Below are 49,352 nucleotides of genomic sequence, written 5' to 3' on the forward strand. Positions count from 1 at the left end.
CGGCCGCCGCCCCCGACCACGGCGGCCGGCCCCTCACCGGTACCGCCGTCGCCGTCCCGCCCCGGACCGCGACGGCGGTACCGGCCGCAGCTCCGCGCCCGGCGCCCCCTCCAGCGGGCGCCGGGCGCTCACCACGACCAGGAGGTTCCCGTGAAGCTTCGTTCGGCCCGTCGCATCGTCCCGGTGGTGGCAGCGCTCGCCGCCCTGACCGCCGTCCCGGTCGCCTCGGCGGCCCAGAGCGCCCCGGCGAAGCAGCCGGGCACCCACCGGCAGTTCGCCGTCGGCCCGCAGTACGACACCACCCACGTCTACGTCGAGCCCGGCACCGAACAGGCCTTCGCGACCAGTTGGACGTCGACGTTCGGCGGCACCACGATCGGTCCGGTCGCCACCCAGGTGACCCCGGCGCCCAGCCGGACGCTCTCCGAACTGGTGGTGTCGCCGGTCGGCACCCTGTCGGTGTTCGACTACACCACGCCCATCCCGTACCCCTTCGGCACCGAGCGCACCGGCTGGCTGGTGACCGACCTCGACCAGGCCGTCAAGGCGGCCCGCGCCGACGGCGCGACCGTCACCGTGGCGCCGTTCGCCGACCCGATCGGCCGGGACGCCGTCGTCCAGTTCCCCGGCGGGATCAGCGCCCAGCTCTACGTGCACACCGGCCCGACCTCGTACCCGGACCTGGTCAGCGTGCCCGAGAACCGGCTCTACCTGTCTCCGGACGCGGTCGGCGACTTCCTGCACAGCTACCTCGCCTTCGCCCAGGGCCGGATCGTCTCCGACGACCGGAAGGCCGACGGCGCCGCCCTCGGACTGCCCGGGACCACCTACCGGCTCCTCCGCCTCACCTCCGGCTTCGGCACCACCACCGTCGCGGTGACGGACGGCCACCTGCCCTACCCGTACGGCAAGGAACTCACCGGCTACGGTGTCTCCGACCTCAACGCCACCCTGGAACGCGCCACGGCGGCCGGCGCCACGGTGCTGTCCGGACCGGTGCGCACCGGCACCCGGGACAGCGCCATGGTCCGGTTCCCGGGCGGCTACGTCGCGGAGATCCACACCGACCGCTGACCGGTGCGGCACGGCCTCCGACCAACGGCCGGGCGGCCGGGCACCGCGTCGCCCGGCCGCCCTTCGGCGTGTTCGGCGCCCCGCCGCACCGGCCCGGCTCCGCGCCGGGCAACGCCTGCCCCGCTCACCCCCGCCTCACCCCGCTCACCCCGCTCACCCCCGGCCGGCCGCGGCGGCTCTCCCGGCCGACGGCCTCCGCGGCCGCGCCGAGACCGCCCTGACGGCCTCGTGGACGAGTTCCGCGACCACCGTCGGCCGGGAGACGGCCACGGCGTGGGAGGCATCGGGCAGGTCGAGGACGGTGGCGCCGGCCCGCTCCGCCGTGAAGCGCTGGCCCGCCGGGGAGAGCGCCTGGTCGGCACCGGCCACCAGGGCCCAGGAGGGCCTGGTGCGCCAGGCCGCCACCGTCGGCGTGTCGGTCAACACCCGCTCCGCGGCGGGCCGTTGGAGCGAGGCCAGGACCTGCGCCACCTCCTCGTCCAGGTCCGCCGCGACGAGCGGCCGGAAGCACTCCGCGGGCACGGTGAGCTCCGTCGCCCGGCCGGTGCCGCCGGTGGTGAACTCCGTGCGCCGCAGCCGCGGGATGAGCGGCGAGGGGGCGAAGCGGCCCGCGAGCACGTCGTGGCTCTCCCCGACCTCGGGCAGGTAGGCGGCCACGTAGACCAGCGCGAGGACGTCCGGTCCCACCCCGGCCTCCGTGATCACGGCACCCCCGTACGAGTGGCCGACCAGGACGACCGGGCCGCCGATGCCCCCGAGGACGTCGGCCAGGTAGGCGGCGTCGTGGGCCAGCCCCCGCAGCGGGTTCGCGACGGCGAGGACGGTCAGGCCGCGGCGGTGGAGCTCGGCGGTGACGCCGAACCAGGTGGTCGCGTCGGAGCAGCCGTCGTGGACGAGCACGACGGTGGGCCGGGGGGAGTGCATGGGTGGCCTTTCACGGGACGGACGGCGAACGGCGCCGGACGGCGAACGGCGCCGGACGCGCGGTCGACGGGCCGGCGCTGTCGCCAGGCGGCGGGACGACGGAGGAGGGGGGCTTCGCGGGGACCGAAGGCGCGCGAACGGGTCGTGGTGGCGCGGTCAGGAGGCCGAAGGGTGGCCCTCCGCCTGCGCCGCGTACGCCTGCCACTCGCGGGGCGACACCCCGTACGCGTCGCGGAACGCCCGGCTGAAGTGGGAGTGGCTGACGAAGCCCCACCGGTGCGCGACCGCGGAGACGCTGGTCTGGCGACGGGCCGGGCGCTCCAACTCCCGTCGGCAGGCGTCCAGTCGGCGCCGCCGAACCCACTGGCCCACCGTCGTGCCGTCCTGCTGGAAGAGCTTGTGCAGGTAGCGCACCGAAATGTGCTGGGACCGGGCGATCGACTCGGGCCCGAGGTCCGGATCGGCGAGGTTCTCCTCGATGTGGGCGCGGATCCGCGCCAGCAGCTCCGCCGAACCGGTCGGATGCTCCGGCCCCTCCCGCTCCAGCAGCTCGGTCACCAGGATCGCGACGATGTCGGAGACGCTGCGCGCGAGGTGGTTGCCCGGCCGGGCCCGGTGCGCCGCGGACTGGGTGGCGAGGGTCCGCAGGAACTGCGAGGCGAGCGAGCCGACGCCCTCGCTCCCCCGCGCCAGCAGCCCGCCGGTGCGCTGGACGTCGCGCTGGCGCACGCCCAGGTAGAAGCAGGGGACGCGGAAGTGGACCATCCGGCACTCGGAGTCCTGCAACAGGCCCGCCGGGTGGCGGGTGGTGCCGATCAGCAGGTCCCCGGGGACGAGCGCGGTGCTGGCACCGTGGCGCCGGACCGAGGCCGCGCCGTGGACGTGCAGGGCGACGTAGAGGCAGTCCTCGGGGTCGCTTCCGGGCGGCGGGGAGAGGACGTCGATGCAGCCGCCGGCGCTTTCGCGGGCGGTCCGACCGAACTGGTGGTACTCGGATGCGGGCATGGGTGAGGGACCCGACGGGATCACGGGAGGCTCCGACCGGTTCGAGGGTTCTGTGCGGGTGCTTGGGGCTTGGGGCTTGGTGCTCGGGGCTTGGGGCTTGGGGCTTGGGGCTCGGGGCTCGGGGCTCGCCGCGCCGCGCGGGCACGGCGGCGGAGGGATCAGGAGAGGAACTTCTCCACGACGGCGTTGAACGCGCCGGGGTTCTCCAGGAACGGGAAGTGCGAACTCGCCACGCTCGCCGGGAACACGTGGACCAGGGCGCCGGGGATCCGCTCGGCGACGAAGCGCTGGGAGGCCGGGTCCACATGGCTCCCCTCGCAGCCGAGCACCAGGGTGGGCACGTCGACGCAGTCGAGCACGTCGCGCCAGTCCTGGGCACAGTGGTCGAAGAGCAGCGGGACGCCCGCGTACGCCGGGGTGGCCCGGATCTGCTCGGTCACGAAGGCGAGCACCTCCGGGTCGGTGGGGCCGCTGAACATCGAGCGGACGAACTCCTCGCGGACCGCGGCTCCGTCCGGTCCGGCCAGCGCGGCGCCCAGCTCCAGGAGTCCCGCCACGTCGAAGATCGCGCCGGACTCGCGCTGCTCGGCGTCGGTCATCCAGGGCACCGCCGCCACCGCGGCCGGCTGGTCGACCAGGACGAGCCGGCGGATCCGGCCGGTGCCGTACTGGTCGACGAAGCTCCACCACACCGAGGCGCCCATCGACCAGCCCAGCGCGTCGAAGCGGTCCAGGCCCAGGTGGTCGACCAGGCCGAGGACGTCGCGGGCCAGCCGCGCGACGCGGTAGCCGTGGCGCGGCTTGCCGGACCGGCCGTGGCCGCGGAAGTCCACCGTCACGACGCGCCGGCCCGGCGCCAGCCCCTCGACCTGGTGGTGGAACATCTCCTGCGTCTGCCCCCAGTCGTGGAGCATCACCAGCGGGACGCCCTCGCCGCCGCTGTCGCGGTAGGCCAGGCGGACGCCGTCGTTCGTGATCAGTTCGTGCATGGTGCTCGTTCTTGTCCGTTCGTTTCGGCTCGTGGGTCCGGGCGGTCCGGAACCCGCAGGTGGCCGGGGGTATGAGCGGCAGCTCGTAGTGAGGATTCTCGCCGTGCGCCCGAGCCGTTGGCCACCGACCAACGTAGGGATTGCCCGACAAAGCTTCATCACTCTGTAGCAACCGCCCGGCCCCGGCCGGCCGTCCGCCGGGCGCCCGCCGGCCGGGCCCCGACGGCCCCGACGGGCCGTCGATTGCCCTCGGCAGGCCCTCGACTGCCACGCGGGGCACGCTCTACCGGGCGGCTGCTCCCCGGGGCGCCTGTAGCAGGTCCCACAGCCGCAGCCCCATGTGCAGCACCAGTCGGTGCGCGCCGTCGTCCAGGTCGAGGCCCGTGATCTCCTGGATCTGGCGCAGCCGGTAGTACAGCGAGGTGCGGTGGACCTCCAGGACCTCCGCGGTCCTGGGCGCCGACCCGGCGTTCTCCAGGAAGCAGCGCAGCGTCTCCTCCAGCCGGGCGTTGCCGCCGCCCTCCAGCAGACGCCGCAGCGGCTTCGGGAGCAGGGAGTCGTTGAGCGCGTCGTCCGGCAGCTGGAGGAACACGGTGTACTCCCCGAGCCGCTCCCAGTCGCCGATGCCCTCCAGCCGGGGCAGCCGACGGGCCGCGCGCACCGCCACCCGGGCCTGGTCGTGGGAGATCCACGCGTCGGCGAGCGCCGCCCGGCGGCCGCCGACGCCCACCACGGCGTCCGCCTCCGCGCCCAGGAAGGTCCGCAGCGAGCGGACCACGGCGCGGCACTGCTGCTCCAGTTCCTCCGCCGACGGCTCCCGGTCGAAGACCTGCACCAGGACGGCCCGGTCCTGCTCGACGGCCGGCAGTCCGCGGCCGGTACGGGTCTGCCGGAACGGCTCCAGCGCACCGCGCAGCGCCACCGCGACCTGGCCGGAGGGGCCCCGCTGACCGGCAACGGCCACACTGGTCACCACGACGTGCGGGCCGGCCGGCAGCAGGCCGTCGTCCAGCAGTCGCTGGTGCGCCGAGCAGCGCTGCGCCGAGTCCGAGCCGACCAGCTGGGCCACCAGCCGACGGGTGCGCTTCTCGTCGTCGTCCGAGGCCAGCTGCTCGGCGTACATCTCGATCGCGAGGGCCCGGGCGGTCCGGTCGATGGCCTCGGTCTCGGCCTCCGTGAGGGGCTCCCCCACCGCCACCACCATGAGGATGCCCAGCATGTGGCCCCGCTCGCGGATCGGCACGCAGTACCGCGGCCGCAGGCCCAGGTCGTCTCGCCCCGGCAGGACCGCCGGGCGGGCCCACTGGGCGACGCCCCGGGACAGCACGTAGCGGATGGCCTCGTCGTCCGCGATGCCCTGCAACAGCGTGCGCACGCGCACCCGGTCCTCGTCACCGAAGTGCCGGCTGGTGCAGATCATCCGCACCAGGGGGTCGTCGAGAACGACCGAGCGCCCCAGCTCCTCGGCCAGGCCGTCCACCAACGTCTGCAGCGCATCGCCTCCCGAACGCGCGCGCTGGATCCACCTCTGCATGATCAAAAGCCTCCCGCCGCCATTCATACAAGGAGCGAAAGCAGGTAGACAAACGTTCAACAATCAGAGGATCCGGGGCCCCCGCACCAGCCGGCCGAAGCCCGCCCCCGACCTCACCCACTACCGGACAGGACCTCCCACCGCGCCCTGCCCCGACCCCCAAACCCATTCCACCACAAGGGAGTTGACCCCACAGCGGGCACCGCGAGAACCGGCCGCCCGACCGCCGGCCGAACCGACCCCCGGTCACCGGACGACACGGAAGCGACCACGCGGGGCCCGCACCCTGCCCTCCGCGCCCGCCGAACGGTGCACGGAACGTCATCTCGCGGTGCACGGCCGGAACATCCGCGCCTCCACCGCCTTCCTAGCCTGGGCAGCGATCCGCCTCCCCCTGCTCCTCGGCAGCTCCCAGGGCCCGAGGCGAGGGCGCCGCCGCGCCTCCACCGGCACGGCGCCCCGACCGCCCGGCGCGCCCCCTCGCCGCCCCCACCGCCCAGGAGAAGACCCCATGCCCGCACACCACCCCGCCACCGACCCCCAGCCCCACCCGGAGGCCGCCGGCACCGACCTCGCCCTCGACGCCCGCCTCGTCCTCGGCGAGCACGAGTCCGTCGACATCCCGGTGCGCCTCGGCTACCGCAGCGACGACCCGTTCGCCGTCGCCCTCGAATTCCTCGGCCCCGCGGCGGAGGGCGGCACCTGGCGCTTCTCCCGCGACCTCCTGTGGGAGGGCCTCCAGAAGCCCGCCGGCCTCGGCGACGTCCGCATCTGGCCGCCCTGCACCTGCCACGGCCGCGCCTCACTGCGCATCATGCTCCGCAACCGCGACAACGTCGTCCTCGTCGACCTCCCCTCCCGACAGGTCCGCCGCTGGCTCCGCCGGGAAGCCTTCACCCTCGTCCCCCAGGGCTCCGAGTCCACCCTGATCGACTGGCCCACCGAACTCGACGACCTCGCCGCCTGACCCCCGACGACACCGAGAAGCCCCCACGCCCGGCACCTCCCAGCACCCGGCCCGAAGAGCATCCACGGTCAGCACATCGGCGGCACCGGTCTCACAACACCGCGTGATGGATCGCGGTGATCGTCGCCGTGACATCGAGGCCGAGTACCGGGTCAGGCCGGTCGGAGAGCAGGCTGGCGTACAGCGGGCGATAGTGGGCGACCTTCCGCCCGGTCCGGCCGTCGTTGCCGAAGGAAGCCAGCAACTCGCCTTCCCTGGCGGCGAACCCGGTCATGGCGGTGTGGTCGATCCAGATCTCGACACCGGAACCGCCGAACACCAGGCTGCTCTCCTTGCTGCTGGAGCCGGTGAGCCAGCTGCTGCGCAGCCGGGCCGAGCCGGCCCCGCCCCGGGACCGGAATCCCACCGTGCACCACGCGCTCGCGCCCCCGTCCATCTGCCGGGCGGAGGTGAGTCCGGTGAGCTCCACGAAGCGGGTGAGCATGCTGAGCTGGTTCACCCCGGAGTCCATCCAGCTCGACACATACGAGGCGATGGCCTCCGCCCTCCGCAGGACGTAAGGGTCGTAGAAGGCGGAGGTGATGGTCGTCACCGGCCCCCAGTCAGGGTGTGCGGCGATCAGCTCTGCCGCCCAGTCGACCTCCGGCGAGAACGCGAAGTGGTGAGCGGTGAACACCCGGCCGCGCACGTCGGCCCTGCCGTCCAGGTCGCGCAACGCCGCGAGGGCCTCGTGATCATGCACGAGCGGCTTCTCCACCAGTACCCGGCCCGTGGAGCGGAGCAGGGCCAGCTCCACCAGTTCGGCGTGCGTCTCGGTCGGGGTGGCGATCACCACCAGATCCAGCTGGTGCTCGCCGAGCGCGCGGGCGAGGTCGCCGTAGTGGGGCGGCCTGCGGCCGCGGAACTCCACGGACGCCGCGGGTCGGGGATCAACGGTGAACTCCAGCCGCACGTCCGGCCGTTCGGCAAGCACCGCGAGGTGGGTCTCGGCGATGGTGCCGACCCCGACCAAGCCGACGCGTACCGGCTCGATGCGTACCGGGTTGGTCATGAGCGCTCTTCCCCTCGTCCGATCCGGCCCTGCACCTCAGGACTCCGGTTGCCTCATCGTCGCGCGGCCACCCGCGCCCACCGGCCCAGCGACACGGCCGGGCCGTCGACCCACTCGACCCGCGGGTCGTGCTCCATCGCCGCCTGGACCCCCTCGATCCAACTGGTCACGATCGGGACCCAGTATGTGTTGCCGCCCGACCGGCGGGTTCGCGCGTCGAGCTCGGCCTGGGTGCGGCGGGCGCCGTCGTGGTCACCGTCGAGGACCCGGAACAGGACCTGAGCCACGTCGGCCAGGTTGTGACCCCCGCGGTACCCGATGCCGTCCGCCAGCCGCCGGGTGCCCTCTATCGCCTGCACGGCGGCCTCGTCCTCGCCGGCCACCGCGTGAGCGACCGCCTCGGCGGAACGGACCTTGACCAGCTCGACGGGGTTGGGCACCAGGTCGAGCAGGTTCCGTGCGCGGGCCGCCGCGTCCGACACCGCCACCGTGTCGCCGGACCAGCACACGGTCTGCGCCAGGTTGGCCAGCGCCTTCGCCTCCGCGGCAGCCAGGCCCTCACGCCGGGCCAGGCCGATCGCCTCGCCGTACGCGGAACTCGCCTCGTCGAAACGGGCGTTGACCCGCCAGATGTGTCCGATCAACCGGAGCCGCTCGCCCTCGTCCTCCGGCCCTCGGCTGCGCTGTTCCCGCAGTGAACCCAGGGCGGTACCGAACCGCCCGTTGAGGTAGTCGAAGTCGCAGAGCCAGTACCGGGCCGCCGCATCGAACTCGCCCCCCACCAGGGCACGGTAGATCTCGGCCGCCTCGGCGTAGTCGCCGTGGTTGCGCAGCGCATGGGCGAGGTGGATCCGCACCAGCTGGGCGGTCGGACTGCCCGACGGCAGGCCCTCCCCCGCGGCGCCGAGCACCTCGACCGCCTGCGTGGCACGGCCCGTACGACGCAGCTGCACACCCCGAATGGCGGCCAGTACGGCGTGGTACTCCGGTGTTCCGGCCCGTTCGACGGTGAGCCCGGCACCCAGCTCCGACCACTGCCCCGCCTCCACCAGGCGCTGCGTCGCACGGGCCATCCAGTCCTCGAAGACCCCGTGCGCCGCCGAGAGCTTGAGCCCGGCTTCCAGGGCGTGGGCAACGGCGACCCGTCCGGCGCCCGGCCCGAGGCGCTGCCCCAACCAGGAGAGCAATCGGGCCGCGACCTCACTGCGGTCGCGGTCGGACCAGCCGTCCGGGAGGGTCCGGTCCGCCTCCCCGATGGCGTGACGCAGCGCCGCGTGCAGGGCGTACGGCAGCGCATAGGCGTCGTCGTGGGTCAGGAACGGCCGACGCAGGAACCGGGCGACGCTGCCGTCGGAGACGCCGGGCTGTCCGGCCCTCAGCAGTTCGGCACCGACCCTGTCGGTGAGCGCCGCGGTCCGTACCAGATCGCGTTCCTCTCGGGGCAGGTCACGGATCGACCGGGTGGCCACCGCCGTGAACGAGCCGCCGAAGTCGGCCGGCGACGGCTGCCCGCCGCGGGCGAGGAGCGCCACGAAGTGCGACACCGACAGGTCCAGGTACAGCGGCAGCCCCTGGCCGCCGGAGATGATGCGCCGACGGACCTCGGCGGGCATGGCGGGCCGGCCGTCCCGGACCAGCGCCTCGCGGAGGTAACTGTCGGCGTCGGAGTCCGACAGGTAGCCGACGAGGTGCTGACGGGGTTCCACGGTGTCGTTGCTGAAGTGCAGGTTGGGCCAGCACTGCGGGCCGGTGAAGTCCAGCTCGCCGCCCATGCCCGTGTCGGCCCAGTCCACCCGGTTCCGGCCCGTGATCACGAACAGTACGTTGGGCATCAGATAGGCGCAGCGCTGGATCAAGCGCTCCACCGCGCGGTCGGCGCGCCCGTTGACCACCTCGAAGGTGTCCAGGAACACGCACACCGTGGGCCGACGGGTCGGTTGGCCCCGGTGCGGCAGCCGGTCGAGGTCCCAGGCGAGCAGGTACGGGAAGTAGGAGAGCGTCTCGTAGTCCGCGTCGGCCTCGACCAGTTCGGCGAACAGCTCACAGTCGGCCAGCAGCCGTCCCTCGCGCACCCTGTCGCGGACGGCGCGGTAGGTGGCCAGGGCGGCACGGTGGGCGAGCCCGGTCAACCCGCCGAGCCCGGCGGGGTCGACATCCCGCACCGTCTCCGCGATCTGGTCGCCGAGCCCGATGCTCCGGGAGGCCCGGCGCAGGGCCGGCGAGGAGTCGAGGAAGCCCTGCAGGGCCTCCCCAGGGTGCGCGCGGGCCCAGTACGAGGCGAGCGCCAGGTCGAACGCCTGCCAGCGGCTGCCCAACTGCCCCAACCCCGCCCGCAGGCGCAACAGCAGGCCCTCGATGTCGCATGCGCCGTCCTCGGAGAGGTCGACGCGCACGGTCACGACATCGTCCCGGCCCTCGGCCGCCGCACCGGCGAGCAGCCGGCGCTCCAGCTCGTGGGAGAGCGTCGTCTTGCCGATGCCGCCGACCCCGTACAGCGTCAGGACGTTGCGACGCCCCTGCGCCCGGTCCAGCACCGGCGAGACCTCGGCCTCGTCCAGCGTCCGGCGCAGGCACTCCACCGACCGCTCGAAGGCCGCCACCTCGTCGACCCGGTCGGTGAAGACCTGCTGCGCCGTGACGGTGGACGACAGGCCGCTCGTGAACGCGGCCCGCAGGTTCACCCGAGCCATCGTGCCTCCTTCTCCGTGCCGCCAGGGCGGGAGTCCGGTTCGCAACGCCAGAGGAGCGTCCGACCTGAGATCCTGTCAGTTCCCGGAGCGACACCACAAGGCGCGGCGCTGGCCGACGGGAGCACGTCGTCGCGTACACGGGAAGACCCATGAGTCGGAGTCGGAGCTCTGCTTACGTTCCGTCAGGCTCCAGGTCTCCGGTGCCCAGCCCTTCGCGGGCGATGTCGGCGAGGCGCTGCGCGGCTTGCGCCAGCCTGGTGGCCTCGCGCTCCATGTCGCGCAGCGCCCGGAACGCGACGCCGTATCGGCGCTGGACGGAGAGTTCGCGCTGGGGAATACGGGCACCCTTGACGTCCAGACGGTACGAACCGCTCTGGGAGGTCGAGCGGCGAACGTTGGGACTGGCGTGGAGGAATCCGTCGAGGTACTCGGGGTCGACCTGGCTGCCTACCGCCCGGGGTTCGCCGTCGCGCAGTTCGATGAGTCCGGCACGGGCAAGGTCGGAAACGGTGACGGTGGCGCCGTCCCACAGATCGGCGCCGTCGCCGCGCCGCAGCTCGGGCAACCGGTCATGCAGCCCGGCAAGGGCGTCGGCGAGTGCGGACCGCGCCTGCTCGTACTCGTGGGCGAGATCCCGACGGACGGTGGGCAGGTGGACGGCAGGGGTGAGGTCGACGACGTCGTCCAGGAGGTCCACCAACGGAACATCCACAACCTGTGTGTCGGTTGGCCGGAGCGGACCGTTGGGGGTGTTCCCGGTCAGGTCGATCAAGCGAACACTCTCGGGGCGCGGTTCACCGTCCACCGGTCGCCGAAGGTTCCACAGGTGAACAGGGAGGACATGGCCGGAAGCCACCCCGCCGGGAAGGGCCACGACCTGGCGGACGATGCCGCGGCGGACCAGCTCGGCGCGGATCCGACGCCCGGCTTTGCGGTAGGCGACGGAGGCAGGCATCACCATGAGGACCTGGCCGCCCGGGGCGGTGTGCGCGTAGGCGTGTTGGAGCCAGGCCAGCTCGCCCTCTGCGCGGGACGGGGTACCGAACTCCCACCGGTGGTCGAGCAGGAGTTCATCCCGCCCCCAGTCCCCGGCGGCAACGGGCGGGTCGCAGAGCACGAGGTTCGCGGCAAGTCCCGGATAGCGGTCACACCGCAGGGAGTCGCCGTGGGCGATCCGGACCTCGCCGTGACCGGCGAGGCCGGCACGAACAACGGAAATGTCCACGGCGTCAGCATCGCTGTCCTGACCGACCCGGATGAGATCGTGCTCGGACTCCACCGCGAAAAGCAGGGCGCCGATCCCGCACGCCGGGTCGAACACGGTCCAGCCGGACTGGGGTGTCGGCGCGAAGTGGCCGACAGCACGGACAATCAGCGGGGAGGTGACCTGGTCGGACCCCGACCGACGGACGGAGTCGGCCATCCGGTCGGTGAGTGCGCGCAGCGCGGTACTCGGGTCCGACTCCTCGACGAGTCGGTCCAACAGGCCCTGCACAGCGCCCGGGAGAGGTGAGGTCGTTCCCGCGGTGTCGTTTCCGGTTTCACCTTCGGAGGTGCCAGTCCGCGCAAGATACCTCGCCGCAGCCGCCACGGCGGCCACAGTCGCGTCGCCGTACGCAGTGCGCAGCGCCTGCCAGACCTGAACCTCCAGGGAGACCTCCTGGTGCCGGTCGCGTCGACGCAGCCATTCCTGGACGGCGGGCCAGTCGAAGAGCGGACTCGAACCGCTTCCGGCCGCGGCCGCCGGGAAGTCGTCGTAGCGGCGCCGCCAGTTGGAGACCGCAGCTCGGGTGACACCCGCCAGGCGGGCGATCTCAGCACTGGTGACGAGTGTGGGTGGCACATCGTCGCTGACCGGTCCGAACGCCGCAGGGTCTTCCATGGCCGCCACCGTACACGCCGCTACCCATATACACAGGACGCTATCACTGCGTTGACACCACTCACGCACCGAGCCCTCCCTCAGCACCCTGACGGCGCGACGAGCAGTTGGCAACCATCTCGACATTTGTTGACAGAGTCAACGCATACTTTATTGTGTGCACAGCTCGTCGAGTAGGCTGGCAGCCAGCAGGCTGCCCGTCTGCCGCGTACGACGAGAACAAGACACGTGAGGCAGGGGAGCGCCAGTGGGTCTGGGGACGGTCGCAAGCAGGTTCAGCGTCGTGGGGCCTATCGGTCGCGGCAACATGGGGGAAGTCCACGAAGCGATCGACCTCGACGCCCCGGACGGCTCTCCGGACCGGAGGGTCGCCCTGAAGACGATCCTGCGCAGCCGGACCGGCCTCGCGATCGACGCGTCCGAGGACAGCAAGGAGGTCGAACGCTTCCGCCGCGAGGTGGACATCATGCGCCGTCTCTCTCCCCGCCACCCCAATCTGACCCGGCTCGTCGCCGGCGGCGTGGACACCCTGGCCACCGGCGGCAACCTGCCGTACCTGGTGATGGAACTGCTCGACGGGAGCCCGCTCGGTGACCTGATCGAGGAGGAGCCCCAGCTCCCGGTCTCCTGGGCCGCCGCCATCGCGGCGCAGATCGCGGCCGGGCTGGCCTCGGCACACGCTGCCGGTGTCGTCCACCGCGACCTCAAACCGGCCAATGTGATGCTCACTCAGGACGGTACGGTCAAGATCCTCGACTTCGGCATGGGCCGGATCGTGGACGACCCCGACCAGGCCCGGCTCACCAGCACCGGGGTCAGCGTCGGCACGGCTCGCTACATGGCCCCGGAACAGTTCCGGGCCGAGCAGGTGACGGCCCCGGCCGACCTCTACGCGCTGGGCTGCATCCTCTACGAGCTGCTGATCGGCAGGCCTCCGTTCGCTGCGAAGACGCCCTTCGACCTCTCCGAGCAGCACAAGCACGACGCTCCGCCGGCGCTTACGGTCATCCGTCCGGACCTGCCGCCCGAACTGGTGCGCCTCGTCTCCCGCCTGCTGGAGAAGGACCAGGCGAACCGGCCGGAGAACGCGACGCTGGTCCGCGAGACGCTGGTGCCGCTCGCCCTGGCCCCGGACGAGACGGCCACCCTGCTCGCCCCGCACTGGACGGCGATGGATCCGGTCGGGCGACTGCGCTCCGAATTCCCCGCGCCCTCGCCGGCCGCGCCCGTGCCGGTCCCGCGCCCGCCCCGCAGGCTGCCCGACGCGATGGACGTCTTCGGCATCCACAAGACCCTGATCGACGAGTACGAGCGCTTCACCAAGGGCGCCGCGGATGTCCGGGACAGCCGGATCTCCGGCTTCATCGACGACGACTTGGCGGACAAGTCGCAGTGGCCCGACCCGTGGCTCTCCCTCAACCCCTTCTTCGCGGACGGCGGCCTGGTCACCGCCCTCGTCGAGGACGGCACCCTCCACCCGAAGTGCGCCGAGATCTTCCAGACGGGCAAGAAGGAGACCTCGCGCCGCCCCGACGGCAGGCCGATCCCCTTCCACCGCCATCAGCGCGAAGCGATCGAGGCGGCCCAGGCCGGCGACTCCTACGTGCTCACCACGGGCACCGGCTCCGGCAAGTCGCTGTCCTACATCGTCCCGATCGTCGACCGCGTGCTGAAGGAGCGCGCGGCGGCGGGGCCCGGCACCGCGGGGCGGGTGCGCGCCATCGTCGTGTACCCGATGAACGCCCTGGCCAACTCCCAGCTCAAGGAGCTGGAGAAGTTCCTGCGGCACGGGTTCGGCGAGGGCCGCGAACCGGTCACGTTCGCCCGCTACACCGGACAGGAGAGCGACGCGCGGCGTGACGAGATCCGGAAGAACCCCCCGGACATCCTGCTCACCAACTACGTGATGCTGGAGCTCATGCTCACCCGCCCCGGCGACCGGGACAGCCTGGTGCGGATGGCCGAGGGTCTGCAGTTCCTGGTCTTCGACGAGCTGCACACCTACCGCGGACGGCAGGGCGCCGACGTCGCCCTGCTCATCCGCCGGGTCCGCGAGGCCTGCCGGGTGGCGGACACGCTCCAGTGCATCGGCACGTCCGCGACCATGTCGACCGAGGGCAGCTGGGAGGAGCAGCAGCGGGAGGTCGCCAAGGTCGCCGGCCGGCTGTTCGGCACCACCGTCCTGCCGCGGCGGGTGATCGGCGAGACGCTCGTCCGCGCCACCGAGGAGCCCCCCTCGACCGTCCCGGCCGAGCGGCTGCGAGCCGTCGCCGCACCCCGCGGGTACGAGGCACTGACGAAGGACCCGCTGGCCCGCTGGATCGAGTCCCGGTTCGGGCTGGAGCGCGAGGAGGGGACCGGCCGGCTCCGGCGCCGCGCTCCCGGCAAGATCGAGGAGGCCGCGGCCGAGCTCTTCGCAGCGTCCGGGGTCCCGGAGGAGGTCGTCCAGGAGACGATCAGGGCGACACTGGAGGCCGGCTCCCAGGCCAAGCACCCGATCAGCGAGCGGCCGCTGTTCGCGTTCCGGCTACACCAGTTCCTCTCCAAGGGCGACACCGTCTACACCACCCTGGAGGACCCGCTCACCCGCCCGCTGACCCGCACCTACCAGCTGGAGCAGCCCGGCAGCGGCGGAAGGCCGCTCTTTCCGCTGGCGTTCTGCCGTGAGTGCGGCCAGGAGTACGTCACCGTGTGGCGCACCACCGAGGACGGCGCGGCCCGCTACGAGCCGCGCCGCGACACCTCCGCCTCCGGCGGGCGCGCCGGCGAGGGCTACCTCTACATCGGTGTGCCCGGTGAGGACTACGAGTGGCCGGCCGACCCGCAGCGGGCGGTGGACGACCGCCGGCTCCCCGAGTCCTGGCTGGAGCCGGACGCCCACGGCACCAACGTGGTCAAGAAGTCCTACCGAGCGCGGGTGCCGCAGCGCATCGTCGTCGACCCTCACGGCCGCGAATCGGGCGAGGGACTCGTCGCGGCGTTCGTCCCGGCGCCCTTCCTGTTCTGCCTGCACTGCCAGATCTCCTACGAGCAGACCCGCGGCCGGGACTTCGCCAAGCTCGCGACCCTCGACCAGGAGGGCCGCTCGTCGGCGACGTCCGTCATCTCCGCGTCGATCGTGAAGTCGCTGCGCGCCGTGCCGGAGGAGGTCCTGTCCGCCGAGGCCCGCAAGCTCCTGACCTTCGTCGACAACCGCCAGGATGCCTCCCTCCAGGCCGGCCACTTCAACGACTTCGCCCAGGTCACTCAGTTGCGCGGGGCGCTGTACCAGGCCGCCCTGCAGGCGGGCGAGGACGGTCTGCACCACGACGACCTGGCGCAGGCGGTCGCCGACGTCATGGGTCTCGCGCCCCGCGAGTACACCGGCAACCCGACCATGGCGCCGGCGATGGAGCGGCGAGCCACCAAGACCTTCCGCGACGTCGTCGGTTACCGCCTCTACCGCGACCTGGAACGCGGCTGGCGCATCACCATGCCGAACCTGGAACAGACCGGTCTGCTCCGGATCGACTACGAGGACCTGGACTGGCTCGCCGAGCAACAGGACCGTTGGGCCTCGGCCCACGAGGCCCTGCGCGACGCCGAACCGGCGCTGCGCGCCGAGGTGGTCCGGGCCCTGCTGGACTTCATGCGCCGGGCCCTGGCCATCGACGTGCAGTACTTCCGCGACGACTTCGACGCCCTGCAGCGTGCCAGCGAGGAGCGGCTGATCGGCGCCTGGGTGCTCTCGGAGACCGACAAGCCCGGCGTCGGCACCGCCTACCCGACGGCGTCCAAGCCCGGAATGGAACGCACCGCGCTGTTCCTCTCCGCGCGTGGCAAGTTCGGCAAGTACCTCAGGCGCACCGCCCCGTCCTTCCGCGAACTCGACCTCACCGAACTGCAGGCCGTCATCGAGGACCTGCTGAAGGTACTGTGCGACGTCGGCCTCGTGAACGAGGTCAACGTCGCCCCCGAAGCCTCCGGCCCGGCATTCCGCCGCCGTACGGCGGAGAAGCGCACCGGTTACCGGGTCTCCGCGGCCGCCCTGATCTGGCGCGCCGGGACCGGTGAGACCGGAGCCGTCGACCCGCTGACCCGCACCTACAGCAGCGGCGAGGGGCCGCGCGTCAACCCCTTCTTCCGCCGCCTCTACCAGGAGGCGTCCGTCGGCCTCGCCGGACTCTTCGCCCGTGAGCACACCGCCCAGGTGACCCCGGACGAGCGCGAGCAGCGCGAGGAGGCGTTCCGCACCGCCGGCCTCCCGTTGCTGTACTGCTCCCCCACGATGGAGCTAGGCGTGGACATCTCCTCGCTCAACGCCGTCATGATGCGCAACGTCCCGCCGACGCCGGCCAACTACGCCCAGCGCTCCGGCCGGGCCGGCCGGTCCGGGCAGCCCGCGCTGGTCACCACCTACTGCGCAACGGGCAACAGCCACGACCAGTACTACTTCCGCCACTCGCAGGCCATGGTCGCCGGGCAGGTCACCCCGCCGCGCCTCGACCTCGCCAACGAGGACCTGGTCCGCTCCCACCTTCAGGGCATCTGGCTGGCCGAGACGGCTATGCGGCTCGGCCGCGCCGTACCGGACGTGATCGACGTCGCCTTCGACCCGGACGGCGAGGAGCGTCCCGACCCGAACATGCCGCTGCCGCTGCTCGCCGACATCCGTGACCAGTCGCTGGACGAGAGCGCCCGGCGCCGTGCGGTCGCGGCCGCGCGCACCGTGCTGTCTCCGCTCATCCCCGACTTCACCGACACCACCTGGTGGTACGACGACTGGATCGAGGAGCAGCTCGCCAAGGCCCCGAAGGCCTTCGACGAAGCGTTCGAGCGGTGGCGGCAGCTGTTCCGCGCCGCCGTGCTCGACCAGTACGAGCAGAACCGACGGGTCGTCGACACCACACTGAGCAACGGCGAGCAGGCGCGCGCCCGCTCGCGCCGCCGCGAGGCCGAGACACAGCGGGACCTGCTGCTGAACCGCTCCACCGACGCCAAGTCGGTCATGAGCGACTTCAACCCGTACCGCTACCTCGCCTCCGAGGGGTTCCTGCCCGGCTACAGCTTCCCGCGCCTGCCGCTGGCCGCCTACATCCCGCGCTCCGGCAGCCGCCGCAACACCGACGGCGACTACCTCCAGCGCCCCCGCTTCCTCGCGATCCGCGAGTTCGGCCCCGGCGCGCTGATCTACCACGAGGGCGCCCGGTACCAGGTCACCCGGATCCAGCTCCCTCCGGACGCCACCGGGGACCTCGCCACCGCGGAGTCCAAGCGCTGCGACAACTGCGGCTACCACCACGAGGTGAAGGCCGGCAACGACCTGTGCGCGATGTGCCGGGAACCCCTGCGCAACAAGCGGGGCAACCTGCTGCACCTGCACACCGTCTACACCACGCCCCGCGAGCGGATCTCCTCCGACGAGGAGGAGCGGCGCCGGGCCGGCTTCCGCCTGGAGACGTCGTACGCGTTCCAGGACCACGGCACCCGCAAGGGCCGGCTCACCTCGCACGTCAGCGACGCGGACGGCGCTCCCGTACTCGCCCTGGACTACGGCGACTCCGCGACCGTCCGCATCACCAACCTGGGCCGGGTCCGTGACAAGGAGAACGAGCCGGACGGCTACTGGCTCGACCTCGGCGACGGCCGCTGGCTCAACGACAAGGCCGCCGCCGAGGCCATCGAGGGCACCGGCCTGCCGGTCGTCGACGAGGACGGCAACGAGAAGCGCCGCAAGAAGCGGGTCCTGCCGTACGTCGAGGACCGCCGCAACATCCTCGTCGTCACCCTCGACGAGGCTCAGCCGGAGCCGATCGCGCTGTCGTTCATGTACGCGCTGGAGCGGGGCATCGAGGCCGCCTTCGAACTGGAGGACGCCGAACTGACCGCTGAACTCCTGCCGCCGGCCGACGGCCCGCGCCGCCGGATCCTCCTCACCGAGGCCGCGGAGGGCGGCGCCGGTGTGCTGCGCCGCCTCCAGCACGACCGGCACGCGCTCGCCAAGGCCGCCCGCACCGCCCTGGATATCTGCCACTTCGACGCGGACGGCGTCGACCGGGGCGGCCCGGCCGAGGACCGGGAGTGCGCGCGCGGCTGCTACGAGTGCCTGCTGACGTACGGGAATCAGACCCACCACCGACAGCTCAGCCGCCACGCGGCCGGCCCGCTACTGCTGCGGCTCACCGGCGCGCAGACCGAGCGAGCAGCCCGCGGGGAGTCGCGCAGCGAGCAGTTCCTCCGGCTGGCGGCCGACACCGCGGGCGACAGCTCCTCGCCGGAGCTCGTCACCCCGCTCGAAGCCGACTTCGACGAGCTGGTCGCGGCCGGTGACCTGCTCGGCTGGCTGAAGGCCAAGGGCCACCGGCTGCCGGACGAGGTGTCCGCCTTCGTCCCTGAGGCGGCGGCCAAACCCGACCTGATCTTCCGGTTCGACGACGCCCGGGTGGCCGTCTTCGTCGACGGCCCGGCCCACAGCGACGACGCCACCCGCGACGACGAGGCCGCGGACCGGCTCCAGGAGATGAGCTGGGACGTCCTGCGCTTCCCGGTCGGTGGAGACTGGGACGCCATCGTCGAGAAGAACGCCGACTACTTCCGCACTCGCTGACCCGTCCCACCCGCCGACCACACCCTAAGGAACCGAGACACTCCATGAGCCCCACGTACACGGCCGGCTCGCTCGTGACCGCCCGCGGCCGGGACTGGGTGGTACTGCCCGAGAGCGCCACCGACATGCTGGTGCTGCGCCCGCTGGGCGGCAGCGACGACGACATCGCCGCCGTCTTCCCGGCCTTCGAGGACGTCGAGCAGGCCGTGTTCGCCGCCCCCGGCCCGGACGACCTGGGCGACCAGTACGCCGCCGGGCTGCTGCGCACCGCCCTGCGGATCGGCTTCCGCTCGGGCGCCGGCCCATTCCGCTCGCTGGCCTCCATCGCGGTCGAGCCGCGTGCCTATCAGCTGGTGCCGCTGCTCATGGCACTGCGCCAGAACACTGTCCGGCTGCTGGTCTCGGACGACGTCGGCATCGGCAAGACCATCGAGGCGGGCCTGATCGCCAAGGAGTTGCTGGAGCAGGGTGAGGCGAGCCGGCTCGCCGTGCTCTGCTCCCCCGCTCTGGCCGAACAGTGGCAGGGCGAACTGCGGGAGAAGTTCGGCATCGACGCCGAACTCGTGCTCTCCTCCACCGTCTCCCGGCTGGAGCGCGGCCTGGAACTCGGGCAGTCGATCTTCGACAAACACCCGTACACGATCATCTCGACCGACTTCATCAAGTCCACCCGCCACCGCGAGGACTTCGCCCGCCGCTGCCCCGACCTGGTCATCGTCGACGAGGCACACACCTGCGTCGCCGCCGACGACGACCGGAACGGCACCAAGTCCGGTGCCAACCAGCTCCGCTACGAACTGCTGAAGCGCGTGGCCGGCGATCCCGAACGGCACCTGGTGCTGCTCACCGCCACCCCGCACTCCGGCAAGGAATCCGCGTTCCGCAACCTGCTGGGTCTCGTCAGGCCCGAGCTGGCGGACCTCAACCTCGACAACCCGGCCCACCGGGCGAAGCTCGCCGAGCACTTCGTCGCGCGCAAGCGCGCCGACGTCCGCAGCTACCTCACCAAGGAGGACGGCCTCGCCGACGACTCGCTCGCCGAGCGCACGGCCTTCCCGTCCGACCGCTGGACGAAGGACGAGCCGTACAAGCTCGCCCCCGGCTACCGCGCTCTGCTCGACGACGCGATCGCCTACGCTGGTGACCGCGTCCGGGCTGCCGGCGGCGAGGGCAGGCGAGAGGCGCGGATCGCCTGGTGGTCGGTGATCGCGCTGCTCCGCTCGATGGTCTCCTCACCCCGGGCCGCCGCCCAGACCCTCAGGACCCGCTCGGCCTCCGCGGCCGCCCGTACACCCCAGGAGGCGGACGCGCTGGGCGCACCGCTGAACAGCGACGCCGCGGACAGCGACACCCTCGAAGGCATGGACGTCGCCCCCGGCGCCGGCGAGACCGAGGACGCTGGTGCGCGTCTCAAGGAGCTTGCCGAGCGGGCCAAGGCACTGGAGGGCACCCAGCAGGACGCGAAGCTGAAGGCGCTGATCAAGCACCTCAAGTCGCTGCTCGCCGACGGCTACCACCCGATCGTCTTCTGCCGTTACATCCCGACCGCCGAGTACCTCTCGGAGGAACTGAGCGGGGCACTCGGGAAGAAGGCCAAGGTCGCGGCGGTGACGGGCACCCTTTCCCCGCAGCAGCGGCTGGAGCGCATCGAGGAGCTCGCCGCCGAGGCCGCCGACGATCCGGCCGCCCGCCGCGTGCTGATCGCCACCGACTGCCTCTCCGAAGGCGTCAACCTCCAACACCACTTCGACGCCGTCGTCCACTACGACCTCGCTTGGAACCCGACCCGCCACGACCAGCGCGAGGGCCGCGTCGACCGGTACGGCCAGAAGCGCGACCAGGTCCGTGTCATCACCATGTTCGGCGAGGACAACGGTATCGACGGCAAGGTGCTGGAGGTGCTGTTCGCCAAGCACCGGCAGATCCAGAAGGACCTCGGGATCTCGGTGTCCGTCCCGGACGAGACCGCCTCCGGCGTCACCGACGCCATCGTGGAGTGGCTGCTGCTCCACGGGCGCCAAGGCATCCAGGACAGCCTGTTCGACATGCCCGGCGCCCAGGAGTCCTTCGACCGCGCCGAGCGGGAGTGGAACTCGGCGGCCGAGCGCGAGCGGACCTCCCGCTCCAAGTACGCGCAGCGGTCCATCCACCCCGAGGAGGTCGCCCGCGAGGTGGCCGCCGTCCGGGCAGCGCTCGGCGGGGCGGAGGAGGTCCGCGAGTTCACCCTGTCGGCGCTGCACGGGCTGGAGGCCCTGGTCCGCGACCCGCGGGACGGGTCGGGTGACTTCACCGCGCAGGTCGGCGGAACGCCGGCGGGCCTGCGCGATGCACTGGCCGCCACGCTGGGCGGGCGGATCGTCGAGGAGGACCGCGAGATCCCGTTCCGCACCGAACCGGCGATCGGCCGGGGCGAGGCGGCGCTGGTCCGTACAGACCCGGCGGTCGGCTCGATCGCCGCGTACGTGCTCGACTCCGCGCTCGACGCGAACACGCCCGGACCGCGGCCGGCGCGCCGGTGCGGCGTGGTCACCACCGACGCGGTGAGCGTGCGCACCACGCTGTTGCTGGTCCGGTACCGCTTTCACCTGACGCTTCCGTCGCGCAGCGGCGAGAAGCAGATCGTCGCGGAGGACGCGCGGCTGCTCGCCTTCGAGGGCATGCCCGCCCGGGCGCGCTGGCTGGGTGACGAGGCTGCGGCCGAGCTGCTGGCCGCACGTGCCTCGGCCAACACCAGCCCGCAGCTGGCCCGCAACCAGACCGCCCGGACGCTGGACGGCCTGGACGAGCTGACGGACCACCTGAAGGAGTACGGCAAGAGCCTCGCCGCCGAGCTCGACACATCGCACCGGCGGGTCCGCAAGGCCAGCGACGAGATCGTCCGTGGCCTGAAGGTCGTGCCGCAGGACGATGCCGACGTCCTCGGCGTGTACATCTATCTTCCTGCCAACCCCGCACCCGCCGCCGTCCCGTCCGCTGGAGCCGTCGCCTGATGTCCGCCGCCACCACCCGCACCACCCCGGCCTTCACCGCCGTCACCACGGTCGGCGGCCTGCTGCCGACCGACATGCTGCTGCGCATCGCGGAGGCCCGGAACCTGCCTGGCACCAAGCCGGCCGACTACGGCCTGCCTGCGTCCATCCCGGTACGGGACGAGGCCGAGCGGGCCTGGGAGTACCTGAAGCCGCTCTGGCGCGAACTGCGCGAGGCCCTGCCGTCCGATCCGAAGACGGGTGCGCCCGCCGCCGACCCGACGGGGCGGGCGGGGACCGACTGGCTCGCGCAGCTCTTCCGCAAGCTCGACTTCGGCACGCTGACGGTGGTCGGTGCGGAAGGCATCGCCGCGGACGCGGATGCTGGGCATCGCTTCCCTGTCAGCCATCGCCATGGCCCGGCCCTGATCCACCAGATCCCGTGGAACCAGGAGCTCGACAAGCGGGCGGCGGCCGGGCAGATGCCGCCGCAGTCCATGCTCCAGGACTGCCTCAACCGTGTCGAGGCCCACCAGTGGGCCGTCCTCACCAATGGCCGGCACCTACGCCTGCTGCGCGATTCCTCCTCCTTCGCCACGGCCGCCTACGTCGAATTCGATCTCGAAGCACTGTTCGACGGCGAGCTGTTCAGCGAGTTCGTGCTGCTCTACTGCGTGCTGCACGCCTCGCGGTTCACTGTGCCGGAGGGCTCCCCGGCGTCGGCCTGCTGGCTGGAGAAGTGGCGTGCGGAGGCCGTCACTTCGGGCGCTCGGGCGCTCGACCAGCTACGGCTGGGCGTACAGAACGCCCTCACCGTGCTGGGCACCGGCTTCCTGCGCCACCCGGACAACGCCCGACTGCGCGAGGACACCGATCCGAAAGCCCTTCGCGACGCCCTTCTGCGCTTCGTCTACCGGCTGCTGTTCGTCTTCGTCGCCGAGGACCGTGAGGCCCTGATCCATCCCGATGCGACTGAGAGACAGCGCGAGACCTACCAGAAGTACTTCTCCTCCTCACGGCTCCGCACCCACGCCCGCCGACGCCAGGGCACCTCCCACGGCGACCTGTACGAGGCGCTGCGGATCGTACTCACTGCGCTCGGCACCCCGGGCGGCCGGGAGGAGCTGGGTCTGCCGGGACTCGGCGGCCTGTTCTCCCTCACAGAGGCGGACGCCCCGCTGGGCGGGCTGAAGCTCTCCAACGAGGCGCTGCTCACGGCGGTACGTCACCTCGCTCAGGTCCGGGACGTCGGCGCCCGACGGTGGCGGGCAGTGGACTATCGGCACCTCGACGCCGAAGAGCTGGGATCGGTCTACGAATCCCTGCTGGAGCTGGAGCCCAAGCACTCGGCGACAGACCGCAGTTTCGAGTTGGTCGAGGTCGTCGGCAACAGCCGGAAGACGACCGGCAGTTATTACACGCCCTCCTCCCTCATCGAGTGCCTGCTCGACACCACGCTGAACCCGGTAATAGACGATGCCGTGAAGCGTGGCGAGCAAAGCGCGCAGGACGCCCAACGTGCCGACGCGACGGAAGACATCGTCACCGAACTGCTGTCACTGACGGTCTGCGACCCGGCCTGTGGGTCCGGGCACTTCCTGGTCGCCTCCGCCCGACGCATCGCGAAGCGCATCGCGGCTGTGCGAGAGCGCAACCCCGAGCCGACGACGGACGCCGTCCGGCACGCCCTGCACGAGGTCGTCGCCCGGTGTATCTACGGAGTCGACCTCAACCCGATGGCCGTCGACCTGGCCAAGGTATCTCTGTGGCTGGAGGCACTGGAGCCCGGCAAGCCGCTCGGCTTCCTGGACGCGCATATCAAACACGGAAACGGCCTGATCGGCGCCACACCCAAGCTACTGGCCGACGGCATCCCCGAGGATGCGTTCAAGGCGATCGAAGGTGACGACAAGAAGTACGCGGCAGGTCTCGCCAAGCGCAACAGAGCCCAGCGGGGAGGTGCGGACGAGCTCCTGTTCGACACGGATGCGCCCCCTGGCAACGATCGCTACGCCGCCGAACTCACCCGCATCACGGGGGCGCCATCCGATCTCCTGGAGCAGGTGCGGGCCCAGGAGGAGGCATACCGCGGCTACGTCGAGTCGACGACGTACGTCCAGGATCTGCATGCCGCCGACGCCTGGTGTGCTGCTTTCGTATGGCCCAAGCACATCGGGGCTCCGGCGGCGCCAACGGATCAGCTCTTCCGCTCTCTCCGGAGCCGCAACCAGTCGGCGGTACCGGACGACACTCACTTCATGATCACCAAGCTCCGCGATCAGTACCACTTCTTCCACTGGCACCTGGAGTTCCCGGAGGTGTTCGCCGTTCCGGAATCGGGGGCGGGCGTACAGACGGGAACAGGGTGGGCCGGCGGCTTCGACGCAGTCGTGGGGAACCCTCCGTGGGATCAAGTTCAGGTAGACGCACGTGAGTTCTTTGCGGCAAAGCGAGTGGATATCGCCGAAGCGGCGAACATGACTGCCCGCAACAAGATGATCAACCTGCTGTCCACAGAAGACCCCGAGTTGCATGCGAGCTTCAAGCAGGAACAACGCAAGAACGACGGGTTCAAACATTTCGCACACAGCTCTGGGCGATTCCCGCTGACTGCCTACGGGCGACTCAATACGTATTCACTATTCACTGAACACGCTCGCACTGTCATGGCTATTCGTGGACGCAGCGGCCAGATTGTGCCCTCAGGAATCGCCACGGACTCGTTCAATCAGTATTTCTTCAAGGATCTGGTCACCCATGGTCACCTGGTCGCGCTGTACGGTTTCGAGAACGAGGAAAAGGTCTTCCCCGGCGTCCATCACAGCGTGAACTTCGCCCTGTTCTGCATGGCGGGATCAGGCTCCACGGAGGCCCAGATCCCCATCGCCTTCCGAATCAGGCAGGTCGAGCAGATTCCTGAACGGTCCTACTCTCTGACAGGCCGCGACATTCAACTCCTCAACCCGAACACCGGAACCTGCCCAGTGTTCCGCTCCCACCGCGACATGGAGATCACACTGGGTATCTACCGACGCATCCCGGTACTGATCAAAGAAGGCGATGTCGACGGCAACCCGTGGGACATGAAGTTCCAGCTCATGATCATGATGAACACGGACTCGGACAAGTTTCACACCCGCGAGAACCTCATCGCCGATGACTGGCACGCAGAGGGCAGTACATTCGTCAAGGCTGGATCGCGCATGCTCCCACTGTACGAGGCGAAGATGCTCCACCACTACGACCACCGCTTCTCCACATACGAGAACGCAACTGAGAAGCAACTCGCCGTCGGCACTCTCCCTCGTTTCACCGTGGAACAGCATCAGGACCCACATGCCGTCCCTCTGCCTCGCTACTGGGTCTCCGAGGAGGACACCCCTACCGGCGAAATTGACAAGTCCGGCCGGGAGATCAAAGCGCCAGGCGTCCGCAGTCGCCTGGCAGCCAAGGGGTGGAACCGGGAGTGGGTCTTCGGTTGGCGCGACATCTGTCGAGCTAGCGATGAGCGCACGCTGATCGCGGCCGTCGCTCCTGCTCACGGCTTCGCCCACCCCTACCCTCTGGCCCTCCCGGCCTCACCGAACCACGCCCCGCTGCTTTCCGCTGTCTGGTCTTCCATGGCCTGTGACTACGCCGTCCGCCAGAAGATCGGTGGCACGCACCTCACCTACGGCTTTATCCAGCAAGTACCGGTCCCCACCCCCGGCCAGCTCACGCCTCACACGGCCTTCGTCGCTCCTCGTGTCCTCGAACTCATTTACACCGCGGACGACATGAGAACGTTCGCCCACGACCTGGGCGATAGCGGCGCCCCTTTCCGGTGGGCGACCGACCGTCGCGCCATCATCCGTGCCGAGCTGGACGCGTTGTTCTTCCACCTCTATGGCATCTCGCGCGACGACACCGCGTACATCCTCGACACCTTCAACGTCACTCGCGACAACGACATCAAAGCGCACGGCACCTACCGCACCAAGGAACTCATCCTCGCCGAGTACGACCGGATGGCCGCCGCCGGGCTGACTCTGGAGAATCCGCTGACAGAGGGCGAGTCCGGCACTTACCGGTCCACGCTGAACCCGCCGCCCGGCCGGGGGCCCCGCCACCCCGCCGCCGACGCGTAGTCCTCAACGGCCTTGCCCGCTTGGCGTCATGCGCCAAGCGGGCAAGTGCATCCGCTTCTCCTGCACCGCCGGACGCCCCGGGAGGAGCATGGGCAGGTGGGTGCCTCGACCGAGGGCGCCGAGGGCCCGTTCGACACAGCGGTGCTGGTCGGTCTCCACCAGGTCGGCCAGCTCAGCGCGGTGGACCCGGCGGAGTTCGACGATCTCCGCCGACGGCCGACGACGTCTCACGATCTGCTCCTGCATGGGCACGAGTCGGCCGCCTCAGTGGACGAAGTTCATGCCCTCGGGCAGGAGTTGCGTGTTCATGTAGTCCACGGCAAGGACGCGGACGAGCGGCAGGGTGAAGCCGGTCCCGGTCTCGGCGTGCCCGCGGGCGGCGAGGTGCGGGGATTCGTTGCGCTCGGCGCCGCTGGACCCCCGGTCTCCCGCAGCAGCCTTCGGCGCCTTCGGCGCACCACCCGCAAGGCTCGGCGCTGGCCTCAGGACGATCCGGGCGCTCCCGTCGACCGCGGCTGGTCGGGGCCTTGCCGTTCGTGATGTTGCCACCCTCAGAGGCCCCGCCGCCACCGGAACCCAAGTCGGTGCGACCACGAGCCTGCCCGAGGGGCGACCCGACCGCGGGTCCGCGAATCCTAGCGAAACGGCGGATCGCGTCACGCAGTTCGGCAGGACGCCAGAGGTGCAGGGCCCGCGACTAGGCTTGCGGGGATTCCTCGGCCCTCTCCTTGCTTCCACCCATGATCCTGGCGCCGGCGAAGACGGCCACGAGGACCATTGCGGCGCCGGCGCCGACTGTCACCGTCCGGGAAGTCCTCTCCAGGAACGGCTTGTTCTCGCTGTCCTTCTGGGCTTCCTGATCTACGTTGTGCTGGAAGAACTCATGGAGTGACAGTCGCTGCTCCCAGCTGAGGTCATCCCTGTCGAGGTCCTTCTGAAGGGCGTCCCTGTGCTGCCGGGAAGCCTGGTGGAAATGCTCCTGACTCTTCTCGTTGGCCGAGAGCGTCGACTTGTGCGCCTCCACCATCGCATCCACGGAGTTCTTGGCGAGGTCCTTGAACACGGGGAGCTTCTCGATGAGCTTCAGACGCACCTCGGTGCTCATCTCGGGCATCGCCGCCACGAAGTTGACCACCTTGTCCTTGGACAGGTGCCTCCAGGACGGTATCCCCAGCGCCCGCTTGATCCTGGCCTCGTTCTCGTTCTCCACGCCCTGACTCCGTCCATGGTCCCGTAGCAAGTTCCGGATCCTAGCGGTGGCCTCCTACGGCCGGCAGCCGACTCCTCATCTGGCACCGCGGCAGCACGTTGAGCGGCCCAGCTAGTTCACAGAAGGCACAGCAATCGCTTGTTAGCACCGCCAACGCACTCATCTGCTACTGTTATTAACGCCAGGGCCGCCTGCTGACGATTGGTGCCGTCATGTTCGAACAGCTCTCACTGCTCCCCGCCACCGACACCGAGATCTACTCCCCCACGCTCTACCTCCTCCAGGACGCCGGTGCCTCGCCGAAGGACCTGCGCAGGGCACTCCGCCGGAGTTCCGAGCAGGGCGAGGAGTTCCAGGTCCGGAACATCTCGGTCGAGGGCATCCCCGGCGTCGCGGCGTACGGGTACATCGGTGCGACGGGCAAGCCGCCCTGGCTGGGAGCGTTGAACCGGCTCGTCGACGAGCCGGTCGAACTGACGAACCGTCGCGCCGGCGCCGCCGTCCTCCTGCCCGTGGCCGGTCGGCCCTTCGCGGTCTGCTTCGGCTTCGGTCACCTGCTCCTCGAAGCCGAATCGCTCAGCTCGTCCTTCGGCATGGACTACATGCGGCGCGTCGTCGACCCCGGCAGCATCAAGGAGCTGACGCACACCCGAATGGACACGCGTGTGTACACGGACCGGAGCTCCACCGCGAGGGGACAGCACGCCAGGGAGTTCGAGCTCGACGAATACGGCGAGATCTTCTCCCGCATGACCGGGACGGCGTGGGAAACCGGCCTCACGGCCGAGCGGGACCCCCGGTCAAGGAGGTCCGGACTGCGCGTCTCCGGCGGCGCTTCCCTCAAGATCCCCCTCGCCGTGGACGCCACCCACCTCGTCGCGGACCTGCGCACGATCGCTGCCACCCTCGGCCAGGAGCCGAACCCGGGCCTCGACCTCCTTTCCCGGATCGACGCTCTCCCCACGACCGACCCGCTGGTCAAGATCCTCGACGAGCGGCTCGCCGAGGCCCTCGACAGCCCGGACGGCTTGCAGCGGATCACCTTCGCGCCGCCCGACGCGTTGCACGACCGCCTGCCGGAGAGCACCGCAGTGCGCATTCGCCTGCCCGGACGCCCGAAGTACGTTGTCACGCAGGAGGTGACCGCCGAGACGTTCCGGGATCTGCTGCGCCGTCACCCGGCCGCAACTCGGCTGGAGGCACTCAGGAAGGCCACCATCCAGCTGGTGTCCGACATCGAGGGTGACGAGCCCGTCGGAGGGCATACGTCCGCGTTGCGATGGGTCGCGGCCGAGGTCACCCTCAACGACGGTCACTACATCCGCCACGAGAACAAGTGGCGGAGGATCGGTGCCGACCACCTCAAGTTCATCGACACGGAACTGCGCATGCTCTTCGAGGAATCGCGGCGCTACGAGACCCCCAGCTGGCCGACACGGGACGAGGCGGCCGAACTGAAGCTCGATGACGCGAACGAGGGCGGCTACAACCAGTTGCTGGGCCAGCGGCTCGGGTGGGCCGTGCTCGACAAGGCGATGATCCGGTGCGCCCTGCATCCGGGCGGCTTCGAGGCGGCCGACCTGGTCTCGCCCGACGGCACCCTCATGCACGTCAAGCGAGCCAAGGGCTCGGACGCGCTCAGCCACCTCGGCGTTCAGGGCCTGGTCTCCGCCGATGCCCTGCGCACGGAGGACGCGAACAGCAGCTTCGTCGCGGCGGTGACGGAGAAGTCGCCGGGCTTCCCCCAAGAATTCTTCAGGCCGCGCCGGGTGGTCTTCGCCATCGCCCTGAGGACGGGGGCCGAGCTCACCCCGGACTCGTTGTTCACGATGTCCAAGATCTCGCTGCTCAAGACTGCACGCGCGCTGCGGCGCATGGGCGTCGAGGTCGACATCCAGGGGATCGACTACCAGGCCCGCGCCGTCGAGGACCGCCGGGTCAAGCAGCAGAAGAAGGCTCAGCAGGCGCAGACAGCCGCCGGAACCACCACCCCGTAGGCTGAGGCGCCGCCGCCGACCAGACCGACGCAGGAAGGGCTCCCCATGTCCCACCCGGACCGCCCCGAGTTCCACATCAAGCTTCCCGGCGTGGACCTCGTCGCACGCGGGCGGCTCCTCGACGAGGTCGGAAACAACGGCTCGCCCAAGTTCCTGCTGCTGGAGGGGTCGTCGGCGGCGGCGACCGACTGGCCCAAGCTGGGCGACTACGGCCGCCGGCTGCGCGCCGAACTGCGGACCGACTGGTCGCTCGTGGACGATCGCCCCGGGTACTGGGTGGCCAACCGCGACATCGAGTGCAACTCGCCCTCGGCCGCCGCCACCGTCGTGCTCGGCTACAACGCCGGCGGCCCCGAAACCTGGCGGACCACCGAGGGCTACCCCCTCGCGGACTACCTGCCCGGCAGTTGGCGCATCCCGCACAAGGCGTGGCTGGTGCGCGGCTCCAACGTGTCCGGGCACAACCTGGTGCGGCGGCTCTGGCTCGCCGACGGGATCGTCTCGCTGTCCGGCGCCCACCTCCCGCCGCTCGATGAGGCGGACCCGACCAAGAGCGCCCTGCGCAACTACGTCGAAGAAGGCTACGAGGGTTCCGCCACGTACAACCAGAAGCGCGGCCTGGTCGACGACATCCACGCGTTCCTGACCCAGATGCGGCCCGGCGACGCCGTCGCCACCCTCGCCGACGGCCTGCTGTACCTCGGGGAGATCGACGGCCCGGCCGAGCAGACCGACTCCCCTGGCGGCCTGTCGAACCTGCGCCGGAAAACCGTCTGGCAGCCGGAGGGCCACCCGTACGAAGACCTGCCCGAGGAGTTGCAGCAGAAGCTGTCGGTCCAGCACGACGTGGTGGACCTGACCACCGTTGCGGACACGCTCGCCAGGCTCGGTGCGCCCCCCACGGCCGCGATAGTGGACCTGCCCGAGGAGCCGCCCAAGGAACTCGCCCTCCCGCCGGTCACGGCCGCCCTCGCCGACGACCTGCTCGTCCACGACCTCGCCTGGCTCGAAGAGGTGCGCGAACTCCTCTGGGAGGAGCGGCAGATCGTCCTCTACGGTCCGCCCGGAACCGGCAAGACCTACCTGGCCATGCGGCTCGCCGAGCACTTCGGCGGCGGCCCGGAGCAGGTGAAGCTGGTCCAGTTCCACCCCTCCTACGCCTACGAGGACTTCTTCGAGGGGTTCCGGCCCACCGAGGACCCGGAGACACACGACGTCGCCTTCCGGCTCACTGCCGGACCGCTGCGCGAACTCGCCGACCTCGCCTCCCGCGAGGGCAACCGTCACCTCCCCCACTTTCTGATCATCGACGAGATCAACCGGGCCAATCTCGCCAAGGTCTTCGGTGAGCTCTACTTCCTGCTCGAGTACCGCAAGAAGTCGGTCCGTCTGACGTACTCCGGCGACGACTTCGCCCTCCCGCCCAACCTCTTCGTCATCGGCACCATGAACACCGCCGACCGCTCCATCGCCCTCGTCGACGCCGCGATGCGCCGCCGCTTCGCCTTCGTGGAGCTTTCCCCGCGCACCGAGCCCACCCGCGGCCTCCTGCACCGCTGGCTGGAACGCGAGCAGCTCGGCCCGGAGCCCGCCCGCCTCCTCGACGCCCTCAACGACCGGATCGGGGACCCCGACTTCGCCATCGGTCCGTCCTACCTGATGAAGCCGGGCATCCACGCCGACGACCGGCTGCACCGCGTCTGGCGGACGAAGATCCTGCCGCTGCTGGAGGAGCACCACTACGGCGAGGGCGAGGACATCGAGGCCCGCTACGGGCTCGACGCCCTGCGGAAGTCGCTGCCGTGAACCCCGACGGCGGCGCCCCCACCGACATCTCCCTGCGCGAGCACGCCCCCGCCCGTTCCGTTCCGCTGGACGCCGCCACCGGCCGGGCGCTGGCTGCCTCCGGCGTACTGAAGAGCGCGGTACCGGACCCATACCGGGACGGCCACTGGCTGCTGCGGGCCGGGAGCCTGGTCGGCGCGGTCCGGATCCCCGTACCCGGGACCGGGCAACCCGCGCCCACCGTCCGGATAGCGCCCAAGACGCCCGTCCGGCGCCTGTTCTTCCTCCTCGGCTTCAGCCTCGACCCGGCGAAGGCCTGGCGGCAGGGCCGGGACGGCACGGTCGACGCGGGGGCGCACGAGGACGTGGTGCCCGCCCTCGCGCACGCCGTGGAGCGGCAGATCGACGCGGCGCTGCGGCAGGGCGTCCTCCAGGGCTACCGGCGGACGGAGGAGTCAGCGCTCGTCGTGCGCGGCCGGATCCGCGAGGCGGAGCAGATCCGCCGGCACTTCGGCCGCACCCCGCCGGTGGAGATCGCCTACGACGCCTACACCGCCGACATCCCGGAGAACCGGATCCTGCGGGCCGCCGCCGAGACGCTGCTGCGGTTGCCGGGTGTGCCCGGCCCGGTGAGGCGGCGCCTGGCGCACCAACGGGTCCGTCTGGTCGACGCGGAGCCGCTGGTACGCGGGCACGAGCTGCCCACCTGGACGCCGTCCCGCCTCAACTCCCGCTACCAACCCGCGCTCCGGCTTGCCGAGGCCCTGCTGGCGGGCTCCACACCGGAGCACCGGCCCGGCGAACTCCGCCTGGACGGATTCCTGTTCGACATGAACTCGCTCTTCGAGGACTTCGTCACCGGTGCCCTACGGGAAGCCGTCCGCGAGCACGGGCTCTCCGCTCGCTTCCAGGACCGGCACCACCTGGACACCGCCCGACTCGTCCGGCTGCGCCCCGACCTGGTCGTGTACGCCGCCGACGGCCGGACACCGGTGGCCGTTGTCGACGCCAAGTACAAGACGGAGGACGGCGGCGCCCACCCGAACGAGGACCTGTACCAGATGCTCGCCTACTGCACGGCCCTCGGCCTGGACGAAGGCCACCTGGTGTACGCGGCCGGCCGGGCGGACAGCCGCGTCCACGAGGTGCGCGGCACGGCCGGCCCCGGCGGACGGGGCATCAGGCTGCACCAGCACGCCCTCGAGCTGGACGCCGAGCCCGCCACACTCCTCACGATCTTCCGCACCTTGGCAGCACGCGTGGTCCGCGACCACAGCCGTCTGGGATCATGACCGGACGAACTTCCCGTGCCGGCCCCGTCCGGCACGCTCGCAACGCTTCCGCGGGCCCCGCTCCGACCAGCACCGGAACACGAGAGGGAACATGCCTCGACTCGCTTTCGCCAACAGCTTCTGGGACGGCTACGACACCCTGGAGAAGCCGATCCGCGCCGGTGTGCGCAAGGCCATGGCGAAGTTCCAGGCCCTGAGCACCGCCGAACTGAACGCCGACAAGGGCCTCCACCTGGAGTCCGTCGAGAACTCCCGTGACCCGCGGATGCGGACCATCCGGATCACCGACTTCTGGCGCGGCATCGTACTCGCCCCGGATGACGGCAGTAACGTCTTCCTGCTGGTCAACGTCCTGCGCCACGACCACGCCTACTCCTGGGCCGCCAAGCGCCTCTACAGCGCGAACACCGCCACCCGCGCCCTGGAGGTCCGCAACGCGGTCGCCCTCGACCAACTGACGCCGATGAACCGACCAGGCGCGCTGTCAGGAGCTCGGCCTCACCCTAGAGAGATCGCACTCACCTTGCCGTACCGGCCTGTGATGTACAACGTGCCACCCACGACCACCGGCCGACCGCGCTCGCCCTCTTCCCACACGCTGCACGGCCCCGAGCCCACCTGCCCTCCCCCCGATGCTTCGAAGGCGAGCAGACGTCCACCGCGGTGCCCCACGTAGACGATGCCTCCCACTTCGAGAGGGGTGGTCGTGAAGTCCCCCGGCGCGGTTGCCCGCCATCGCTCGGCACCGGTGGCGGCATCGAGAGCGACGAGCAGCCTCGGCTCGCTCACCAGGACGACCAAATCGCCGACGGGTACGGGAGCCACCTGGGTGCGGTGCTGGGTGGGGTGCTGCCACCGCAGGCGGCCACTGGCGGCATCGCGGGTGTGGACCGTACCTTCGGCATCCACGAGGTGCACGGCTGCGGCAGAGGCCACGGGGGCGCCGACCACGGGCTCCGGAAGCCTCTTGCGATACACCTCCTTGCCGGTTATGAGGTCCACAGCCACCAGCAAGTGCCGGAAAGTGGCGGTTTGCTCGACCAGAAACAGGAGGCCTTCGCTTCCGCCCCACTGAGGGAACAGCGGGTTCCTCGGGGCATAGGACCAACTGGTCTGTCCGTCGGACGGGTCGACTGCCAGGACGCAGCCCGCTGCGAAGCCGGAATCGCTGCTTCGGCTGCCCGCCGGACCACCGAGCACAATGAGCTTGCCTCGATGAAGGCGGGCCGGAGCAAGAACAGGGTGGTCTGCCAGCAGTGTCCGCCACCGGGGTCGTCCGTCGGCGGGGTTCAGGGCGTGGAGACCGCCCGTTCTACCCGGGACGTACAACGTACCGTCGGTGAAACGCGCCAGTGCGTGGTCGATCTGGAGTACTGCCTCCCAGCGCATCTTCAAATCAGGCAGTCCGAAAGCCCGGAGCCGGTTGCCGGCGATCGGAATGTAGACGGCATTGTCGCCCACGACGGAGTGCTGTCCGGAGGACGGCTTGAGCAGCGTGGGTTGCAGCTTGCCCTGCGTGTCGTCGATGACCCGCAGGTATGGCGGATCCCAGACCACGACCCACTGCGCTGATCTGACCGGATGGTACGCCTTCTCCGAGAGCGGGACCTGCCAACGCACCTTAGGATGCCGGGTCCGCGCGGTGGCGTTCGTAGGGCGGTACAGGGCCGCTTGAGGTGCGCTCTCCTCGGGGGTGCCCCGGGTATCGGCGTAGGTTTCGATTTCGGCGATGAACTGGTCGATTGTTCCGGCCCGCAGCTCGTTCTCGGGCGAGACCTTCACCCAACGCGAGGTGGCGGGTGATGCGCTCAGCACCTTCGTCAGGTTGACCCAGAACAGTTTGCGGATCTCCATGTCGTAGACGACCCCGACGACTGGTAGCACGTTGTTTCGCCAGTCGTCCGCATGGTCGTCCACCGGGATCGCATAGCCCCGGGCCCGCCGATATTTACTTGACCTGCTCCCGGCCGTCTTGACTTGTACGGCCACCATCCGTCCGGTCCGTACCCGGTCTCGGGTGAAGGCGACGAGGAAGTCCTCGCCCAGATCTGCTCCGCCGTCGATCGGGTACACGACATGGTCGTGGTCCTGGAGAAGCGCCTGAAGGGCGTTCGCGCCAGCGAGTTCGATCCGACGATTCGGTGGAAGGGTGGCCATCGGTTGTTCTCTCTGCACGACGCTACGAGGTCTCGCCTTTAGTGCTGGGCCCCGACAGTGCTCTTCGACTGTACAGAGACCGTGAACCGAGCCAGGCGAGGAGAACGGGTTCAACCTTCTGTGTGCCGGCACCTTCGGGTTCCCGCTCCGATCTTGTCCCGTGACAAGACTCGTGAGTTGACCGGAATTTTCGCGATCTTCGCCCTCCTGCGCGCCGCAATCCGCGACGACCTCGACATCGCGGAGCCCCAGGTCCTGGTCGTCTTCAACAGCGAGCACGGTTCCACCAACCGCACAGCCACCAACCAGGAGTACAAGGCGAACCGGAAGGCGCCGGCGGAGGCGCTCAAACCGTTGGCCTCGCGCGGTCAAGGACGGACTGGACACGCACGAGATCCGGCGGGTCGAGGTCGACGATGTCCAGCCGCCATCCGCTGATGATTCAGTCAGAAGAGTCAGCAAGAGGTCGGCATCAGTACGAGCAGACCTTGCGACAAACGCCCAAACTTGGGAGTTGAGAGTACACCCGCATCGCATCCCACGGAGATGCCGAGCCGAGGAATGGCCGCCCTCCGCCGGGGCCGGCGCATATCCACCCGGACCCGTCGAGAACGATGGCCGGATTCGCCACTTCGGCATCATCCTCGCAGGTCAGCGCTCGCGCCCCCGCGCCTTCAACGGGACGGCCGGCAGCTCCGGGGCGGGCAGCCGCTCGCCGTCGTAGCCGTGGACCTCACCGAAGCGGGTGCCGGTCATCCAGTCGGCGCGGGCCCGGGCGATGTCGTCGGTGGTGCGGCCGATGAAGTTCCACCACATGACGATCTTCTCGTCGAAGGGTTCGCCGCCGAGGAGGAGGACGGCGGCCTCGCCGCGGGCGCGGAGGGGGAGGTCGGGGCGTCCGCAGCCGAGGTAGAGCATGGCGCCGGGCTCGACCGGGACGCCGTCGACGTCGACGCGGCCGGACATGGCGAGGACGGCGTACTCGAAGTCGGGGACGAGCGGGAGGCGGAGGTCCGCGCCCTCGGCGAGGGCGAGGTCGGCGCCGACCAGCGGGGTGTGGGTGGTGCCGGGCGAGGCGGCGGTGTCGAGGGCGCCGAGGATGACGGTGGCGCGCAGGCCGGGGGCGGTGACCACGGGCAGGTCGGGGTGGTGCTCGAAGGCGGGGGCGATGTGCCGGCTGGCTTCCGGGAGAGCGAGCCAGAGCTGGGCGCCGTGCAGGTGGCGGGCGTGCGGGCGGGGGGACTCCTCGGAGTGCGAGATCGCCCGGCCGGAGGTCATCAGGCCCAGTTCGTACGGCCGGACGGTCTGCAGGCTGCCCAGGCTGTCGCGGTGCAGCACCTCGCCCTGGTGGAGCCAGCTGACCGTCTGGAGTCCCATGTGCGGGTGCGGCGGGACCTGCATGCCGGGCTCGTCGGCGATGTCGTCGGGCCCGTAGTGGTCCACGAAGCACCAGGCGCCGACCATCCGGCGGCCGAGGTTGGGCAGCAGGCGGCGGACCACCGTGCTTCCACCGAGGGGGAACTGACGCCCCGTCAGCAGGTCCCTCACCGGGCCGGTGCTGGCCTCGCGGCCGCAGCTGGTCGGGGTGGGTCTGAGGTCGAGGTTGCTCATCGCGGGTTCCACCACCGTACGGAGAGGGGCCGGGCGGGGGCCTCGGAGGGCGCCGCCACCGATCATCCACCGCGGTGCGGTGTTCCTCCACCCGTGCCCGGCCATCCGGCGGTGCCGGCACCCGGGGGCCCGGGGCCGGGGCCGACCCCGGGCACCGGCACCCCGGCCCGCCGGCAGGCGTCAGTGCCCGCAGGCCCACCAGGCGTCGGCGGTCGCCTTGTCGGCCTGCTCGCGCAGCTTGCGGACCGCCTCGGACGGGTCCTCGGCCCCGTACACCGCCGAGCCGGCCACGAACACGTCCGCACCGGCCTCCGCGCAGCGCTCGATCGTGCTCGCCGCGACGCCGCCGTCCACCTGGAGCCACAGCTGCAGGTCGTGCTTGGCGATCAGCTCCCGGGTGCGGCGGATCTTCGGCAGCATGATGTCCAGGAAGGCCTGGCCGCCGAAGCCGGGCTCGACGGTCATGATCAGCACCATGTCGAGCTCGGGCAGCAGGTCCTCGTACGGCTCGATCGGGGTGCCCGGCTTGAGCGCCATCGAGGCGCGGGCGCCCTTGGCGCGGATCTCGCGGGCGAGCCGGACGGGCGCGGCGGCGGCCTCGACGTGGAAGGTGACCGAGCCGGCGCCGGCCTCCACGTACTGCGGGGCCCAGCGGTCCGGGTCCTCGATCATCAGGTGGAGGTCGAGCGGGATGTCGGTGGCGCGGGAGAGCGACTCGACCACCGGGACGCCGAGGGTCAGATTGGGCACGAAGTGGTTGTCCATGACGTCCACATGCAGCCAGTCGGAACCCCGGACGGCCTCGGCCTCGTCGGCGAGCCGGGCGAAGTCCGCGGACAGGATGCTGGGGTTGATCTGGGCCATGACCGACTACCTTCGTACGAGGGCTTGCGAGGGCTGGGCACCCCCTGAGCGGGCACCTCATCCCATCATCCCGTGCCGCACCGGCGCCGACCGTACGGCGCCGCCCCCGCGTGACCGTCATCACACCCCTCCCGGGGTTACCGGAGCCGTCGCCGTGGTCATCAGCCCTGGAACGGTCCATGCGGGAACGGCCCACCCAACCGCCCCGCGCACGAACGCCCGCGCGGGAACGCCCCCGCACGCACGAACGCCCGCACGCCAGAAACACCGGAAACGCCAGAAACGCCAGGAACACCAGGCGCGGCTCCCGCCGGACCGCCCCGACCAGCCGAGCTCCCCGGTACGCCCGGAGCTCCGTCCGAGGAAGGTCTCCGATGACCGATCTCGTCCACCCCGCCCGCGCACTGTGGTGGCTCTTCGAGCCGGTGCATGCCGTCACCTACTTCCTACCCGAGGGCCAGGCCGCCTTCGAGGAGGCCGGCCTGCGCGGCCGCCTGCACGGCTACTTCGCCACCCGCGCGGCCCCGCTCGGCGCGGTGGACGCCCCGCCGGTCACCGCCGCGTTCTTCAGCTTCGCCCCGGCGATGGTCGAGCGCGCCCTGCCGGAGGCGTGGAACCACGCGAGCCCGGAGGAGGCGCTGACCGCCCGGCTGAAGGCCTCGGCGACGATCCTCGGCCGGCTGCTGGAGCACGTGGACCGGGACCAGGTCGAGCTGGTCGCCGAGAGCCTGGAGAAGGCCGCCGCCCGGCTGGACTGCGCCGGCCGGGTGCTGGCCGGCGCCAACGCCGCGCTCCCCCGCCCGAGCGGTCTCCACGAACGGCTCTGGCAGGCCGCCACCGTGATGCGCGAGCACCGCGGCGACGGCCACGTGGCCGCCCTGGTGGCGGCCGGCCTGGACGGCTGCGAGGCCCTGGTGGTCCGCTGCGCGATGGACATGCGGCGCGAGATGATCCAGCCGTTGCGCGGCTGGACGGACGCCGAGTGGGAGGCGGCCGCCGGGCGTCTGGTCGAGCGCGGCTGGCTGACCGCCGAGGGGACGGTCACCGAACTGGGCCGGGTCCGCCACCAGACCCTGGAGGCCGCCACCGACCTGGCCGCCGCCCGGGTCTGGGACGACTACCCGCGCGCCGAACTCGACCGGCTGGCGGCGGCGTTGAAGCCGATCTCGACGCTCTGTCGCGGTCAGCTGCCGATCAACCCGATGGGGCTGCCGGACAACCAGTGACGGCAGGTCCGCGCCGTCGGGGCGAAAGCCGCCCTCACGGCGCGGCCCGTCCCCACTCCGCGGGCCGGCCTCACGACGCGGAGGGCACCGCCCCGCGAGCCCCCGACGCGCCCTCGGGCGGGCCGAGCACGATGCCCCGCCCGGCGTAGAACCGCTCGAACGACCGCCACGGCACGCGCGCGAAGGACTGCGACTCCCCCGGGAACCCGGAGGGGTTGTGGATCAGCAGCGCGGTGCCCGTGGCGCCCACCGCCAGCACCAGGTGCCCGCCGCGCCGCACCGGCTCCGGCCCGTGCGGCTCCCGGATCGACGGGTGCACCGAGACCATCACCAGCCGGCCGTCGGCCACCTCGGCGGACACGTCCGCCGGCGTCAACTCCCGTGCCCGCGCGGCCAGTCCCCAGCGCCGCTCGACGTACTCGGCGAACGGCGCGTGGATCAGCCCGCGCAGGCCCTCGCCGTCCCGCAGGTACGCGCCGGCCGCCACGCACTCCTCCGCGAGCGCCATCGCCGACGGGTTGACACCCCACCAGTGCGCGAGCGCCATCCGCAGGCAGGCCACCCCGCACAGCCGCCAGGACCACCATGCGTACTCCTCCGCGGTGGCCGCGCCGGACTGCCCCCAGCGCGGGTCGGCGGACGCGTCCAGCCGCCCGTCGACGATCTCCCGCACCAGCTCCGCGGACTCCCACTGCGCGAGGTACGGCACCTCGTGCACCACCCGGAGCGCCTGTGCCACCCGCGCCGGCCGCTCCGCCCGCCGGTTCCCCTGATCCACCATCCCCCGACGCTCTCACGCCCCGGCCCGCCGGTCGACTCACGACACTCTTGAGCAGCCGTACGCAGGCGGCCTGCGGGCCGGGGCTCCTACCGTGGTCACGCCGCCGGCGAGGGACTCCGCGGCGCCCGGGGCGGGGGAGGCAGTCGTGAGGAAGATCGCGCTGGGGCCGGGCTCCCCCGCCTCCCCCCGTCACCGCCACCTACGCGCCGGCCGCGCCGTCCCCGACGGCCGCCTCCCCGACCCGCTTCCCGGCGCCGTCGGAGTCGCCGCTGCCGCCCGAGTCGCCGCTGCCGTCGGAGTCGCCGGCCTCCGGCTCCCGGTAGGCCAGTCGCTGCGCCGCGTGCCGGCCGCGTGCCTCCACCGGCAGCGAGCCGGTGGCGCGGGCCAGGCCGAACGGCGGCATGTCGAAGTAGATCGACTCGTACCCGCCCTGCGGCACGATGTACGTCTCGTGCCAGAGCCCCACGTGCCCGCGCGCCTTCCCCTCCCGCAGTTTGCGGTTGGCGATGCCCCACACGGTGTGGTGGAAGCCGTCCGGCGCGCTCGCGTAGCCGTACAGCTTCTCCTTCGACTCCCAGTACTGGACGACGTAGTAGGTGCGCGGCGAGGCGGTCAGCAGGATGCGGCCGCGCAGGCCGCGGTCGGGGCCGCGGCGCAGCTCGTACAGCATCCGGAACATCGCGAACATCACCGGACCCCAGTGGTGCACGGCCCAGAACCGGTTGATCCGCATGCCGATCAGCAGCACCACGGTGTCGCCGGTGGCGGCGGCGGTGGTGTAGCCGGGCTGCGGCCTGGCGAACAAGGACATCTCTGCCTCCCTGCGCCCATACCCGTGTAAGCGGCGATTACATCAGCGCCGGATGGCCCGGTCAAGGCTCCTCGCGCTCAATTCGGCTGCGTCTTCTGCCTGTTGGCGACAACACCCTGGCCGAAGGTGTCGAGCACCTGCCCGGCCAGCTCCTCCGCCGCGGCGGCCGGCAGGTAGCCGTCCACGATCATCTGCGCCAGCCCGTACGTCAGCGCCTGCCCGGCCAGCGCGAGCAGCAGCGGATCGCCGGGGCGCAGCCGGCCCGCCGTCTGGTCAGCGACGATCAGGTCCGTGAGCGCCCGGTCGATGCCGTCCAGCCGCTCGCTCAGTTCGGGCTCCCGGGCGGCGGTGAACACCCGCGAGCGCACCAGCTCGAACCGCCGCGGATGGCGCAGCGCGTACCGTACGAAGCCCAGTCCGATCACCCGCATCGCGGACCCGTCCGCCGGGTCCGCGGCCGCCAACTGGGCTTCCTGCCAGCGCTCGTAGTCCGCCAGCACGCGGTCCGCCAGCGCGGTCAACAGCGCCTGGCGGTCGGCGAAGTGCCGGAACGGCGCGCCCGGCGACACCCCGGCCCGCCGCGCCACCTCCCGCACGCTGACCTTCTCCGGCCCCTGCTCGTCCAGCAGCTCGAGTGCCGCCGCCACCAGCGCCTCCGGCAACGCCCCGTGGTGGTAAGCCCGTTCCCGATCCCGTTCCCGCTCCCTCATGCCCGCCTTGCTACCACAGCGGGGCCGCTCCCCGGCTCCCGTCGCACCCACCGGGCGGGCGGGGCCGGACGGCCCCGGCCGTCGGCTCTCGGCGCATGCCCAGGGCCGACGGCCGGGGCCCGGGTCCTCACCAGGCGTAGTCCTCCGGGGCGGGCCGGTGGCCCGGGAAGATCTCGTCGAGGCGGTCGAGGGCCTTCTGGTCGAGCTCGATGTCCAGGACGCCGACGGCGGCGTCGAGGTGGGCCGCGGTGCGGGGGCCGATGATGGGGGCGGTGACCGCGGGGCGGGAGAGGAGCCAGGCGAGGCCGAGGTCGGCGGGGTCGACGCCGAGTTCGGCGGCGAAGCCCTCGTAGGCCTGGATGGCGTCGCGGTGCTTGGCGAGCAGTTCGGTCGCGTAGGCCATCGCGCTGCGGGTCCTGGTGCCCTCGCGTTCCTTGCGCAGGACGCCGCCGAGCAGGCCGCTGCGCAGCGGGGACCACGGGAGCAGCCCGAGTCCGTAGTGCTGGAGGGCGGGGATGACCTCCAGTTCGACGGTGCGGTCGATCAGGTTGTAGAGGGACTGCTCGCTGACCAGGCCGAGGAAGTTCCGGGAGCGGGCGGCCTCCTGGGCCTGGGCGATGTGCCAGCCGGCGAAGTTGCTGGAGCCGACGTAGATGACCTTGCCCTGGGCGACCAGGACCTCCATCGCCTGCCAGATCTCCTCCCAGGGCGTGGCCCGGTCGATGTGGTGCATCTGGTAGAGGTCGATGTGGTCGGTCTGGAGGCGGCGCAGGCTGGCCTCGACGGCCTTGCGGATGGCCAGCGCGGAGAGCTTGCCCTCGTTGGGCCAGTCGCTCATGTCGGCGTAGGCCTTGGTGGCGAGGACGGTGCGCTCGCGCCGGCCGCCGCCCTTGGCGAACCAGCGGCCGATGATCTCCTCGGTGCGGCCCTGCAGCCGGCCCTCGCTGTCGCGGCCGTAACTGTTGGCGGTGTCGAAGAAGTTGATGCCGCGCTCGTGGGCGGTGTCCATGAGACGGTGCGCCTCGGCTTCCTCGGTGTGGGGGCCGAAGTTCATGGTGCCGAGGCAGATGCGGGAGACGGTCAGGCCGGTGCGGCCGAGGTGGGTGTACTCCATGGCGCCCACCTTCGGTCCCACCGGCCCCGGTGTCCAGCACATTTCACCGGAAGCGGCCGATCACCGCCCGTGGGTGGCGAACTTCCGTACGGCGAGCGGCACGCAGGCCGCGAGCAGCAGCGCGCTCCAGAGCAGTGCGGCGAGCACGGCGTGCTGCGTCGGCCAGGCCGAGCCGGCCGCCGAGGGGTTGCCGAACAGTTCCCGGCAGGCCTGGACGACGGAGCTGACCGGGTTCCAGTCGGCGAGGAGGCGCAGCCAGCCGGGCATACCGCCGGTCGGCACGTAGGCGTTGGTGACCATCGCGAGCGGGAAGACGACGACGGCGAGCTGGCCGGCCGCCTCCTCCTTGCCGACGGCCAGTCCGAGCAGCGTGCCGACCCAGGTCATCACGAAGCGGAAGAGCAGCAGCAGCGCGAACGCCTCTGCGGCGTCGGCGAGTCCGTGCCGGGCGCGCCAGCCGGCGGCGAGCCCCACCCCGGCCAGCAGCGCCAGGACGACCACGCTGACCAGCAGGTCGGCGAGGGCCTGTCCGAGCAGCAGTCCGGTGCGGGAGACGGGCATGGAGCGCAGCCGGTCGGTGACCCCGCGGCCGACGTCGCGGGCGGCGCCGACCATGGTGGGCATGATGCCGTTGGTGGCCACCATGGCGAACAGTCCGGGCATCAGGAACTCCCGGTAGTCGCCGCCCCCGGGCACCCGCATGGCGCTGCCGAAGACGTACCCGAAGACCACCACCATCACCACCGGCACCCCCAGCGAGGCGGCCAACAGGCCCGGCGAGTGGCGGTAGTTGAGAAGGACGCGGAGCATCGACGTCCAGGTGCCGGAGGCGAGCCGGGCGGCGGCGGACGGACGCGCCGCGGCGGTGCGCGCGGCGTACCCGGTGTGCACGGTGGTCATCAGGCGGCCTTCCCCGTGGTCGCGGAGTCCTGGGTGAGCGACAGGAAGACGTCGTCCAGCGAGGGCGCCCGTACCGCGACGTCCTCGGCGACGACTCCCGCACCGTCCAACTCCCGCACCAGCGAGGGGAGCAGGACGGACACCCCGGGGGCGGTCAGCACCGTGACGGTCCGTTCGGCGACGTCCACCCGCGCGTCGCCGCCGGTCATCGAGGAGAGCAGCACGGCGGTGGCGGCGAGCCGTCCGGGGTCGGCCAGGGTGACGGAGACCTGACTGCCGATCGCGGCCTTGAGCCGGTCGGGCGGGCCGGTGGCGATGGCGGCGCCGTGGTCGACCACCACGATGTCGTCGGCGAGCCGGTCGGCCTCCTCCAGGTACTGGGTGGTGAGGAGGACGGTGGTGCCACCGTCGGCCAACTCCTTGACGGTGTCCCAGATCGCCTGTCGGCTGCGTGGGTCGAGCCCGGTGGTGGGCTCGTCCAGGAACAGCACCGGCGGGCTGGTGACCAGGCTGGCGACGAGGTCGAGGCGTCGGCGCATGCCGCCGGAGTAGGTGCGCACGAGCCGGTCGGCGGCCTCGGTCAGGCCGAAGCGGTCGAGGAGCTCGTCGGCGCGCACCCGGGCCCGACGGGCACCGAGGTGGTGCAGCCGGCCGAGCAGCCGGAGGTTGTCGCCGCCGGTGACGCCCTCGTCGACGGCGGCGTGCTGCCCGGCGAGGCCGATGGAGCGGCGGACGTCCTCGGCGGCGCGGACGACGTCGTATCCGGCGACCCTGGCCGTGCCGCGGTCGGGGGCGACCAGGGTGGCGAGGACGCGTACGGCGGTGGTCTTGCCGGCGCCGTTGGGACCGAGCAGCCCGCAGACGGTGCCGGCCGGGACGGTGAGGTCGAGGCCGCGCAGGGCCTCGGTGGCGCCGAACCGCTTCGCCACGCCCGCCATCTCGATGGCGGGCGCCGTACCGGCGGCGGGTCGATGGGTGTCGGACATGACTCTGCCCCTCTCTAGGTACATCGTACGTAGAAGTGCGCGCCCTCGCATCGTACTACGTACGCCGTACGTATCTAAGATGGGTGAGCGAGGTGATCTTCCAGTGCCGTCCAGCAAGCCCGTACCGCCCGGCGAGCCCCTGTCGTCCGGCGAGCCCGAACCGCCCGGCCGGCCCCCCGGCGGTCCCGACCGGCCGGACCGGCCCCCGCGACCCGACCGGCCCGTACCGCCCGAGGCCCCCGAACTGATCTGGCTGCGCCCCGAGCGCACCGGCCGCGGCCCGCGCCCGGCCCACAGCCGCGACTCCATCGCCGCGGCGGGCATCGCGATCGCCGACGCCGAGGGCCTGGACGCCGTCTCCATGCGCCGGGTGGCCGCCGCGCTGGGCGCGGGCACCATGTCGCTCTACAACTACGTGCCGAAGAAGGAGCACCTGCTCGACCTGATGCTCGACGCGACCTCCGCCGAGTACCGGCTGCCGCCCGAGGCGAGCGGCGACGTGCGGGCCGACCTCACCGCACTCGCCCACCAGCAGCTCGCCATCTTCCGCCGACACCCCTGGCTGCCCGCGCTGGTGCTGGCCCGCCCCGGCATCGGCCCCAACGCCCTGCGCTACACCGACCACTTCCTGGCCGCCACCGCCCCCACCGGGCTCGGCGGCGGCACCCGGATGGAGGCGATGGCGCTGTTCAACGGCTTCATCTGCCAGTTCGCGCAGTACGAGCAGACGGCGGCCGCCGGCGCCAAGTGGCAGGCCGAGCTGGCCGGTTACCTCGGCCAGGCGGCGGCGAGCGGCGAATTCCCGCACCTGGCCGAGGCGTTCGCCACCGCCGGCCCGCCCGCCGACCCCGACCGGGCGTTCGACCGCACCCTGGACCGGGTGCTCTCCGCCATCCTGGCGCCGACCGCCGGGTAGGGCCGGTCCCGCCGGTCGGTCCGGGGCCCGGAACGCCATGGCCCGGAACGCCGGGTCCCGAGCCCCCGGACGCGGTGCCGGCCCTCTCCGGCCCCGGACGCGGTCCCGGTCCCGAGCTCCGGCCCCGGACGCGGTCCCGGGACCGGAGAGGGCCGGCACCGTCGGCCGTTCCGGCGCCCTGGCCCCGGGACGCCGGGGCAGGTCCTAGCCGAGCACCTCCCGCGGCAGCACCCCCGCCACCCGCCCGTCCACCAGGACCAGCACCGACCGGCAGGCGCCCCCGAGCACCGCCCGCGCCTCGGCCGGCGACTGCCCGACGCCGACCGCGGGCAGCGCCGGTCCGAGCAGCGCGCCCAGCGAGTCACCCGGCTTGACCGTGCCGTCCGCGAGCGCCGCCTCCAGCGCAGCCCGGGACACCGAGCCGACCACCTCGGTCGCGGCCACCCCGTAGGGCCGCTCCGTCCGCGCCAGCACGGCCGGGGCCACGCCGCCCGGAACGTCCCGCAGCACCTCCAGCGCCTCGCCGACGGTCGCGTCGGCGGCCACCGGCACCAGCGGTCCGGCGGCCTCCAGCAGTGACCGCAGGCCGTCCCCGTCCTCCAGGAATCCCCACTCCCGCATCCACGCGTCGCTGTGCACCTTGGACAGGTAGGAGCGGCCCGAGTCCGGCAGCAGCACGACCACCAGGTCCTCCGGGCCCAGCTGCCGGGCCACCCGCAGCGCCGCCGCCACCGCCGTGCCGGAGGACGGGCCGGCCAGGATGCCCTCCTCACGGGCGAGCCGGCGCGCCGTCAGCAGCGACTCGCGGTCGGGGATCCGCTCGTAGGAGTCGATCGCCTCCGAGCGCAGCGCCTGCGGCCAGCGGTCCTCGACGGTGTCCGGGTGCAGGTAGTGCCCGATGCTCTCGACGTACCACGGGCTGCCGTCGCCACCCCCGTACGAGGAGGACTCCGGGTCCGCACCGACCACCGTCACCGAGCCGCCGGAGGCCTCCTTGAGGTACTCGCCGGTCCCCGTGATGGTGCCGCCGGTGCCGACGCCCGCGACGAAGTGGGTGACCCGGCCACCGGTCTGCTCCCAGACCTCGGGGCCGGTGGTCCGGAGGTGGGCATCGGGGTTGGCCAGGTTGTCGTACTGGTTGGCGAGCCAGGCCCCGGGGATCTCCTCGGTCAGCCGTTCCATCACCTTGAACAGGTGCCGCGGGTCCTCCTGGGGCACCGCGGTCGACGCCCGCACCACCTCCGCGCCGTACGCGCGCAGGATGTCCGCCTTCTCGGCCGACGACTTGTCCGCCAACCCGGCGATCACCCGGTAGCCGCGCCGGCGGCCGACGATCGCCAGACCGATACCGGTGTTCCCGGACGTCGCCTCGACGATCGTCCCGCCCGGCTTCAGCAGGCCGTCCCGTTCGGCGGCCAGGACCATGGACAGCGCGGCGCGGTCCTTGACGCTGCCGCCGATGTTGAGGAACTCGGCCTTGGCATAGACCGGCGCGGCGAGACCGGCGCCGAGCCGGGCGAGGCGGAACAGCGGCGTCCCGCCGATCGCGTCGAGGACGGATTCGTGAACTGCGGCCATCGTGGGCCCCTTTCGCCGACACTGTCGGTCCGAGCCTGCCCAGGCCGGGCGCTCGTAGACAGTGGCGACACCTCCCCTCATCCGGCCGAAACATTGTCCGAGGACCACAGGACGGCGCGGGCGGCCGGAAGGGGCGCGGGCCGGTGGCCGCACCCTCCGCTCCGTCAGCCGCACCCCCCTTTGTGTCAAGAGCGGGAAGGGGGCGGGTGGCGACGTGTACGCGCCCCCCGGTTCTGCCGCGCTTCAGGCCGCACACCGGCTCCGGCGGTCCTGCCGCCCGGCCCGATCAGCTACGGCTGCCCTTCCCCAGGCCCCCGGTCAGGGTGGCCCAGAAGCCCCGGCGCTGCGGCTGCTCCGGAGCGGCCCCGGCGCCCCCGGCGGCTCCGGCGGCTCCGGACACCGAGGCCGCCGAGGAAGCCGAGGAAACCGCGGCGACCGGCTGCGCCGGGACGTCCGGGACGAGGCCCTACGCCCGGGCGGCATCGAGCCAGGTGGGGAGTTCGGTGAGCAGCAGGTCGTACAGCTCGGCGTCGGAGACCGTCCGGGGGTCGCGCCCCAGGTGGACGAAGCCCGCGTTGTCGATCGGCCGCTTCTCCGGGACCGGCAGCTCGTCCAGCTTCCGCAGGAAGTCGAACTGACGGCTGTCCGGGTCCCCGAAGCCGATGAACTGCCAGAAGATCGGCAGCGTCGCCGCCTCGCACAGCCGCCTCTCGGCGTCACGCTTGCTGATCGGGCCGCCGTCCGTCTGGAACAGCACGAAGGCCGGCGCCGTGGCACCGCTCTCCCGGTAGTGCCGGACCACCGCGTCCATCGCCAGGTGGTAGCTCGTCTTCCCCATGTGCCCGAGGCCCGCGACGATCCGGTCGATCCAGCCCGCGTGGTCGGCCAGGGCGATCTCCGCCTGGGCGTCGACCTCGGTGGAGAAGAAGACGACCGGCACGCTCCCGTCGTCGTCCAGGTGCGCGGACAGGCCCAGGACCCGGTCGGCGAGCGCCTGGACGCTGCCGTCCTTGTAGTAGGACCGCATCGAGCCGGAGTAGTCGACCACCAGGTACACCGCGAAGCGCTGACCGCCCAGCCCGCGCCGCTCCACCGAGGCGCCGGCCGTCTTGTAGAGACTCACCAGCGCCGGTGCGCTCCGCTCGACCTTGCTCAGACTGACGGCCATGGCTCGCTCCCTCGCTCGCTGCGACAACCGGACAACCGGACAACCGGACAACCGGACGACGGACGGCCGAGACCGACGGCCGACGACCGACGACCGACCGGACGACCGGACGACCGGACCGCCGGGCTGCCGGGCTGCCGGGGCGCGTGATCTTCGACGCGCTCCGGACACTCTGCGACGTGGCCCGGAGCGACGGCAAGTCCTCGCGCGTGCCGGACCGTCCCGGGCCGTCCGCGTGAACGGGGCGGCCGGTCCGCGCACCGCGCCTCCCGAGCGGCCGCACCCCGCGCCGCCCCGAAGTGCCACCCCGACCACGTCGGCGGGCGAGTCCGCCACATCCGCCCCAGCAGCCCCGGCCTGGTGAAATCCCCTCGTCACGGCCGCCCGGCTCCCGTAGCGTGGTTCGGTCGATCTTGAGGGCAGAACGGGGCACCACATCATGCAGCAGCACCAGGGCTGGGCCGACGAGCGTTTCGGCGCCGTCGCGGACGTCTTCGCCGCCAACTTCGCCGAGTTCCCCGAACTCGGCGCCGCCGTCACGGTGTTCGCCGGCGGCCGCAAGGTGGTCGAGCTGTGGGGCGGCACGGCCGACGACCGCACCGGGCGGGCCTGGACACAGGACACCGTGGTCCCGGTGTTCTCCTGCGCCAAGGGCCCGGTGAGCCTGTGCGCGCACCTGCTCGCCGAGCGGGGCCGGCTCGACCTGGACGCACCGGTGGCCCGCTACTGGCCGGAGTTCGCCCGCAACGGCAAGCAGGACGTCACCACCCGGATGATCCTCGGCCACCGCGCCGGCATACCGGCCCTGGACGCGGTGCTCTCCTTCGAGGAGATCGCCGCCTGGGACCCGGTGATCCGGGCGATCGAGGCGCAGCAGCCGCTCTGGGAGCCGGGCACCTCCTACGAGTACCACGGGCACGTGTTCGGCTTCGCGGTCGGCGAGGTGATCCGCCGGATCACCGGGCTGACCCCGGGCGCCTTCCTGCGCGAGGAGATCGCCGAGCCGCTCGGCCTGCCCGTCCGGATCGGCCTGCCGGAGAGCGAACTCCCGCTCCTGGCCCGGCTGGTGGAGGCCGAGGGTCGCCGCCCGATGCCCGGCCCGGAGCACCTGCTCACCCGGATCGTCACCATGAACGGCGCGCTGGTCTTCCCCGGCCTGGACGAGCCGCGCGGCTGGAACGACCCGGCCCTGCACGCGATCGAGCTGCCCGGCGCGGGCGCCGTCGCCTCGGCCACCGGCCTGGCGGGCGTCTACGCGGCGGCGGCCACCGGACTGGACGGCTCGCCCCGCCTGCTCTCCCCCGGCACCGTGGCCGACGCGGTGCGCGAAGTCTCCTCCGGGGCGGGCTTCCTGGGCTTCGACCTGGGTGCCCGCTGGGGATCGGGCGTGCTGCTCGACTCCCCCGCCTTCCGGCCGCTGCTCGGCGCGCGCAGCTTCGGCAACGACGGCGCCGGCGGCCAGTTCGCCTTCGGGGACGACGAGTTCGGCATCGGCTTCGCCTACGTCGCCAACCGGATGATCGGCCACGGCGACGCCCGGGCGAACCGGCTGATCGAGGCGGTGCGGGCATGCCTGGGCTGACGGGCTTCCTGCCGCTCGTCACCGCCCTGGCCACCACCGGCGGCCTCGGCGAGCTGCGCTACGGCGCCTCGCTGCCCGAACTCGCCGCCCGCTACGGCGAGCCCTGGGACGGCGGGCGCGTCCACCGGCAGACCCACTGGCCGCACGCCTTCGGCTGGGGCGACGTACGTGCGGTGTTCTGCCGCTGCCGCCGGCTCCACTCGCTGTCCCTGCCGGTCTGGCACGGCGAGCTCGACCTGCCGCGGCCGGGCGGCGAGTCGGTGACGCTCGACACCGGCGTCACCGAGGCCGAGCTGCTGGCCGCGCTCACCGCCACCGACCACACCTGGCGGACGGTCGCGTACGAGAACCTCCCGGGCCAGCGGACCCTGGAGTTCTCGCCGGCCGAGGAGGTCCGGGTCGGGTTGGTGCTCGTCGACCGCGACGGCTACGACCAGCCGCCGTTCCCGGAGTGGATGCTGCACAAGGCCGTGCTGTGGGGCTACGAACACGTCGACTGCCCCGAGCCGGACGGCTCGCTCCCCGACGACGGCTGGGGCTCGGCCGAGCCGTAGGAGGGCCGCGGTGGGCCGGTGGCGGGCCGTTCCGTCCCCTGCGCGGGACGGCCCGCCACCGGCCGCGTGTCAGTTCAGCAGGAAGTCGTACACGGCCTGCCGCCCGGCCGGGTCGGCCGCCCGGGTCTGCACCGAGTGGGCCGCCCCGGGCACGGTCACGATCCGCGGGTGGTGGGTGAACTCGGCCTGCTCGTAGAGCCATTCGTTCGGCGTGGAGAGGTCCCGGTCGCCGCCGAGCAGCAGCACCGGCACGTCGGGCAGCTTGCGGTGCGCCGGGGGGAGCGGCGCGACCGGCTCGCGCGGCCAGTCCCG

The 49,352-nt window shown here is 71.8% G+C and carries 34 protein-coding genes and 1 pseudogene; 15 read left to right on the forward strand and 20 right to left on the reverse strand.

Features of this window, described 5'->3' with window-relative positions; genetic code table 11:
• Positions 1-150 precede the first annotated feature (150 nt).
• The gene (locus AB0E96_RS04435) at positions 151-1,074 is read left to right on the forward strand and encodes a glyoxalase (protein ID WP_359818329.1); all 924 of its coding nucleotides are present in this window, start codon (positions 151-153) and stop codon (positions 1,072-1,074) included.
• Positions 1,075-1,227: 153 nt separating this feature from the next.
• Here AB0E96_RS04435 and AB0E96_RS04440 read toward each other — a convergent pair whose 3' ends face one another.
• The 4 genes from AB0E96_RS04440 to AB0E96_RS04455 form a co-directional block, all read right to left on the reverse strand.
• Complete coding sequence (locus tag AB0E96_RS04440) at positions 1,228-1,998, reverse strand: alpha/beta hydrolase (RefSeq protein WP_359818330.1); 771 nt, start codon at positions 1,996-1,998, stop codon at positions 1,228-1,230.
• A gap of 156 nt (positions 1,999-2,154) precedes the next feature.
• Positions 2,155-3,003 (reverse strand): helix-turn-helix domain-containing protein, encoded by an 849-nt coding sequence (locus AB0E96_RS04445; RefSeq protein WP_359818333.1) that lies wholly within the window; start codon positions 3,001-3,003, stop codon positions 2,155-2,157.
• A 158-nt stretch (positions 3,004-3,161) separates the two neighbouring features.
• The gene (locus tag AB0E96_RS04450) at positions 3,162-3,992 is read right to left on the reverse strand and encodes an alpha/beta hydrolase (protein WP_359818335.1); all 831 of its coding nucleotides are present in this window, start codon (positions 3,990-3,992) and stop codon (positions 3,162-3,164) included.
• Positions 3,993-4,275: 283 nt separating this feature from the next.
• Positions 4,276-5,526: a helix-turn-helix domain-containing protein gene (locus tag AB0E96_RS04455; RefSeq protein WP_359818338.1), complete on the reverse strand. Its 1,251-nt coding sequence runs from the start codon at positions 5,524-5,526 to the stop codon at positions 4,276-4,278.
• A 511-nt stretch (positions 5,527-6,037) separates the two neighbouring features.
• On the opposite strand from AB0E96_RS04455, the gene AB0E96_RS04460 reads away from it, so the two are divergent.
• Entirely contained in the window at positions 6,038-6,493 is a 456-nt protein-coding gene (locus AB0E96_RS04460; protein ID WP_359818341.1) for an SsgA family sporulation/cell division regulator, read from the forward strand.
• 91 nt (positions 6,494-6,584) lie between these two features.
• On the opposite strand, the gene AB0E96_RS04465 is transcribed toward AB0E96_RS04460, so the two are convergent.
• From AB0E96_RS04465 to AB0E96_RS04475, 3 genes are all read right to left on the reverse strand, one after another.
• On the reverse strand, positions 6,585-7,544 hold the full coding sequence (locus tag AB0E96_RS04465; RefSeq protein WP_359818343.1) for a Gfo/Idh/MocA family oxidoreductase: 960 nt from the start codon (positions 7,542-7,544) through the stop codon (positions 6,585-6,587).
• Positions 7,545-7,597: 53 nt separating this feature from the next.
• Complete coding sequence (locus tag AB0E96_RS04470) at positions 7,598-10,234, reverse strand: tetratricopeptide repeat protein (RefSeq protein ID WP_359818346.1); 2,637 nt, start codon at positions 10,232-10,234, stop codon at positions 7,598-7,600.
• A gap of 172 nt (positions 10,235-10,406) precedes the next feature.
• Positions 10,407-12,116 (reverse strand): N-6 DNA methylase, encoded by a 1,710-nt coding sequence (locus AB0E96_RS04475; protein ID WP_359818349.1) that lies wholly within the window; start codon positions 12,114-12,116, stop codon positions 10,407-10,409.
• Between the two features lie 247 nt (positions 12,117-12,363).
• On the opposite strand from AB0E96_RS04475, the gene AB0E96_RS04480 reads away from it, so the two are divergent.
• The 4 genes from AB0E96_RS04480 to AB0E96_RS04495 all read left to right on the forward strand — a co-directional run bounded on the left by AB0E96_RS04480 (position 12,364) and on the right by AB0E96_RS04495 (position 26,338).
• Positions 12,364-18,702, forward strand: coding sequence for a protein kinase (locus AB0E96_RS04480; RefSeq protein ID WP_359818352.1), 6,339 nt, complete (start codon positions 12,364-12,366; stop codon positions 18,700-18,702).
• Positions 18,703-18,746: 44 nt separating this feature from the next.
• Positions 18,747-21,692 (forward strand): DEAD/DEAH box helicase, encoded by a 2,946-nt coding sequence (locus AB0E96_RS04485; protein ID WP_359818354.1) that lies wholly within the window; start codon positions 18,747-18,749, stop codon positions 21,690-21,692.
• A complete protein-coding gene (locus tag AB0E96_RS04490; RefSeq protein ID WP_359818357.1) occupies positions 21,692-25,798 on the forward strand; it encodes a DNA methyltransferase in 4,107 nt (1,368 codons plus the stop codon). The genes AB0E96_RS04485 and AB0E96_RS04490 overlap by 1 nt, the downstream gene beginning before the upstream one ends.
• A gap of 96 nt (positions 25,799-25,894) precedes the next feature.
• The gene (locus AB0E96_RS04495) at positions 25,895-26,338 is read left to right on the forward strand and encodes a hypothetical protein (RefSeq protein ID WP_359818359.1); all 444 of its coding nucleotides are present in this window, start codon (positions 25,895-25,897) and stop codon (positions 26,336-26,338) included.
• A 157-nt stretch (positions 26,339-26,495) separates the two neighbouring features.
• On the opposite strand, the gene AB0E96_RS04500 is transcribed toward AB0E96_RS04495, so the two are convergent.
• Positions 26,496-27,008 carry a hypothetical protein gene (locus AB0E96_RS04500; RefSeq protein ID WP_359818362.1) on the reverse strand — a complete coding sequence of 171 codons (513 nt, stop codon included), beginning with the start codon at positions 27,006-27,008 and terminating at the stop codon, positions 26,496-26,498.
• Between the two features lie 212 nt (positions 27,009-27,220).
• On the opposite strand from AB0E96_RS04500, the gene AB0E96_RS04505 reads away from it, so the two are divergent.
• The 4 genes and pseudogenes from AB0E96_RS04505 to AB0E96_RS04520 form a co-directional block, all read left to right on the forward strand.
• Complete coding sequence (locus AB0E96_RS04505; RefSeq protein ID WP_359818364.1) at positions 27,221-29,005, forward strand: DUF6119 family protein; 1,785 nt, start codon at positions 27,221-27,223, stop codon at positions 29,003-29,005.
• A gap of 45 nt (positions 29,006-29,050) precedes the next feature.
• Complete coding sequence (locus tag AB0E96_RS04510; protein ID WP_359818366.1) at positions 29,051-30,811, forward strand: DUF4357 domain-containing protein; 1,761 nt, start codon at positions 29,051-29,053, stop codon at positions 30,809-30,811.
• Positions 30,808-32,082 carry a restriction endonuclease gene (locus AB0E96_RS04515; protein WP_359818368.1) on the forward strand — a complete coding sequence of 425 codons (1,275 nt, stop codon included), beginning with the start codon at positions 30,808-30,810 and terminating at the stop codon, positions 32,080-32,082. The genes AB0E96_RS04510 and AB0E96_RS04515 overlap by 4 nt, the downstream gene beginning before the upstream one ends.
• 91 nt (positions 32,083-32,173) lie before the next feature.
• Positions 32,174-32,545 (forward strand): annotated as a pseudogene (locus AB0E96_RS04520) (DNA helicase UvrD); the annotation flags it as partial.
• Between the two features lie 35 nt (positions 32,546-32,580).
• On the opposite strand, the gene AB0E96_RS04525 reads toward AB0E96_RS04520, so the two are convergent.
• Positions 32,581-34,239: a PQQ-binding-like beta-propeller repeat protein gene (locus AB0E96_RS04525; protein WP_359818370.1), complete on the reverse strand. Its 1,659-nt coding sequence runs from the start codon at positions 34,237-34,239 to the stop codon at positions 32,581-32,583.
• Positions 34,240-34,416: 177 nt separating this feature from the next.
• Between AB0E96_RS04525 and AB0E96_RS04530 the strand changes: the two genes are divergently transcribed.
• Complete coding sequence (locus tag AB0E96_RS04530) at positions 34,417-34,677, forward strand: hypothetical protein (RefSeq protein ID WP_359818373.1); 261 nt, start codon at positions 34,417-34,419, stop codon at positions 34,675-34,677.
• Between the two features lie 213 nt (positions 34,678-34,890).
• Here the strand turns inward: AB0E96_RS04530 and AB0E96_RS04535 are convergent, their stop codons facing one another.
• Together AB0E96_RS04535 and rpe are read right to left on the reverse strand one after the other, a co-directional pair.
• On the reverse strand, positions 34,891-35,850 hold the full coding sequence (locus AB0E96_RS04535; protein ID WP_359818376.1) for a pirin family protein: 960 nt from the start codon (positions 35,848-35,850) through the stop codon (positions 34,891-34,893).
• Positions 35,851-36,030: 180 nt separating this feature from the next.
• The gene (gene rpe / locus AB0E96_RS04540) at positions 36,031-36,714 is read right to left on the reverse strand and encodes a ribulose-phosphate 3-epimerase (RefSeq protein WP_359818379.1); all 684 of its coding nucleotides are present in this window, start codon (positions 36,712-36,714) and stop codon (positions 36,031-36,033) included.
• Between the two features lie 374 nt (positions 36,715-37,088).
• Here rpe and AB0E96_RS04545 point away from each other — a divergent pair, with 374 nt between their 5' ends.
• The gene (locus AB0E96_RS04545; RefSeq protein ID WP_359818381.1) at positions 37,089-37,940 is read left to right on the forward strand and encodes a hypothetical protein; all 852 of its coding nucleotides are present in this window, start codon (positions 37,089-37,091) and stop codon (positions 37,938-37,940) included.
• Between the two features lie 70 nt (positions 37,941-38,010).
• On the opposite strand, the gene AB0E96_RS04550 is transcribed toward AB0E96_RS04545, so the two are convergent.
• The 6 genes from AB0E96_RS04550 to AB0E96_RS04575 all read right to left on the reverse strand — a co-directional run bounded on the left by AB0E96_RS04550 (position 38,011) and on the right by AB0E96_RS04575 (position 43,242).
• Positions 38,011-38,721 (reverse strand): C39 family peptidase, encoded by a 711-nt coding sequence (locus AB0E96_RS04550; protein WP_359818383.1) that lies wholly within the window; start codon positions 38,719-38,721, stop codon positions 38,011-38,013.
• 199 nt (positions 38,722-38,920) lie between these two features.
• The gene (locus AB0E96_RS04555; protein WP_359818411.1) at positions 38,921-39,526 is read right to left on the reverse strand and encodes a DUF4188 domain-containing protein; all 606 of its coding nucleotides are present in this window, start codon (positions 39,524-39,526) and stop codon (positions 38,921-38,923) included.
• An 83-nt stretch (positions 39,527-39,609) separates the two neighbouring features.
• Complete coding sequence (locus tag AB0E96_RS04560) at positions 39,610-40,179, reverse strand: TetR/AcrR family transcriptional regulator (protein ID WP_359818386.1); 570 nt, start codon at positions 40,177-40,179, stop codon at positions 39,610-39,612.
• Between the two features lie 190 nt (positions 40,180-40,369).
• Positions 40,370-41,356, reverse strand: coding sequence for an aldo/keto reductase (locus AB0E96_RS04565; protein ID WP_359818388.1), 987 nt, complete (start codon positions 41,354-41,356; stop codon positions 40,370-40,372).
• 60 nt (positions 41,357-41,416) lie between these two features.
• Positions 41,417-42,256: an ABC transporter permease gene (locus AB0E96_RS04570; protein ID WP_359818391.1), complete on the reverse strand. Its 840-nt coding sequence runs from the start codon at positions 42,254-42,256 to the stop codon at positions 41,417-41,419.
• A complete protein-coding gene (locus AB0E96_RS04575; RefSeq protein WP_359818394.1) occupies positions 42,256-43,242 on the reverse strand; it encodes an ATP-binding cassette domain-containing protein in 987 nt (328 codons plus the stop codon). Before AB0E96_RS04575 ends, AB0E96_RS04570 begins: the two co-directional genes overlap by 1 nt.
• Positions 43,243-43,345: 103 nt before the next feature.
• Between AB0E96_RS04575 and AB0E96_RS04580 the strand changes: the two genes are divergently transcribed.
• Positions 43,346-44,158, forward strand: a complete 813-nt coding sequence (locus AB0E96_RS04580; protein WP_359818397.1) for a TetR/AcrR family transcriptional regulator C-terminal domain-containing protein — start codon at positions 43,346-43,348, stop codon at positions 44,156-44,158.
• A 204-nt stretch (positions 44,159-44,362) separates the two neighbouring features.
• On the opposite strand, the gene AB0E96_RS04585 is transcribed toward AB0E96_RS04580, so the two are convergent.
• Together AB0E96_RS04585 and AB0E96_RS04590 are read right to left on the reverse strand one after the other, a co-directional pair.
• Entirely contained in the window at positions 44,363-45,736 is a 1,374-nt protein-coding gene (locus AB0E96_RS04585; RefSeq protein ID WP_359818399.1) for a pyridoxal-phosphate dependent enzyme, read from the reverse strand.
• A 466-nt stretch (positions 45,737-46,202) separates the two neighbouring features.
• Positions 46,203-46,904, reverse strand: a complete 702-nt coding sequence (locus AB0E96_RS04590; protein ID WP_359818401.1) for a VWA domain-containing protein — start codon at positions 46,902-46,904, stop codon at positions 46,203-46,205.
• Positions 46,905-47,343: 439 nt separating this feature from the next.
• On the opposite strand from AB0E96_RS04590, the gene AB0E96_RS04595 reads away from it, so the two are divergent.
• Positions 47,344-48,486 carry a serine hydrolase domain-containing protein gene (locus AB0E96_RS04595; protein WP_359818403.1) on the forward strand — a complete coding sequence of 381 codons (1,143 nt, stop codon included), beginning with the start codon at positions 47,344-47,346 and terminating at the stop codon, positions 48,484-48,486.
• The gene (locus AB0E96_RS04600) at positions 48,474-49,040 is read left to right on the forward strand and encodes a hypothetical protein (RefSeq protein WP_359818406.1); all 567 of its coding nucleotides are present in this window, start codon (positions 48,474-48,476) and stop codon (positions 49,038-49,040) included. The genes AB0E96_RS04595 and AB0E96_RS04600 overlap by 13 nt, the downstream gene beginning before the upstream one ends.
• 69 nt (positions 49,041-49,109) lie before the next feature.
• Here AB0E96_RS04600 and AB0E96_RS04605 read toward each other — a convergent pair.
• On the reverse strand, positions 49,110-49,352 hold a 243-nt coding region (locus AB0E96_RS04605; RefSeq protein ID WP_359818409.1), incomplete at its 5' end, for an alpha/beta hydrolase.

Origin of the sequence: Kitasatospora sp. NPDC036755, assembly GCF_040636595.1 — a bacterium.
GTDB lineage: Bacteria > Actinomycetota > Actinomycetes > Streptomycetales > Streptomycetaceae > Kitasatospora.

Excerpts from the sequence above, each read along its gene's own strand:
- AB0E96_RS04440 (WP_359818330.1), bottom strand. The coding sequence starts at position 1,998 with ATGCACTCCCCCCGGCCCACCGTCGTGCTCGTCCACGACGGCTGCTCC.
- AB0E96_RS04445 (WP_359818333.1), bottom strand. The coding sequence starts at position 3,003 with ATGCCCGCATCCGAGTACCACCAGTTCGGTCGGACCGCCCGCGAAAGC.
- AB0E96_RS04450 (WP_359818335.1), bottom strand. The coding sequence starts at position 3,992 with ATGCACGAACTGATCACGAACGACGGCGTCCGCCTGGCCTACCGCGAC.
- AB0E96_RS04455 (WP_359818338.1), bottom strand. The coding sequence starts at position 5,526 with ATGCAGAGGTGGATCCAGCGCGCGCGTTCGGGAGGCGATGCGCTGCAG.
- AB0E96_RS04460 (WP_359818341.1), top strand. The coding sequence starts at position 6,038 with ATGCCCGCACACCACCCCGCCACCGACCCCCAGCCCCACCCGGAGGCC.
- AB0E96_RS04465 (WP_359818343.1), bottom strand. The coding sequence starts at position 7,544 with ATGACCAACCCGGTACGCATCGAGCCGGTACGCGTCGGCTTGGTCGGG.
- AB0E96_RS04470 (WP_359818346.1), bottom strand. The coding sequence starts at position 10,234 with ATGGCTCGGGTGAACCTGCGGGCCGCGTTCACGAGCGGCCTGTCGTCC.
- AB0E96_RS04475 (WP_359818349.1), bottom strand. The coding sequence starts at position 12,116 with ATGGAAGACCCTGCGGCGTTCGGACCGGTCAGCGACGATGTGCCACCC.
- AB0E96_RS04485 (WP_359818354.1), top strand. The coding sequence starts at position 18,747 with ATGAGCCCCACGTACACGGCCGGCTCGCTCGTGACCGCCCGCGGCCGG.
- AB0E96_RS04490 (WP_359818357.1), top strand. The coding sequence starts at position 21,692 with ATGTCCGCCGCCACCACCCGCACCACCCCGGCCTTCACCGCCGTCACC.
- AB0E96_RS04505 (WP_359818364.1), top strand. The coding sequence starts at position 27,221 with ATGTTCGAACAGCTCTCACTGCTCCCCGCCACCGACACCGAGATCTAC.
- AB0E96_RS04510 (WP_359818366.1), top strand. The coding sequence starts at position 29,051 with ATGTCCCACCCGGACCGCCCCGAGTTCCACATCAAGCTTCCCGGCGTG.
- AB0E96_RS04525 (WP_359818370.1), bottom strand. The coding sequence starts at position 34,239 with ATGGCCACCCTTCCACCGAATCGTCGGATCGAACTCGCTGGCGCGAAC.
- AB0E96_RS04535 (WP_359818376.1), bottom strand. The coding sequence starts at position 35,850 with ATGAGCAACCTCGACCTCAGACCCACCCCGACCAGCTGCGGCCGCGAG.
- rpe (WP_359818379.1), bottom strand. The coding sequence starts at position 36,714 with ATGGCCCAGATCAACCCCAGCATCCTGTCCGCGGACTTCGCCCGGCTC.
- AB0E96_RS04545 (WP_359818381.1), top strand. The coding sequence starts at position 37,089 with ATGACCGATCTCGTCCACCCCGCCCGCGCACTGTGGTGGCTCTTCGAG.
- AB0E96_RS04550 (WP_359818383.1), bottom strand. The coding sequence starts at position 38,721 with ATGGTGGATCAGGGGAACCGGCGGGCGGAGCGGCCGGCGCGGGTGGCA.
- AB0E96_RS04565 (WP_359818388.1), bottom strand. The coding sequence starts at position 41,356 with ATGGAGTACACCCACCTCGGCCGCACCGGCCTGACCGTCTCCCGCATC.
- AB0E96_RS04570 (WP_359818391.1), bottom strand. The coding sequence starts at position 42,256 with ATGACCACCGTGCACACCGGGTACGCCGCGCGCACCGCCGCGGCGCGT.
- AB0E96_RS04575 (WP_359818394.1), bottom strand. The coding sequence starts at position 43,242 with ATGTCCGACACCCATCGACCCGCCGCCGGTACGGCGCCCGCCATCGAG.
- AB0E96_RS04585 (WP_359818399.1), bottom strand. The coding sequence starts at position 45,736 with ATGGCCGCAGTTCACGAATCCGTCCTCGACGCGATCGGCGGGACGCCG.
- AB0E96_RS04590 (WP_359818401.1), bottom strand. The coding sequence starts at position 46,904 with ATGGCCGTCAGTCTGAGCAAGGTCGAGCGGAGCGCACCGGCGCTGGTG.
- AB0E96_RS04595 (WP_359818403.1), top strand. The coding sequence starts at position 47,344 with ATGCAGCAGCACCAGGGCTGGGCCGACGAGCGTTTCGGCGCCGTCGCG.
- AB0E96_RS04600 (WP_359818406.1), top strand. The coding sequence starts at position 48,474 with ATGCCTGGGCTGACGGGCTTCCTGCCGCTCGTCACCGCCCTGGCCACC.